50 protein-coding genes and 2 tRNA genes (1 of these 52 running past the window's edge) are annotated in these 57,232 nt (G+C 70.4%); 22 read left to right on the top strand and 30 right to left on the bottom strand.

The genetic code is table 11. The annotated features are described in order from the left end of the window. On the top strand, positions 1-1,393 hold the 3' portion of the coding sequence (locus ACIPW5_RS18145) for an MFS transporter (RefSeq protein WP_401245732.1). 59 nt of this gene lie to the left of the window's left edge; the window shows 1,393 of its 1,452 coding nt (coding positions 60-1,452); the start codon falls outside the window, past its left edge; it ends in the stop codon at positions 1,391-1,393. Positions 1,394-1,464: 71 nt separating this feature from the next. On the opposite strand, the gene ACIPW5_RS18140 is transcribed toward ACIPW5_RS18145, so the two are convergent. After that, positions 1,465-1,537, bottom strand: a tRNA-Ala gene (locus tag ACIPW5_RS18140). Between the two features lie 161 nt (positions 1,538-1,698). Here ACIPW5_RS18140 and ACIPW5_RS18135 point away from each other — a divergent pair. Continuing rightward, a complete protein-coding gene (locus tag ACIPW5_RS18135; RefSeq protein ID WP_401245730.1) occupies positions 1,699-2,247 on the top strand; it encodes a helix-turn-helix domain-containing protein in 549 nt (182 codons plus the stop codon). Positions 2,248-2,927: 680 nt separating this feature from the next. Here ACIPW5_RS18135 and ACIPW5_RS18130 read toward each other — a convergent pair. The 10 genes from ACIPW5_RS18130 to dnaA form a co-directional block, all read right to left on the bottom strand. Further along, positions 2,928-3,062, bottom strand: a complete 135-nt coding sequence (locus ACIPW5_RS18130) for a DLW-39 family protein (protein ID WP_208809277.1) — start codon at positions 3,060-3,062, stop codon at positions 2,928-2,930. A 145-nt stretch (positions 3,063-3,207) separates the two neighbouring features. After that, positions 3,208-3,281, bottom strand: a tRNA-Ile gene (locus ACIPW5_RS18125). Positions 3,282-3,376: 95 nt separating this feature from the next. Further along, on the bottom strand, positions 3,377-4,117 hold the full coding sequence (locus tag ACIPW5_RS18120) for a DUF3566 domain-containing protein (RefSeq protein WP_401245728.1): 741 nt from the start codon (positions 4,115-4,117) through the stop codon (positions 3,377-3,379). A 3-nt stretch (positions 4,118-4,120) separates the two neighbouring features. Continuing rightward, positions 4,121-6,733: a DNA gyrase subunit A gene (gene gyrA, locus ACIPW5_RS18115; RefSeq protein WP_401245726.1), complete on the bottom strand. Its 2,613-nt coding sequence runs from the start codon at positions 6,731-6,733 to the stop codon at positions 4,121-4,123. A 44-nt stretch (positions 6,734-6,777) separates the two neighbouring features. Continuing rightward, positions 6,778-8,799, bottom strand: coding sequence for a DNA topoisomerase (ATP-hydrolyzing) subunit B (gyrB, locus tag ACIPW5_RS18110; protein ID WP_401245818.1), 2,022 nt, complete (start codon positions 8,797-8,799; stop codon positions 6,778-6,780). Between the two features lie 467 nt (positions 8,800-9,266). After that, positions 9,267-9,794, bottom strand: coding sequence for a DUF721 domain-containing protein (locus ACIPW5_RS18105; RefSeq protein WP_401245724.1), 528 nt, complete (start codon positions 9,792-9,794; stop codon positions 9,267-9,269). After that, complete coding sequence (gene recF, locus ACIPW5_RS18100; RefSeq protein WP_401245722.1) at positions 9,791-10,927, bottom strand: DNA replication/repair protein RecF; 1,137 nt, start codon at positions 10,925-10,927, stop codon at positions 9,791-9,793. The genes ACIPW5_RS18105 and recF overlap by 4 nt, the downstream gene beginning before the upstream one ends. Positions 10,928-10,981: 54 nt before the next feature. Continuing rightward, entirely contained in the window at positions 10,982-11,857 is an 876-nt protein-coding gene (gene gnd / locus ACIPW5_RS18095; RefSeq protein WP_401245720.1) for a phosphogluconate dehydrogenase (NAD(+)-dependent, decarboxylating), read from the bottom strand. 195 nt (positions 11,858-12,052) lie between these two features. Next, complete coding sequence (gene dnaN, locus ACIPW5_RS18090; RefSeq protein WP_007265226.1) at positions 12,053-13,183, bottom strand: DNA polymerase III subunit beta; 1,131 nt, start codon at positions 13,181-13,183, stop codon at positions 12,053-12,055. An 864-nt stretch (positions 13,184-14,047) separates the two neighbouring features. Then, positions 14,048-15,868, bottom strand: a complete 1,821-nt coding sequence (dnaA, locus tag ACIPW5_RS18085; RefSeq protein WP_401245718.1) for a chromosomal replication initiator protein DnaA — start codon at positions 15,866-15,868, stop codon at positions 14,048-14,050. 389 nt (positions 15,869-16,257) lie between these two features. Between dnaA and rpmH the strand changes: the two genes are divergently transcribed. The 9 genes from rpmH (at position 16,258) to ACIPW5_RS18040 (ending at position 22,719) form a co-directional block, all read left to right on the top strand. Further along, positions 16,258-16,395 carry a 50S ribosomal protein L34 gene (gene rpmH, locus ACIPW5_RS18080; protein WP_007265229.1) on the top strand — a complete coding sequence of 46 codons (138 nt, stop codon included), beginning with the start codon at positions 16,258-16,260 and terminating at the stop codon, positions 16,393-16,395. A 21-nt stretch (positions 16,396-16,416) separates the two neighbouring features. Further along, complete coding sequence (rnpA, locus tag ACIPW5_RS18075) at positions 16,417-16,791, top strand: ribonuclease P protein component (RefSeq protein WP_401245716.1); 375 nt, start codon at positions 16,417-16,419, stop codon at positions 16,789-16,791. Further along, entirely contained in the window at positions 16,788-17,069 is a 282-nt protein-coding gene (gene yidD / locus ACIPW5_RS18070; protein ID WP_401245714.1) for a membrane protein insertion efficiency factor YidD, read from the top strand. Before rnpA ends, yidD begins: the two co-directional genes overlap by 4 nt. A gap of 3 nt (positions 17,070-17,072) precedes the next feature. After that, positions 17,073-18,179: a membrane protein insertase YidC gene (gene yidC, locus ACIPW5_RS18065; protein ID WP_401245712.1), complete on the top strand. Its 1,107-nt coding sequence runs from the start codon at positions 17,073-17,075 to the stop codon at positions 18,177-18,179. Between the two features lie 14 nt (positions 18,180-18,193). Beyond that, the gene (locus ACIPW5_RS18060; RefSeq protein ID WP_401245711.1) at positions 18,194-18,706 is read left to right on the top strand and encodes a protein jag; all 513 of its coding nucleotides are present in this window, start codon (positions 18,194-18,196) and stop codon (positions 18,704-18,706) included. 128 nt (positions 18,707-18,834) lie between these two features. Continuing rightward, positions 18,835-19,572, top strand: a complete 738-nt coding sequence (gene rsmG, locus ACIPW5_RS18055; protein WP_401245709.1) for a 16S rRNA (guanine(527)-N(7))-methyltransferase RsmG — start codon at positions 18,835-18,837, stop codon at positions 19,570-19,572. A gap of 255 nt (positions 19,573-19,827) precedes the next feature. Beyond that, positions 19,828-20,928 (top strand): ParA family protein, encoded by a 1,101-nt coding sequence (locus tag ACIPW5_RS18050; RefSeq protein WP_401245707.1) that lies wholly within the window; start codon positions 19,828-19,830, stop codon positions 20,926-20,928. Next, a complete protein-coding gene (locus ACIPW5_RS18045; protein WP_401245705.1) occupies positions 20,925-22,007 on the top strand; it encodes a ParB/RepB/Spo0J family partition protein in 1,083 nt (360 codons plus the stop codon). The genes ACIPW5_RS18050 and ACIPW5_RS18045 overlap by 4 nt, the downstream gene beginning before the upstream one ends. 88 nt (positions 22,008-22,095) lie before the next feature. After that, the gene (locus ACIPW5_RS18040) at positions 22,096-22,719 is read left to right on the top strand and encodes a GNAT family N-acetyltransferase (protein ID WP_401245703.1); all 624 of its coding nucleotides are present in this window, start codon (positions 22,096-22,098) and stop codon (positions 22,717-22,719) included. 92 nt (positions 22,720-22,811) lie between these two features. On the opposite strand, the gene trxA is transcribed toward ACIPW5_RS18040, so the two are convergent. The 7 genes from trxA to ACIPW5_RS18005 all read right to left on the bottom strand — a co-directional run bounded on the left by trxA (position 22,812) and on the right by ACIPW5_RS18005 (position 32,333). Beyond that, positions 22,812-23,150 (bottom strand): thioredoxin, encoded by a 339-nt coding sequence (gene trxA / locus ACIPW5_RS18035; protein ID WP_401245701.1) that lies wholly within the window; start codon positions 23,148-23,150, stop codon positions 22,812-22,814. A 50-nt stretch (positions 23,151-23,200) separates the two neighbouring features. After that, on the bottom strand, positions 23,201-24,160 hold the full coding sequence (trxB, locus tag ACIPW5_RS18030) for a thioredoxin-disulfide reductase (RefSeq protein WP_401245700.1): 960 nt from the start codon (positions 24,158-24,160) through the stop codon (positions 23,201-23,203). 147 nt (positions 24,161-24,307) lie between these two features. Then, positions 24,308-25,279 carry a hypothetical protein gene (locus tag ACIPW5_RS18025; RefSeq protein ID WP_401245698.1) on the bottom strand — a complete coding sequence of 324 codons (972 nt, stop codon included), beginning with the start codon at positions 25,277-25,279 and terminating at the stop codon, positions 24,308-24,310. Next, positions 25,276-25,977 (bottom strand): RNA polymerase sigma factor SigM, encoded by a 702-nt coding sequence (gene sigM / locus ACIPW5_RS18020; RefSeq protein ID WP_401245696.1) that lies wholly within the window; start codon positions 25,975-25,977, stop codon positions 25,276-25,278. The genes ACIPW5_RS18025 and sigM overlap by 4 nt, the downstream gene beginning before the upstream one ends. 25 nt (positions 25,978-26,002) lie before the next feature. Then, positions 26,003-27,724, bottom strand: coding sequence for a protein kinase family protein (locus ACIPW5_RS18015; RefSeq protein WP_401245694.1), 1,722 nt, complete (start codon positions 27,722-27,724; stop codon positions 26,003-26,005). A gap of 117 nt (positions 27,725-27,841) precedes the next feature. Then, on the bottom strand, positions 27,842-30,019 hold the full coding sequence (murJ, locus tag ACIPW5_RS18010; protein ID WP_401245692.1) for a murein biosynthesis integral membrane protein MurJ: 2,178 nt from the start codon (positions 30,017-30,019) through the stop codon (positions 27,842-27,844). 46 nt (positions 30,020-30,065) lie between these two features. After that, positions 30,066-32,333 (bottom strand): DUF6049 family protein, encoded by a 2,268-nt coding sequence (locus tag ACIPW5_RS18005; protein WP_401245690.1) that lies wholly within the window; start codon positions 32,331-32,333, stop codon positions 30,066-30,068. A 187-nt stretch (positions 32,334-32,520) separates the two neighbouring features. On the opposite strand from ACIPW5_RS18005, the gene ACIPW5_RS18000 reads away from it, so the two are divergent. Further along, positions 32,521-33,972 (top strand): CCA tRNA nucleotidyltransferase, encoded by a 1,452-nt coding sequence (locus ACIPW5_RS18000; protein ID WP_401245688.1) that lies wholly within the window; start codon positions 32,521-32,523, stop codon positions 33,970-33,972. 59 nt (positions 33,973-34,031) lie between these two features. Here the strand turns inward: ACIPW5_RS18000 and ACIPW5_RS17995 are convergent, their stop codons facing one another. The 3 genes from ACIPW5_RS17995 to ACIPW5_RS17985 all read right to left on the bottom strand — a co-directional run bounded on the left by ACIPW5_RS17995 (position 34,032) and on the right by ACIPW5_RS17985 (position 37,149). Next, positions 34,032-35,309 (bottom strand): MFS transporter, encoded by a 1,278-nt coding sequence (locus ACIPW5_RS17995; RefSeq protein ID WP_401245686.1) that lies wholly within the window; start codon positions 35,307-35,309, stop codon positions 34,032-34,034. 103 nt (positions 35,310-35,412) lie between these two features. Then, complete coding sequence (locus tag ACIPW5_RS17990; protein ID WP_401245684.1) at positions 35,413-36,495, bottom strand: inositol-3-phosphate synthase; 1,083 nt, start codon at positions 36,493-36,495, stop codon at positions 35,413-35,415. Positions 36,496-36,546: 51 nt separating this feature from the next. Continuing rightward, entirely contained in the window at positions 36,547-37,149 is a 603-nt protein-coding gene (locus ACIPW5_RS17985) for a PadR family transcriptional regulator (protein WP_249766869.1), read from the bottom strand. A 272-nt stretch (positions 37,150-37,421) separates the two neighbouring features. Between ACIPW5_RS17985 and ACIPW5_RS17980 the strand changes: the two genes are divergently transcribed. Beyond that, complete coding sequence (locus ACIPW5_RS17980; protein ID WP_401245682.1) at positions 37,422-40,013, top strand: transglycosylase domain-containing protein; 2,592 nt, start codon at positions 37,422-37,424, stop codon at positions 40,011-40,013. Positions 40,014-40,101: 88 nt separating this feature from the next. Further along, on the top strand, positions 40,102-41,586 hold the full coding sequence (locus ACIPW5_RS17975) for a glycosyltransferase family 87 protein (RefSeq protein WP_401245681.1): 1,485 nt from the start codon (positions 40,102-40,104) through the stop codon (positions 41,584-41,586). A gap of 34 nt (positions 41,587-41,620) precedes the next feature. Here ACIPW5_RS17975 and ACIPW5_RS17970 read toward each other — a convergent pair whose 3' ends face one another. The 3 genes from ACIPW5_RS17970 to ACIPW5_RS17960 form a co-directional block, all read right to left on the bottom strand. Next, positions 41,621-42,652, bottom strand: coding sequence for an alanine racemase (locus ACIPW5_RS17970; protein ID WP_401245679.1), 1,032 nt, complete (start codon positions 42,650-42,652; stop codon positions 41,621-41,623). 34 nt (positions 42,653-42,686) lie between these two features. Continuing rightward, positions 42,687-43,805 carry a peptidoglycan bridge formation glycyltransferase FemA/FemB family protein gene (locus ACIPW5_RS17965; RefSeq protein ID WP_007265252.1) on the bottom strand — a complete coding sequence of 373 codons (1,119 nt, stop codon included), beginning with the start codon at positions 43,803-43,805 and terminating at the stop codon, positions 42,687-42,689. A gap of 131 nt (positions 43,806-43,936) precedes the next feature. Next, positions 43,937-44,260, bottom strand: a complete 324-nt coding sequence (locus ACIPW5_RS17960; protein WP_401245677.1) for a hypothetical protein — start codon at positions 44,258-44,260, stop codon at positions 43,937-43,939. Positions 44,261-44,510: 250 nt separating this feature from the next. On the opposite strand from ACIPW5_RS17960, the gene rpsF reads away from it, so the two are divergent. The 4 genes from rpsF to rplI all read left to right on the top strand — a co-directional run bounded on the left by rpsF (position 44,511) and on the right by rplI (position 46,208). Continuing rightward, positions 44,511-44,801, top strand: coding sequence for a 30S ribosomal protein S6 (gene rpsF / locus ACIPW5_RS17955; protein WP_007265254.1), 291 nt, complete (start codon positions 44,511-44,513; stop codon positions 44,799-44,801). Positions 44,802-44,873: 72 nt separating this feature from the next. After that, entirely contained in the window at positions 44,874-45,464 is a 591-nt protein-coding gene (locus ACIPW5_RS17950) for a single-stranded DNA-binding protein (RefSeq protein WP_125813384.1), read from the top strand. A gap of 42 nt (positions 45,465-45,506) precedes the next feature. Beyond that, the gene (gene rpsR / locus ACIPW5_RS17945; protein WP_005315025.1) at positions 45,507-45,743 is read left to right on the top strand and encodes a 30S ribosomal protein S18; all 237 of its coding nucleotides are present in this window, start codon (positions 45,507-45,509) and stop codon (positions 45,741-45,743) included. 18 nt (positions 45,744-45,761) lie between these two features. Next, positions 45,762-46,208 carry a 50S ribosomal protein L9 gene (gene rplI / locus ACIPW5_RS17940; RefSeq protein ID WP_125594108.1) on the top strand — a complete coding sequence of 149 codons (447 nt, stop codon included), beginning with the start codon at positions 45,762-45,764 and terminating at the stop codon, positions 46,206-46,208. 92 nt (positions 46,209-46,300) lie between these two features. On the opposite strand, the gene ACIPW5_RS17935 is transcribed toward rplI, so the two are convergent. Then, a complete protein-coding gene (locus ACIPW5_RS17935) occupies positions 46,301-47,638 on the bottom strand; it encodes an MATE family efflux transporter (RefSeq protein ID WP_401245674.1) in 1,338 nt (445 codons plus the stop codon). A gap of 452 nt (positions 47,639-48,090) precedes the next feature. Here ACIPW5_RS17935 and dnaB point away from each other — a divergent pair, with 452 nt between their 5' ends. Together dnaB and ACIPW5_RS17925 are read left to right on the top strand one after the other, a co-directional pair. Continuing rightward, positions 48,091-49,554, top strand: coding sequence for a replicative DNA helicase (dnaB, locus tag ACIPW5_RS17930; RefSeq protein ID WP_401245817.1), 1,464 nt, complete (start codon positions 48,091-48,093; stop codon positions 49,552-49,554). 9 nt (positions 49,555-49,563) lie between these two features. Beyond that, positions 49,564-50,949: a serine hydrolase domain-containing protein gene (locus tag ACIPW5_RS17925; RefSeq protein WP_401245672.1), complete on the top strand. Its 1,386-nt coding sequence runs from the start codon at positions 49,564-49,566 to the stop codon at positions 50,947-50,949. A 47-nt stretch (positions 50,950-50,996) separates the two neighbouring features. Here ACIPW5_RS17925 and ACIPW5_RS17920 read toward each other — a convergent pair whose 3' ends face one another. The 3 genes from ACIPW5_RS17920 to ACIPW5_RS17910 are packed head-to-tail and all read right to left on the bottom strand — an operon-like array spanning position 50,997 to position 53,598. Continuing rightward, a complete protein-coding gene (locus ACIPW5_RS17920; RefSeq protein ID WP_401245670.1) occupies positions 50,997-52,172 on the bottom strand; it encodes a winged helix DNA-binding domain-containing protein in 1,176 nt (391 codons plus the stop codon). 54 nt (positions 52,173-52,226) lie between these two features. After that, positions 52,227-52,688, bottom strand: coding sequence for a GNAT family N-acetyltransferase (locus ACIPW5_RS17915; protein ID WP_401245668.1), 462 nt, complete (start codon positions 52,686-52,688; stop codon positions 52,227-52,229). A 16-nt stretch (positions 52,689-52,704) separates the two neighbouring features. Next, positions 52,705-53,598: a GNAT family N-acetyltransferase gene (locus tag ACIPW5_RS17910; protein WP_401245666.1), complete on the bottom strand. Its 894-nt coding sequence runs from the start codon at positions 53,596-53,598 to the stop codon at positions 52,705-52,707. A 114-nt stretch (positions 53,599-53,712) separates the two neighbouring features. Here ACIPW5_RS17910 and ACIPW5_RS17905 point away from each other — a divergent pair, with 114 nt between their 5' ends. Together ACIPW5_RS17905 and ACIPW5_RS17900 are read left to right on the top strand one after the other, a co-directional pair. Beyond that, positions 53,713-54,363, top strand: coding sequence for an HAD family hydrolase (locus ACIPW5_RS17905; RefSeq protein ID WP_401245664.1), 651 nt, complete (start codon positions 53,713-53,715; stop codon positions 54,361-54,363). Positions 54,364-54,506: 143 nt separating this feature from the next. Then, the gene (locus ACIPW5_RS17900) at positions 54,507-55,691 is read left to right on the top strand and encodes a globin domain-containing protein (protein ID WP_401245662.1); all 1,185 of its coding nucleotides are present in this window, start codon (positions 54,507-54,509) and stop codon (positions 55,689-55,691) included. 31 nt (positions 55,692-55,722) lie between these two features. On the opposite strand, the gene ACIPW5_RS17895 is transcribed toward ACIPW5_RS17900, so the two are convergent. Continuing rightward, complete coding sequence (locus tag ACIPW5_RS17895; protein ID WP_401245660.1) at positions 55,723-56,202, bottom strand: NUDIX domain-containing protein; 480 nt, start codon at positions 56,200-56,202, stop codon at positions 55,723-55,725. Positions 56,203-56,263: 61 nt separating this feature from the next. Next, a complete protein-coding gene (locus ACIPW5_RS17890) occupies positions 56,264-57,160 on the bottom strand; it encodes a LysR family transcriptional regulator (protein WP_401245658.1) in 897 nt (298 codons plus the stop codon). Positions 57,161-57,232 lie beyond the last annotated feature (72 nt).

The following is a 57,232-nucleotide window of genomic DNA, read 5'->3' as shown; positions in this document are numbered from 1 at the left end:
CCTCCGCTCGCGCCGGACCGCCCTCGCCGTGCTCTCGACCGGCATGCTGATGACCGTCCTCGACGGCAGCATCGTCACCGTGGCCATGCCGGCCATCCAGGACGACCTCGGCTTCAGCCCCGCCGGCCTCAGCTGGGTCGTCAACGCCTACCTGATCGCCTTCGGCAGCCTGCTGCTCCTCGCCGGGCGGCTGGGCGACCTAATCGGCCGCAGGCGCATGTTCCTCGCGGGCACCGCCGTCTTCACGGCCGCCTCCCTGCTCGCCGGCTTCGCCGGGTCCCCCGCCCTGCTCATCGCCGCCCGCTTCCTCCAGGGCGTGGGCAGCGCCATGGCCTCCGCCGTCAGTCTCGGGATCCTCGTCACCCTCTTCCCCGGGACCCGCGAACGCTCCCGGGCCATCGCCGTCTTCTCCTTCACCGGAGCGGCCGGGGCCTCCCTCGGCCAGGTGCTCGGCGGGGTCCTCACCGACGCCCTCGACTGGCACTGGATCTTCTTCATCAACCTGCCCATCGGCATCGCCGCCCTGCTCGCGGCCCTGCCCGCGCTCCCCACCGACCGGGGGCTCGGACTGCGCGCGGGGGCCGACGTACCGGGCGCCCTGCTCGTCACCGCCGGACTGATGACCGGGATCTACGCCGTCGTGCGGGTCGAGGAGTACGGCTGGACCTCCGCGCACACCCTCGGCCTCGGGGCCCTCTCCGCGGCCCTGCTCGCCGCCTTCGCCCTGCGCCAGGCCAAGGCCCGCACCCCGTTGATGCCCCTGCGGATCCTCCGCTCGCGCACCGTGGCCGGCGCCAACCTGGTCCAGGTCCTGATGGTGGCCGCGCTGTTCTCCTTCCAGGTCCTGGTCGCCCTCTACCTCCAGCAGGTCCAGGGCTACGGGGCGGCGGAGACCGGCCTCGCGATGCTCCCGGCCGCCCTGGCCATCGGCGGGATCTCCCTCGGCGGCGCGGCGCGGCTGACCGCCCGCTTCGGGGAGCGCCGCGTCCTGCTCACCGGCCTCGCCCTGCTGGTCGCCGGCCTCGCCCTGCTGACCCGCCTCCCGGTCCGGGCCGACTACGTCACCGACCTGCTGCCCGTGATGCTGCTGGCCTCCGGCTTCGGCCTGGCCCTGCCCGCGCTCACCGCGCTGGGGATGTCCGGCGCCGGCGAGCGGGACGCCGGGCTCGCCTCGGGCCTGTTCAACACCACCCAGCAGATCGGCATGGCCCTCGGCGTCGCCGTCCTGTCCACCCTGGCCGCCTCGCGCACCGAAGCCCTGACGGCCGCCGGGACCGCCCGGCCCGAGGCCCTCACCTCCGGCTACCACCTGGCCTTCGCCGTCGGCGCGGCCCTCCTGCTGGCGGCCACCGCCGTCGCGGCCGTCCTCCTGCGCGCCCCGCGCAGCCGCTGAAAGCGGCCCCGGGGACCACGAAAAAAGACCCCCTGACCAGCATTCACGCTGGTCAGGGGGTCTTTCCGAAGTGGAGCCTAGGAGATTCGAACTCCTGACATCTGCCTTGCAAAGGCAGCGCTCTACCAACTGAGCTAAGGCCCCGAGCAACTGGACGCGGACGCCTCCCGGAAGGGAGTGTCCGTTCCGCAGGACAGAGTACCCGGTGCACCCCCGCATCCCGCAAAATGATAGGGACTCCCGCCCCGCGACCACGCTCCGTAAGATGCTCGCGAGGTTCGCACCAGCGAAGGGGAGTAGGAAGAGTGGACGCAGTACAGCAGGAGGCCACGGCCAGAGCCCGGGAACTCCAGCGCAGTTGGTACGGGGAGCCGCTCGGCGCGCTGTTCCGGCGGCTCATAGATGACCTCGGTCTCAACCAGGCCCGCCTCGCTGCCGTGCTCGGGCTTTCGGCTCCGATGCTGTCCCAGCTGATGAGCGGGCAGCGCGCCAAGATCGGCAACCCGGCCGTGGTCCAGCGGGTCCAGGCCCTCCAGGACCTCGCGGGCCAGGTGGCCGACGGCAGCGTGAGCGCCGCGGAGGCCACCGACCGGATGGACGAGATCAAGAACACCCAGGGCGGCTCCGTCCTCAGCAACAGCGGCCAGAGCAGCACCGGTTCCGGCGCACCCACCGTCAAGCGGGTCGTCCGCGAGATCCAGTCGCTGCTGCGCTCGGTCGCCGCGGCCGGCGACATCATCGAGGCGGCGGACACCCTCGCCCCCACCCACCCGGAACTGGCGGAGTTCCTCCGGGTCTACGGGGCGGGCCGCACCTCCGAGGCGGTGTCCCACTACGAGGCCCACCAGAACTGACACACGCGGGTGACGGGCGCCGGCGCCGTCCGGCAGACCTGGGACCACCGCCGCGGCACGTACGTCGCAGCGGAGGTCCTCCTCCAGGGCGGTGCCCACGCACGCGGCCGGCGGCGCTGCACGCGGAGGGCGTCGTCCACCCCGACGCCCGACGCCGAACCGGCCGGCATCCCGACGGAGGCCACCGGAACCGGGCGGCCGCCCCGGTGGCCGTCCGGCTTCGGGATCTCCGTGCGCAAGGGCGGCCCCCGGCGGAGCAGTTCGGGGCTCCGAGGCCCCCGGAAGCGCCCCGGCGCCCCTGTGGGGCGCGATCTCGAACCTCCCGCACCAGGACCCCGGCTTCCGCTTCCGGACCGCCACAGGGGCGCGCAAGGCCCTTGCCGGGGCCGCCCAGTTGCCCACCCGGCCCCGCCGGCGGGGAACCGGCCGAGGTGTTCGACCAACTCGGTCCGGTTCCGGCCGATTTCGACCCACAGGGGCCTGAAATCGCCTCCGCCGCAGCGTCGGTGGGCCTCGGCCCGGCGCACCCGGACCGTCACACCCAGCCCGAATTCGCTAAAGCAAGCAAAATCTTTGCGTAACCGAACTTCTCGGCGGCGGACCGGTCCGCGCCGGCCCCGGAACAGCATGAAGCCCCGGCAGCAGCGGCAGCCGGGGCTTCATGGAATCAATCGTGGGGCTCACACACCGGAACCAGAGGGCACGGAGTCGGTTGCCTCCGTCCACAGGTCCTGCTCGGCACGGTCCGCCTGGATCTGGCGGTACACGAGGAGCCCGCCGATGGCGGCCAGTGCGACCAGGAGCAGCTTCTTCACGGCGCGACCTCGTCTTTCGTAGACGTTGGGGACTTCTGGTCGCCAACAATACACACCGACCGATACCGATCGGTTACCTGGGACTCCCCCGAACGGCCGAACGAAGAAGACCCCCAGGCCGTGGCCTGGGGGTCTTCATTCTCTGTGGGGCTAACAGGATTTGAACCTGTGGCCTCATCCTTATCAGGGATGCGCTCTAACCAACTGAGCTATAGCCCCTCCGCGCCTGCGCGCTGACTCCTGAAGATTAGCGCACAGACGCAGTGGAACCCAAATCCGCTCCCGCGGGGCTTTCCCGCAGGTCAGTCAGTGGGTCATTCGTCCTCGGCCAGCGTGAGCTCCACGCCGCCCACGAAGCCCGCCGACAGGTTGTAGATGAACGAACCCAGCGTCGCCAGGGCCGTCATCAGCACCACGTCGATCACCGCGATCACCGACGTGAAGATCAGCACGCGCGGCAGCGACAGGAACGACTGGAGGTCGAACCCGTTGCCCTCGTTCGACCCGGTCGCCTCGCTGATGGTGCCGCCGACGGTCGAGAAGATGCCCATGGCGTCCATGACCATCCACAGCACCGCCGCCGCGACGACGGTGCACAGGCCCAGCGCGATCGACAGCAGGAAGCTGACCTTCATCACGGACCACGGGTCGGCCTTCGCCACCCGCAGCCGCGCCTTGCGCGTCCTGGGGGCCGTACGGGCCCCGGGGACGGCCCCGCGCTGCGCACCCGGGCCCGTGGGCGCCGCGTACGCCTGCGGGGGCTTCTGGGGCTGCCCGGCCTGCTCCTTGGCCGGAGCCTTCGCCGGAGCCTTGGCCTGCTCCTTGGCCGGCGCCTTGGGCTGCTCCTTGGCGGCGTTCTGCTCCTTGGCCGCCTGGTCCTTCGTGGCCTGCTCCTTGACCGGCTCCTTCGCCTTCGGCTGCGTCTTGGTCTGCGCCGTCGGCTTGGATTCCGGTTCTCGGGTGTCCGTCACGGTTCCCCCCTGGGAGTCCGCGGCGGGGCCACGGGCACCGTTCGCTCCAGTCTTGGCCGGTCCGGCGCCCGTGGCTCCACTCACGACTTACTCCTCGTGCTCCCCGACCGAGGGCTCCGTGCCCCCGGCCGCCCCGGCGGCCGCTGCGTCGGCCGCCGCGGCCTCGATCTCTGACTCGATCTCGTCGGCCTCGTCAGCTTCCTGACCGGCCTCGGCGTTACGAGCGATGCCTACCACGGCATCGCGCTTGCCCAGGTTGATCAGCTGGACGCCCATGGTGTCACGGCCGGTCTCCCTGACTTCGTTGACGCGCGTACGGATCACACCACCGCCGAGCGTGATGGCGAGGATCTCATCCGACTCGTCGACCACCAGCGCGCCGACCAGCGAACCGCGGTCCTCGACGATCTTCGCCGCCTTGATGCCCAGACCGCCACGGCCCTGGACGCGGTACTCGTCCACCGCCGTCCGCTTCGCATAGCCGCCGTCGGTGGCGGTGAAGACGAACGTACCCGGCCGGACAACGCTCATCGACAGCAGTTCGTCACCCTCGCGGAAGCTCATGCCCTTCACGCCCGAGGTGGCACGGCCCATCGGGCGCAGCGCATCGTCGGTCGCCGTGAAGCGGATCGACTGCGCCTTCTTGCTGATGAGCAGCAGGTCGTCCTCGGCGGACACCAGCTCGGCACCGATCAGCTCGTCGTCGCTGCCCTCCTCGGTCTCCCGGAGGTTGATCGCGATGACGCCGCCCGAACGCGGGGAGTCGTAGTCCTTGAGCGCCGTCTTCTTCACCAGGCCGCCCTTGGTGGCCAGGATCAGGTAGGGCGCCGCCTCGTAGTCGCGGATCGCGAGGACCTGGGCGATCTTCTCGTCCGGCTGGAAGGCCATCAGGTTCGCCACGTGCTGGCCCCGCGCGTCCCGGCCGGCGTCCGGGAGCTCGTACGCCTTGGAGCGGTAGACGCGGCCCTTGTTCGTGAAGAACAGCAGCCAATGGTGCGTGGTCGAGACGAAGAAGTGGTCGACCAGGTCGTCCTGCTTCAGCTTCGTACCGCGAACGCCCTTGCCGCCGCGCTTCTGCGAGCGGTAGTCCTCGGTCTTGGTGCGCTTGACGTAGCCGCCGTGCGTGATCGTGACGACGATGTCCTCTTCGGCGATCAGGTCCTCCATGGACATGTCGCCGTCGAAGGGCACCAGCTTGGAGCGCCGGTCGTCGCCGTACTTCTCGACGATCGCCGCGAGCTCCTCGCTGACGATCGAGCGCTGCTTCTCCGGCGAGGCCAGGATCGCGTTGTACTCGTTGATCTTCGCCTGGAGCTCGTCGTGCTCCGCGACGATCTTCTGGCGCTCCAGGGCCGCCAGGCGGCGCAGCTGCATCTCCAGGATCGCGTTCGCCTGGATCTCGTCGATCTCCAGGAGGCCCATCAGGCCCTCGCGCGCGATCTCGACCGTGTTGCTGCGCCGGATGAGGGCGATGACCTCGTCGATGGCGTCAAGGGCCTTGAGCAGGCCGCGCAGGATGTGGGCCCGCTCCTCCGCCTTGCGCAGACGGAAGCGCGTGCGCCGGACGATGACCTCGATCTGGTGCTGCACCCAGTGGCGGATGAACGCGTCGATCGACAGGGTGCGCGGCACCCCGTCCACCAGCGCCAGCATGTTCGCGCCGAAGTTCGTCTGCAGGTCGGTGTGCTTGTACAGGTTGTTCAGCACGACCTTGGCGACGGCGTCGCGCTTGAGCACGATCACCAGGCGCTGGCCCGTCCGGGACGAGGTCTCGTCGCGGACGTCGGCGATGCCGCCGATCTTGCCGTCCTTCACCAGGTCGGCGATCTTCTGCGCGAGGTTGTCCGGGTTGGTCTGGTACGGGAGCTCCGTGACCACCAGGCACTGGCGGTTCTGGATCTCCTCGACCTCGACCACCGCGCGCATCGTGATGGAGCCGCGACCGGTGCGGTACGCCTCCTCGATGCCCTTGCGGCCCACGACCAGCGCGCCGGTCGGGAAGTCCGGGCCCTTGATGCGCTCCAGGAGCGCGTCGAGCAGTTCCTCGTGCGAGGCCTCCGGGTGCTCCAGCGCCCACTGGGCGCCGGCCGCGACCTCGCGGAGGTTGTGCGGCGGGATGTTGGTCGCCATGCCGACCGCGATGCCGGCGCTGCCGTTGATCAGCAGGTTCGGGAAGCGCGCCGGCAGGACCGTCGGCTCCTGGTTGCGGCCGTCGTAGTTGTCCGTGAAGTCGACGGTCTCCTCGTCGATGTCCCGGAGCATCTCCATGGCCAGCGGCATCAGCTTGCACTCGGTGTAGCGCATCGCGGCCGCCGGGTCGTTGCCCGGGGAGCCGAAGTTGCCGTTCGAGTCCACCAGCGGCATCCGCATCGACCACGGCTGGGCCAGGCGGACCAGCGCGTCGTAGATGGAGCTGTCGCCGTGCGGGTGGTACGTGCCCATGACGTCGCCGACGACGCGGGCGCACTTGTAGAAGCCCTTCTCGGGCCGGTAGCCGCCGTCGTACATCGCGTACAGCACACGACGGTGGACGGGCTTGAGGCCGTCCCGTACGTCGGGCAGTGCGCGGGAGACGATGACGGACATCGCGTAGTCGAGGTAGGAGCGCTGCATCTCCGTCTCGAGCCCGACGGGCTCGATGCGCAGCACGGGCTGCTCCTCCGCGGAATTCTCGGCGGTGGGAGTGGTTTCGTCGGCCATTGCTGGTCAGGAATCCTTTCAGGCGGCGGTCAGCGGAGGCCGACTCAGATGTCGAGGAAGCGGACGTCCTTGGCGTTGCGCTGGATGAAGGAGCGCCGCGCCTCGACGTCCTCACCCATCAGCACCGAGAACAGGTCGTCGGCCTGCGCCGCGTCGTCGAGCGTGACCTGGCCGAGCACGCGGTGGTCCACGTCCATGGTGGTGACGCGCAGCTCCTCGGCGTTCATCTCGCCCAGACCCTTGAAGCGCTGGATCGAGTCCTCGCGGATGCGCTTGCCGTTCTGCTTGCCGAGCTCGACCAGGGCGTCGCGCTCGCGGTCCGAGTACGCGTACTCGAAGTCGTCCCGGCCCCACTTGATCTTGTAGAGCGGCGGGCGCGACAGGTACACGTGACCGGCTTCGACCAGCGGGCGCATGAAGCGGAACAGGAAGGTCAGCAGCAGGGTGTTGATGTGCTGGCCGTCGACGTCGGCGTCCGCCATCAGGATGATCTTGTGGTAGCGGAGCTTCTCGATGTCGAAGTCCTCGTGCACACCGGTGCCGAAGGCGCTGATCAGCGCCTGGACCTCGGTGTTCTGGAGGATCTTGTCGATACGGGCCTTCTCGACGTTCAGGATCTTGCCGCGGATCGGCAGGATGGCCTGGTACATCGGGTTGCGGCCGGACTTCGCGGAGCCGCCGGCGGAGTCGCCCTCGACGATGAAGATCTCGCACTTGGTCGGGTCGTTCGACTGGCAGTCGGACAGCTTGCCCGGCAGCGAGGCGCTCTCCAGCAGGCCCTTGCGGCGCGTCAGGTCACGGGCCTTGCGGGCCGCGACGCGGGCCGTGGCCGCCTGGATGGCCTTGCGGACGATGTCCGCGGCCTCGACCGGGTTGCGGTCGAACCAGTCGTTGAGGTGCTCGTGGACGACCTTCTGCACGAAGGTCTTGGCCTCGGTGTTGCCCAGCTTGGTCTTCGTCTGGCCCTCGAACTGGGGCTCGCCCAGCTTGACCGAGATGATCGCCGTCAGACCCTCGCGGATGTCCTCGCCGGCGAGGTTGTCGTCCTTCTCGCGGAGCAGCTTCTTGTCCCGCGCGTAGCGGTTGACCAGGCCGGTCAGCGCCGCGCGGAAGCCCTCCTCGTGGGTGCCGCCCTCGTGCGTGTGGATCGTGTTCGCGAAGGAGTACACGCCCTCGCTGTACTGCGAGTTCCACTGCATCGCGATCTCGACCGAGAGCATGCGCTCCTTGTCCTCGGCCTCGACGTCGATGACGGTCGGGTGGATCAGCTCGCCCTTGCGCGAGTTGAGGTACTTCACGAAGTCGACGATGCCGCCCTCGTAGTAGTACTTCACCGTGCGCGCCTGGGGCTCGGCCGTGTCCGCGTCCGGGTCGTCCGCGCCCGCCGTGGCCTTCGCCGACTCGCGCTCGTCGGTCAGCGACAGGGTCAGGCCCTTGTTGAGGAAGGCCATCTCCTGGAAGCGCCGCGACAGCGTCTCGAAGGAGTACTCGGTCGTCTCGAAGATGTCGCCGTCGGCCCAGAAGGTGACCGTCGTGCCGTGCTCTTCGGTCTCCTCGTTCTTGGCCAGCGGGGCCGTCGGGACGCCCAGCTTGTAGTCCTGGGTCCAGCGGTGGCCGTCCGTCTTGACCTCGACCGCGACCTTGGTCGACAGGGCGTTCACGACGGACACGCCGACGCCGTGCAGACCGCCGGAGACGGCGTAGCCGCCGCCGCCGAACTTGCCGCCCGCGTGGAGGACCGTCAGGACGACCTCGACGGCGGGCTTCCCCTCGGACGGCACGATGCCGACCGGGATGCCTCGGCCGTTGTCCACCACGCGCACCCCGCCGTCGGCGAGGATCGTCACGTCGATGGTGTCGGCGAAGCCGGCCAGCGCCTCGTCGACCGAGTTGTCGACGACCTCGTAGACGAGGTGGTGCAGACCACGCTCGCCCGTCGAGCCGATGTACATACCCGGCCGCTTGCGCACTGCGTCCAGGCCCTCGAGGACCTGGATCGCACTGGCGTCGTAATTCTTCTCGTTGGAGTCGCCGGAATCGGCCACGAAGCGCCCTTTCTGGCACAGCGCAGCCCGTACTCCGGACCAGCCTGTACGCCGGCGGGAGCGGCCGCGTCGATCTGCGTTGTCTGCGTTGTCGTGCTGTCCCCCGCGGAACGGGCGGGATTGCTTCCAGTCTACCGGTACCACTGACATGAATGGGGGTTTGCCGGTGCCTGAGTCCGCATGTGCCGCCCTGAACCTCCTCTCCGAGACTCCCCATATTCGGGGAGGGGCTCAAAGAGGCTCACACGGGCACCCAGCGCTTCGGCCTGTCAACCTTCCACTACCGTGAGGGACACCACCCGCGCAGGCCGCGCCGGGCCGCTCCGCCCGGGCCCCGCAAGGGCGCCACGCCGGGACCGCGCCGGCTCCTGCCGCTCCTCTTCTCCGGCCCGCCGGGGACCGCCGCGGACGGCGGCACGCCGTCGCGGGTCCCGCCGCTGGCCGGAACCCGTGGGGTCGCGGAACCGGCCGGGAGGGCCGGAACCCGGTCAGCCGTAGGTGTCGCCGGGCCCGGTGCTGCCCGGGGCCCGCAAGGGCCCGTACCGCTTGGGGCGGCCGCCGGGGCCCTGCACCTTGATCAGCCGGACCGTGCCCTGTCCGAGGTCCGCGTTCAGCCGCGCCACCAGCTGCGGGGCCAGCAGCTTCAGCTGCGCGGCCCAGGCCGAGGAATCGCACCGTACGAGGAGTTCACGCTCCTCGTAGCGCTCCGGTTCACAGTGGGCCGCGATCTCCGGGCCGACGATCTCCGCCCAGCGCTCCATCACCCCGGCCACCGCGATCGGCATCTCCCAGCCGCGCTCGGTGCGCAGCCGGTCCAGGGCCGCCATCAGCGGCATCGGGTCCCGGCCGTCGGCACGGGCCCCGGAACGCAGTCCGGGCTGCTGCTGGCGCTTCTTCCCGCCCACCGCGTTGCCCCGGGCGCGGGCCTGCTCGCGCGCGGCTGCGAGGGCCTGGCGGGCCAGGTCGACCCCGGAGGGCTCCGGGGTCTTGGGCCGGTGCCGGTCGCCGTCGCTCACAGCCGGGTCACCTCACCGCCGGACACCCCGAAGCGCGTGCCCGTCAGCACGCCCGGGACGTCGTCGTCGACCGCGGCCGTCACCAGGACCTGCTCGCCGCCGGACACCAGCTCCGCGAGCCGCTCGCGCCGGCGCGCGTCCAGCTCCGCGAAGACGTCGTCCAGGATCAGCACCGGCTCCGCCCCCTCCGAGCGCAGCAGCTCGTACGAGGCCAGGCGCAGGGCCAGCGCGTACGACCAGGACTCGCCGTGGCTGGCGTACCCCTTCGCGGGGAGGTCGCCCAGCCGCAGCAGGAGGTCGTCGCGGTGCGGGCCGGCCAGGGTCACCCCGCGTTCGATCTCCTGCTTGCGGACCTGGGACAGGGCGGCGAGGAGCACCTCGTAGAGCTCCTCGCGGGTGCGGGCCGCGCCGCTGTCGACGGGCTCGCCGGCGGAGGACCGGTACGCCAGGGCGAGCGGGCCGCCGCCGGGCGCGAGCTGCTCGTACGCCTTGTCGGCGAGCGGGAGCAGGGTGGCGATCAGGTCGAGGCGCTGGGCGAGGAGCTCGGCGCCGGCCCGTGCGAGGTGCTGGTCCCAGACGTCGAGGGTGGAGAGGTCCATGGAGCGGCCGCCGTGCCTGCGGGCCATCGCGGCGGACTTCAGGAGGGTGTTGCGCTGCTTGAGCACGCGTTCGTAGTCGGAGCGGACCGCCGCCATCCGCGGGGAGCGGGCCGTCACCAGCTCGTCGAGGAAGCGGCGCCGCTCGCCGGGGTCGCCCTTGACCAGGGCGAGGTCCTCCGGGGCGAACAGCACGGTGCGCACGATCCCCAGCACGTCGCGGGGCCTGACCTGCGAGGACCGGTTGATGCGGGCGCGGTTGGCGCGGCCCGGGTTCAGTTCGAGCTCGACCAGCTGCTGGCGTTCGCCCTGGGTGACGGCGGCCCGGACGATCGCCCGGTCGGCTCCCATGCGGACGAGCGGGGCGTCCGAGGAGACCCGGTGGCTGCCCAGGGTGGCCAGGTAGCCGATGGCTTCGACAAGGTTCGTCTTGCCCTGGCCGTTGGGGCCCACGAAGGCCGTGACGCCCGGGGCGAGGGGAACCTCGGCCCGGGCGTACGAGCGGAAGTCGGCCAACGAGAGATGCGAGACATGCATGCGGCGCCGACCTCCCCCGGCTTCCTTGCTGTGCTCCGTGGTGCTGTGGTGGTGCTACTTCTTCTCGACCGCGTGGCCGCCGAACTGGTTGCGCAGCGCGGCGATCATCTTCATCTGCGGCGAGTCGTCCTGGCGGGACGCGAACCGGGCGAACAGCGAGGCCGTGATCGCCGGCAGCGGGACCGCGTTGTCGATGGCCGCCTCGACGGTCCAGCGGCCCTCGCCCGAGTCCTGGGCGAAGCCCTTCAGCTGGTCGAGGTGCTCGTCCTCGTCCAGCGCGTTGACGGCGAGGTCCAGCAGCCAGGACCGGATGACCGTGCCCTCCTGCCAGGACCGGAAGACCTCGCGGACGTCGGTGACCGAGTCGACCTTCTCCAGGAGCTCCCAGCCCTCGGCGTAGGCCTGCATCATGGCGTACTCGATGCCGTTGTGGACCATCTTCGCGAAGTGGCCCGCGCCGACCTTGCCGGCGTGCACGGAGCCGAAGTCGCCCTCGGGCTTGAGTGCGTCGAAGACCGGCTGGACCACGGCGACGTCCTTCTCGTCACCGCCGTACATCAGCGCGTAGCCGTTCTCCAGGCCCCAGACGCCGCCGGAGACGCCGCAGTCGACGAAGCCGATGCCCTTGGCCTTCAGCTCCTCGGCGTGCTTCTCGTCGTCGGTCCAGCGCGAGTTGCCGCCGTCGACGACGATGTCGCCGGGGGAGAGCAGTTCGGCCAGCTCGTCGATGGTGGACTGCGTCGCGGCCCCGGCCGGGACCATCACCCACACGACGCGGGGGGACTGCAGGCCGTCCACAAGCTCCTGCAGGCTGTGGACATCGGCGAGATCCGGGTTGCGGTCGTATCCGATGACGGTGTGGCCTGCGCGGCGGATGCGCTCGCGCATGTTGCCGCCCATCTTGCCGAGACCGACGAGACCGAGCTCCATCAGGTGGGTTCCTTAAGCGTTGGGGCCGTCTGTACGGGGCTTCCCCGGTACCGGTGGGTTCCGGTCGTTTGTCCTGGGTCGCCCGCCGGGTCCGAGCCTACGCCGGGCCATGGCGTCGGGCCGCTCCGGACGGCGCCGGGCCCGGCACTCGCGGCTGCGAGACCGGGCCCGGTGCCGTCGTACGGCGGGAGCGGGTCAGCCGGAGAGGCGGACCGGCATGATCAGGTACTTGTAGGCCTCGTCGGCCTCCGCGTCCACCGCGGGCCGGCCGCTGAGCAGCGCGGGCTTCGTGGACGTGGTGAAGCTGAGCTGGGCGGCGGGCGAGTCGATGGCGCTCAGGCCGTCCAGCAGGAAGGTCGGGTTGAAGGCGATCGAGATGTCGTCGCCCTCCAGGTTGGCGTCGACGCGCTCCACAGCCTGTGCATCGTCGCTGGAGCCCGCTTCCAGGATCAGCACGCCCTGCTCGAAGCTGAGGCGGACCGGGGTGTTGCGCTCGGCGACCAGGGCCACGCGCTTGACGGCCTCGACGAACGGGGCGGTCTCGATCACGGCGACGGAGTTGAACTCCGTCGGGAAGAGGGTGCGGTACTTCGGCAGGTCGCCTTCGAGCAGGCGGGTGGTGGTGCGGCGGCCGGCGCCCTCGAAGCCGATGAGGCCCTCGCCCTGGCCGGAGCCGGAGAGCGCCAGGGTGACGGTGTCACCGCTGGTGAGGGACTTGGCGGTGTCGAGGAGGGTCTTGGCGGGCACCAGGGCCACGGCCGAGGCCTCCGGGTTCTCCGGCTTCCACAGGAACTCGCGGACCGCGAAGCGGTAGCGGTCGGTGGAGGCCAGGGTGACGCGGTCGCCCTCGATCTCGATGCGGACACCGGTCAGCACGGGCAGCGTGTCGTCGCGGCCGGCGGCGATGGCGACCTGCGCGGCGGCGGAGGCGAAGACCTCGCCGGGGACGGTGCCGGTGGCGGTGGGCATCTGCGGGAGCGCCGGGTACTCCTCCACGGGCAGGGTGTGGAGGGTGAACCGGGAGGAGCCGCAGACCACGGTCGCCCGTACACCGTCTGTGGAAATCTCCACCGGGCGGTTGGGGAGGGCGCGGCAGATGTCGGCGAGGAGCCGACCGGAGACGAGGACGGTGCCGTCCTCCTCCACGTCCGCCTCGACGGAGACGCGGGCCGAGACCTCGTAGTCGAAGCCGGAGAGGGACAGGGTGCCCTCCTCGGCCTTCAGCAGCAGGCCCGCGAGTACGGGCACCGGCGGCCGGGCCGGGAGGCTGCGTGCAGCCCAGGCCACCGCCTCCGCGAGTACGTCGCGCTCCACCCGGATCTTCACCGGAACCGCCTCCTGCTGTTGCTCGCTCGTCTGCCGGCCTTCGTCGTCGGCCCGTCGATGCCTCGACCGATGCCGGGGACCAGTCTGACGTACGGCGCCGACAGTCGTCGCGGCTGGCGGTCAAGTCGGGAGCGAGGAGTCGGGACGGCCGTCCGGCGAGTTGTGCACAGGACCCGCTTGAAAACCGAAACCGGCCTAACTCTCCATGGGGGTAGTAGTAGGGCCTGTGGAAACGGTGGATAAGCCCGTTGTCCCAGGTCAACCCGCATTTTTTATCCCCACAGCCTGTGGGTGGGACCGGTGGACAACACGGGGTGTCTGTGGAGAACGGAAAGTTCTGCACAGGTCGTCCCCAGGTGACCCCCGTTACTCCACAGGTGTGTCCCCAGCTTTTCCCCAGCAGTCCACAGACCAAACGTCGACATCCGTGTGACCGCTTTCACTCGGGGCGGTGACCGGGGGTGTGCCGTTGCCGAACAGTGGACAACGGTGTGGAGAACCGTCGGGAACCTGTGCACAGGATGCGGGAACCTGTGAGTCGGCGGTGGACAGAGGAGTGGACGAGCCTGTGGACGATTTTTCTGTCCACAGGCTGTGGATGACGCTTGCGCACAATTCCACAGGTGTCTGACCTGCCCTGATGGGCCCTCAAGGTGCACCCCTGTGGACAGATTGTGGGTGATGGGGGCTGTCCTCAGGCTGTGGACGGAAGAAATCCGGGGAATCTGTGGATGACGGGCCCTTCCGGGGGCGCATTCGAACAGAGCAGGGGCGCACGGACGAAGAAGGGCGCCCCCGGTTCGATCCGGAAGCGCCCTGTCCTGAGGTTTGAGGGACCGCCAGCCGGCCCCTGTGGGGCCCGCGTCAGCCGTTCTTGATGCGGTTCGTGAGCTCCGTGACCTGGTTGTAGATCGAGCGCCGTTCCGCCATCAGGGCGCGGATCTTGCGGTCCGCGTGCATGACGGTGGTGTGGTCCCGCCCGCCGAACTGGGCACCGATCTTCGGCAGCGACAGGTCGGTGAGCTCCCTGCACAGGTACATGGCGATCTGCCGGGCGGTCACGAGGACCCGGCTGCGCGAGGAGCCGCACAGGTCGTCCACGGTCAGCCCGAAGTAGTCGGCGGTGGCCGCCATGATGTCGGAGGCGGTGATCTCCGGTGCGCTGTCCTCGCCGCCGGGGATCAGGTTCTTGAGGACGTCCTCGGTGAGCCCGAGGTCCACCGGCTGCCGGTTCAGGCTCGCGAAGGCGGTGACGCGGATCAGCGCGCCCTCCAGCTCGCGGATGTTGCGCGAGATCCGCGAGGCGATGAACTCCAGCACCTCCGGCGGGGCGTTGAGCTGCTCCTGGACCGCCTTCTTGCGCAGGATCGCGATGCGGGTCTCCAGCTCGGGCGGCTGGACGTCGGTGATCAGGCCCCACTCGAAGCGGTTGCGGAGCCGGTCCTCCAGGGTGACGAGCTGCTTGGGCGGCCGGTCGGAGGAGAGGACGATCTGCTTGTTGGCGTTGTGGAGCGTGTTGAAGGTGTGGAAGAACTCCTCCTGCGTCGACTCCTTGCTCGCGAGGAACTGGATGTCGTCGACGAGCAGGATGTCCATCTCGCGGTACCGCTTGCGGAAGGCGTCGCCCTTGCCGTCGCGGATGGAGTTGATGAACTCGTTGGTGAACTCCTCGGAGCTCACGTACCGCACGCGGGTACCGGGGTAGAGGCTCCGCGCGTAGTGCCCGATGGCGTGCAGCAGGTGCGTCTTGCCGAGACCCGACTCCCCGTAGACGAAAAGGGGGTTGTACGCCTTCGCCGGCGCCTCGGCGACGGCCACCGCGGCGGCGTGCGCGAAGCGGTTGGAGGCGCCGATGACGAAGGTGTCGAAGAGGTACTTGGGGTTCAGCCGGGCGGTCGGCTCCAGCGGGCCCGAAGTGGAGCCGCCGGAGGGCGCCGACGGCGGGGGCGCGGGCGTCGGCCGGCCGGGTGCGGGGCGCGGGGCCGGCTGCTCGTACTGCTGCGGCTCGTAGCCCTGCGGCTCGTACTTCTGGGACTCGTACGACGGCGGTTCGTACTTCTGGGGCTCGTACTGCTGGGCTTCGTAAGAAGAGGAGGACTCGTAGCCGGGCTGCTCGTACTTCTTCTGCTCGTAGCCGCCCTGCTCGTACCCGCCCTGGTCGTAGCCGCCGGGCTCGGGCTGCTGGAGGTAGCCGGGCTGCGGAGTGGCGTAGGGATCGCGCTCGGGGAAGCCGCCGAGGCGCTGCTGCTGCCAGCCGTACTCGTCCTGGCCGCCGCGGGGCCAGGAGCCGGGCTCCTGGCGCGGCTGCTGGTACTCCGGGTAGGCGGGGCGGGCGGCGGGGAGCTGGTCCTCACCGGGGCCGGCGCCGGGGCGCTGGCCGCCGTACGGCTCGTAGGCCTCGCGGGGGGAGGGGGCGGGCGGGGCCGGCGGGGCGGGCTCGCCCGCGGAGTCGTCCACGGTGATGGCGATCCGGATCGGGCGGCCGCACTCGCGGCTCAGGGCGTCGCTGATGAGCGGGGCGAGACGGCCTTCGAGGACCCGCTTGCCCCATTCGTTGGGGACGGCGAGCAGGGCGGTGTCGGCCACGAGGGCCAGCGGCTGGCATCGTTCCACCCACTGCTTGTCCTTGGGCTCGATCCCCTGCTGGCCCTCCCCGAGCAGCTTCTCGAGGACGCGTGGCCACACTGCGGCAAGATCGGCAGGTACGTCAGCCACAGAGCACGCTCTCTCACAGGTCCCGGTCCCACGAATGTGTGGTTCTTTGGGACGGTCGGGACAAAAAATCCGGGATCAGGCAACGGTAGTCAGGCCGGTGGGTAGGGTTCAAGTCGTTGTCCACAGCCTGTGCACAGTGTGGGGCAGGGGACACTCGGTTTGACCGGATGGCGTAGCCGCGCGTACCGTAACGAGGTCGAGTTGTCGATGGCTGCTGCCGCCTGCCTACCGATGGGCGAAGATCACTGATCGTGATCGTTTAGCGGTGTCCACTCGGGCGAACACGCGAGTTCCTCGTGGGCGCACGGTGACAGCCAGGCGATGTACCGCCACAACGATTCATTCTCTGGAGCCCCCGAGTGAGCAAGCGCACCTTCCAGCCGAACAACCGCCGTCGCGCCAAGACCCACGGCTTCCGTCTGCGGATGCGTACCCGTGCCGGTCGCGCGATCCTCGCGAACCGTCGCAGCAAGGGCCGTTCCGCCCTTTCCGCGTAACAACGCGCAGGTCGTGACGTCGTGCTGTCTCCCGAAAATCGGCTGAGGCGGCGCGAGGACTTCGCGAGCGCGGTGCGCCGAGGACGCCGGGCCGGTCGCCCGCTCCTCGTCGTCCACCTACGAACAAGCGGTGCAACGGACCCGCACGAGCCGGGGGATGTCGATCCCTCGCCGCGTGCGGGTTTCGTCGTCAGCAAGGCTGTCGGCATCGCCGTCGTCCGCAACCGGGTCAAGCGCCGGCTCCGCCATCTCGTACGTGATCGGCTGGCCCAGCTGCCCCCCGGTAGCCTGGTGGTGGTGCGGGCCCTGCCCGGAGCCGCCGACGCCGGCGCCGACGAGCTGGCCCGTGACCTGGACGCCGCCTTGGCGCGGCTGCTGGGAGGCGTGGCTCGATGAAGTACCCGCTGCTCGCTTTGATCAAGCTGTACCAGTGGACGATCAGTCCGCTGCTCGGGCCGGTGTGCCGCTATTACCCGTCGTGCTCGCACTACGGGTTCTCGGCCATCGACCGGCATGGTGCGGTGAAGGGGACGGTTCTTACCGCCTGGCGGATCCTGCGGTGCAATCCGTGGTCCCCGGGTGGTGTGGATCATGTCCCACCCCGGAAACGCCCGCGTTGGCACGAGCAGCTGCGCAGTGCGTTGCGTAGATCTCGCAATGCTCAAGGAGCCTGATTAGTGGACACGATTGCCAGTCTGTTCAGCTTTATCACCACACCCGTGTCGTGGATCATCGTCCAGTTCCACAGTGTCTACGGCGCGATCTTCGGTGCGGACAGTGGATGGGCCTGGGGCCTGTCCATCGTGTCCCTGGTGGTCCTGATCCGCATCTGCCTGATCCCGCTCTTCGTGAAGCAGATCAAGGCGACGCGTGGCATGCAGGCGCTCCAGCCGAAGATGAAGGCGATCCAGGAGCGCTACAAGAACGACAAGCAGCGCCAGTCCGAAGAGATGATGAAGCTGTACAAGGAGACGGGTACCAACCCGCTCTCCTCGTGCCTTCCCATCCTGGCGCAGTCCCCGTTCTTCTTCGCGCTCTACCACGTGCTCGCGAGCATCGCCAACGGCGAGACCATCGGCGTGATCAACCAGTCGCTGCTGGAGAGCGCCCGCCAGGCGCACATCTTCGGCGCCCCGCTGGCCGCCAAGTTCACGGACAGTGCCGAGAAGGTCGCGGCCCTGGACGCTTCGATCACCAACGTGCGCATCGTGACCGCGGTCATGATCGTCCTGATGTCGCTGTCGCAGTTCTACACGCAGCGCCAGCTGATGCAGAAGAACGTGGACCTCTCGGTCAAGACGCCGTTCATGCAGCAGCAGAAGATGCTCATGTACATCTTCCCGGTGATCTTCGCCGTCATGGGCATCAACTTCCCCGTCGGTGTCCTCGTCTACTGGCTGACCACCAACGTGTGGACCATGGGCCAGCAGATGTACGTGATCAACCAGAACCCGACGCCGGGCAGCAAGGCCCAGGACCAGTACCTGACCCGTCTGCTGAAGCAGGTCACCACCCACGGCGACGTCAAGGGCCGGGGCAAGAAGAAGATCGTCGCGGCGATCGTGGCCAAGGGCCCGGACCGCAACGACAACGAGCGGAAGTTCATCACCGCCCTGACGAAGCAGGGCCTGGCCGCGCAGGCCGACGGCTCCGTGATCAAGAGTTCTGAGGCCACGGCCGACTCGGACGCGGCGAGCGGCGGTGTCGCCACCAAGCGGCAGCAGCCGAAGCGGCAGACGAAGTCCAAGCGTCAGACGCCCCCCAGCAAGCCCTCGAAGAAGTAGAAGGAGTCCCTCCCGTGACGGAAGGCACCACCACCGCCGCCGCTGAGAGTGGCGACACCCTCACCCGCCTCGAGCAGGAGGGTGAGATCGCGGCCGACTACCTTGAGGGTCTGCTGGACATCGCCGACCTCGACGGCGACATCGACATGGACGTCGAGGCCGACCGTGCCGCGGTGTCGATCGTCAGCGACGCGGGCGGTCGCGAGCTGCAGAAGCTCGTGGGCCGCGACGGGGAGGTCCTGGAGGCCCTCCAGGAGCTGACCCGTCTCGCCGTGCACCGGGAGACCGGCGACCGCAGCCGGCTGATGCTGGACATCGCGGGCTTCCGGGCGAAGAAGCGCGAGGAGCTGGCCGCGCTGGGCGCGAAGGCCGCCGCGGACGTGAAGGCCTCGGGCGAGCCGCTGAAGCTGGCTCCGATGACCCCCTTCGAGCGCAAGGTCGTCCACGATGCCGTGGCGGCCGCCGGTCTGAAGAGCGAGTCCGAGGGCGAGGAGCCGCAGCGCTTCGTCGTCGTGCTCCCGGCCTGACCGGAACGTTGTGCGTCGGCCCCGCCTGTGTCGCAGGCGGGGCCGAAGTTTGTAAGCCTGGCAGTTGAACGACACGGTTGAACGACACGGTTTTGGCGTGAGCGGTTCTGTACGGAAGGACGGTCCCCGTGACGGAGGCAGCGGAGCTTCCCGCGGCGCCTGAAGAGGCGCCCCCGGCGCCCGAAGAGGCGCGCGCGGTGTTCGGTGAGTTTTTCCCGGAAGCTGTGCGGTACGCGGAGCTGCTGGCGGATGCGGGGGTCAAGCGGGGCCTGATCGGTCCGCGTGAGGTTCCCCGGCTGTGGGAGCGGCACCTGCTGAACTGTGCGGTGCTCTCCGAGGTGGTGCCCGAGGGCGTCACCGTGTGCGACGTGGGCTCGGGCGCCGGCCTGCCCGGCATCCCGCTCGCCCTGGTGCGGCGGGACCTGAAGATCACCCTGCTGGAGCCCCTGCTGCGCAGGACGACTTTCCTCCAGGAGGCCGTGGAGCTGCTCGGGCTGGACCACGTCACCGTGGTGCGCGGCCGGGCCGAGGAGATGCTCGGCAAGCTCCAGCCGGTGCACGTGGTGACGGCCCGCGCGGTGGCACCGCTGGACCGGCTCGCGGGCTGGGGCGTGCCGCTGCTGCGTCCCTACGGCGAGATGCTGGCGCTCAAGGGCGACACCGCAGAGGAAGAGCTGGTCTCGGCGAAGGTCGCGCTGACCAAGCTGGGTGTGGTGAAGACCTCGGTCCTCCACGTGGGCGAGGGCGTCGTCGATCCGCTGTCCACGGTGGTCCGGGTGGAGGTCGGAGAAAGCCCCGGTGGGGTGAGGTTCGCGGCCAAGCGGGCTAAGGCCGCACGGGTGGGACGTGCGCGCAGGCGCCGCTGATCCGGCTGCCGGCGGTGCGTTTTGGTGCGGGTTGGGCCCTATAGGTATGGATTTCGGAGTGTCGTAGCGGGCTGAAGACTCCGTCCGGGCATCGTGTTTCACGTGAAACGTCGCTCTCTGCTGCACGGAATCATCAGCCGCGGCCGTGCTGCTGCGGCCCCCCGCTCCCGTAGGGACGCGGGGGTGACGGAGTTGTCCACAACGGTGGATTCATCCACAGGAGTACGGGCCCCGCTGGTTCGCGACCCGGGTGGCATGGCAGTCTCTGTTCATCGCGAGCCCGCTGCCGAGGAGAGTGACACCGTGCGGTCCGACGCCAACCTCGCGGGGCCGATGACCGATCCGGTCCCCGGTCCCCGCTCCGAATCACCGGGTGAGGATGTTTCACGTGAAACATCGTCCCCGCCCCTCGTGGACAACGACGACATCGAGGACAGCCCGATCGCCCGCGCCACCGAGCAGGCGATCGAGGCCCTGGGGCACACCGGTCCCGCGCTGCCGCGGCCCGCACAGACCCGGATCATGGTCGTGGCCAACCAGAAGGGCGGCGTCGGCAAGACCACGACGACCGTGAACCTTGCGGCTTCGCTGGCCCTGCACGGTGCGCGCGTCCTGGTCATCGACCTCGACCCGCAGGGCAACGCCTCCACCGCGCTGGGTATCGACCACCACGCGGACGTGCCGTCCATCTACGACGTGCTCGTCGACAGCCGGCCCCTGCTGGAGGTCGTCCAGCCGGTGGTGGACGTGGAGGGGCTGTTCTGCGCTCCGGCCACGATCGACCTCGCGGGCGCGGAGATCGAGCTGGTATCGCTGGTGGCCCGCGAGAGCCGGCTCCAGCGGGCGATCCAGGCGTACGAGCAGCCACTCGACTACATCCTCATCGACTGCCCGCCCTCACTGGGCCTGCTGACGGTGAACGCCATGGTGGCCGGCGCGGAGGTGCTGATCCCGATCCAGTGCGAGTACTACGCACTGGAGGGCCTGGGACAGCTGCTGCGCAACGTCGACCTGGTGCGGGCCCACCTCAACCCGGCCCTGCACGTCTCGACGATCCTGCTGACGATGTACGACGGCAGGACGCGGCTGGCCTCGCAGGTGGCGGACGAGGTGCGCACCCACTTCGGCAAGGAGGTGCTGCGCACGAGCATCCCGCGGTCGGTGCGCATCTCGGAGGCTCCGAGCTATGGGCAGACGGTTCTGACGTACGACCCGGGTTCCAGCGGTGCCCTCTCCTACCTGGAAGCAGCGCGGGAGATCGCGCTGCGGGGGGCCGGAATCCATTACGACGCCCAGCACGCCCATGTGGGCGCGGGCATGAACAGCACGCAGAGTGTGGCGGAGGGGATCCAGTGAGCGAGCGACGTAGGGGTCTGGGGCGGGGGCTCGGCGCGCTGATTCCGTCCGCTCCCCAGGAGAAGACGCCGGTGGCGGGTACCGGGTCGACGAACCCGTCGGCCGTGCCGGTGCTCCAGTCGGAGCGGGGGATCGCCGCGGCGAAGCTTGCCGCGTTGGTCCAGGCGGATGTTTCACGTGAAACGTTGCTGCCGGTCGAGACGGCTGCTGCGCAGCCCGAGGACAACGAAGTGGCGGGGGCGACGTTTGCGGAGCTTCCGCTGGACGCGATCGCGCCGAACCCGCGCCAGCCGCGCAATATGAACCACCTCGACGAGGACGCGCTGGCTGAGCTGGTGACCTCGATCCAGACGGTGGGGCTGCTCCAGCCCGTGGTGGTCCGGGAGACCGAGCCCGGCCGCTATGAGCTGATCATGGGCGAGCGGCGTTTCCGCGCCTGCGGGCAGGCGGGGCTGGAGAGCATTCCCGCGATCATCCGGGCGACCGACGACGACAAGCTGCTGCTGGACGCCCTCCTGGAGAACCTGCACCGCGTGCAGCTGAACCCGCTGGAAGAGGCGTTCGCGTACGACCAGCTCCTCAAGGAGTTCAACTGCACCCACGACCAGCTGGCGGACCGGATCGGGCGTTCGCGTCCGCAGGTCACCAATACCCTGCGGCTGCTGAGGCTCTCGCCCGAGGTGCAGCTCAAGGTGGCCTCCGGTGTGCTGCTGGCGGGTCATGCGCGGGCCCTCGTCGCGGTGGAGGACTTCGCGGAGCAGCTCCGTCTGGCCGAGCGGATCGTGGCCGAGGGGCTGTCGGTGCGTTCGGTCGAGGAGATCATCCAGCTCATGGGCTCGGAGCCGTCGAGCACCGTGAAGCCCAAGGGTCCGCGGGCCGGGGCACGGCTGTCCCCGGCGCTCAGTGAGCTGGCGACCCGCCTGTCGGACCGGTTCGAGACCCGGGTGAAGGTGGATCTGGGTCAGAAGAAGGGCAAGATCACCGTCGAGTTCGCGTCGATGGAGGACCTGGAGCGCATCCTGGGAACCCTGGCCCCGGGTGAGGGCCGCGTCCTCGATCAGGGTCTCTCCGGGGAGTAGTCCCCCCCGGCCCGTCCCACTCGCTGCCCCCTGCTCCTTCGAGATGTCCACACTCGAAGAAGCAGGGGGCAGTGCTTACGATGTGGGCATGGGTCGTCGGCTGGTACCGCTCACGCTGGACAACCTCCCGGACCTGCCCAGGCGTTGCCGGACCTGTGTGTTCTGGGAGCTGGATCCCGTCACCGGCGAGGCCGCCGTGAAGGCGGGCACCCCGGAGCTGGAGAAGGAGGCCTGGATCTCGGCCGTCCTCCTCGACTGGGGCTCCTGCGGCCGGGTGGTCTACGTGGACGAGGTCCCGGTGGGGTTCGTGCTGTACGCCCCGCCCGCCTATGTGCCGCGGGCTGCTTCCTTCCCGACCAGCCCGGTCTCCCCGGACGCCGTGCAACTGATCACGGGCTGGATCATGCCGGGGTATCAGGGGCAGGGCCTGGGAAGGGTGATGGTCCAGACGGTGGCGAAGGACCTGCTGCGGCGGGGCTTCAGGGCGATCGAGGCGTTCGGCGAGGCGCGGTGGGAGCGGCCCGCCTGCCTGCTGCCGGCCGACCACCTGCTATCGGTGGGCTTCAAGACCGTACGCCCCCACCCGTCCCACCCCAGACTGAGGCTGGAGCTGCGCACGACACTGTCGTGGAAGGAAGACGTGGAGCTGGCCCTGGACCGGCTGTTGGGCGGAGCGAGGGCCCGCAAGGAGCCGGCACTGCGCCCCCTGTGAGGGTGCGGGCCTGCCGGACACGTGAAACGGGGCCGCCCCTTCAGGGGCGGCCCCGTTTCACGTGGTCACTGCCGACCGCGCGGAGCGGCTGATCAGGCCTGCACCTCGACGAAGTCCGACAGGTCGCGCAGGATGGCGGCCTTGGGCTTCGCGCCGACGATGGTCTTCACGACCTCGCCGCCCTGGTAGACGTTCAGGGTCGGGATGGACATGACGCCGTACTTGGCGGCGGTGTCCGGGTTCTGGTCGATGTTGAGCTTCACGATCTCGATCTGGTCGCCGTGCTCGGCGGCGATGGCCTCCAGCGAAGGCGCGATCTGGCGGCACGGGCCGCACCACTCAGCCCAGAAGTCCACCAGCACGGGCTTGTCGCTGCGCAGGACGACTTCGTCGAAGTCCGAGTCGGTCACGTTCTTGAGGGTGCCGGCCACAGCGGCCTCCTTCTCTTCTACGGGGTGTGGGGTGTGGGGATGGAGCCGGGTCAGACGGTCGCGGTCGCCGGCTCGGCGTCCGCGAGCGCCGCGAGGAAGCGCTCCGCGTCGAGGGCTGCGGAGCAGCCGGTGCCGGCCGCGGTGATCGCCTGGCGGTAGGTGTGGTCCACCACGTCGCCGGCGCCGAAGACACCCGTGACGTTGGTGCGCGTCGAGGGGGCGTCGACCTTCAGGTAGCCCTCGTCGTCCAGGTCGAGCTGGCCGGTGAACAGCTCGGTGCGCGGGTCGTGTCCGACGGCGATGAACAGGCCGGTCACGGGCAGCTCGGAGGTCTCACCGGTCTTGGTGTTGCGCAGGGTGAGTCCGGAGAGCTTCTGCTCGCCGTGGATCTCGGCGACCTCGCTGTCCCAGGCGAACTTGATCTTCGGGTCGGCGAAGGCGCGGTCCTGCATGGTCTTGGAGGCGCGCAGGCTGTCACGGCGGTGGACGATCGTGACGGACTTGGCGAACCGGGAGAGGAAGGTGGCCTCCTCCATCGCGGTGTCGCCGCCGCCGACGACGGCGATGTCCTGGTCCTTGAAGAAGAACCCGTCGCAGGTGGCGCACCAGGAGACACCGCGTCCGGAGAGCGCGTCCTCGTTGGGCAGGCCGAGCTTGCGGTGCTGCGAACCGGTGGTGACGATGACGGCCTTGGCGCGGTGCACCGTACCGGCGGTGTCCGTGACGGTCTTGATCTCACCGGTGAGGTCCACGGCGACGACGTCGTCCGGGACGAGCTCGGCGCCGAACCGCTCGGCCTGGTCGCGCATGTTGTCCATGAGGTCCGGGCCCATGATGCCGTCACGGAAGCCGGGGAAGTTCTCGACCTCGGTGGTGTTCATGAGCGCGCCGCCGGCGGTGACGGCACCTTCGAAGACCAGGGGGTTGAGCGAAGCGCGGGCGGTGTACAGGGCGGCCGTGTAACCGGCCGGCCCGGAGCCGATGATGATCACGTTTCGTACGTCGCTCACGGGTTCTTTCCTCGTCTCTGCGGACTTCGTGCTGCCTACCGGGGGCCGGTGCGGACTCTCACCCCACCCAACGGATCCTACGGCGCGCACATTCCCCGCTCGGCCCCTCCAGCCCCGCAACGCGCTGGAGGCCGCCCCGTGATCCCGTCAGTTGCGGGGATATGTGCCGGTCAGTAGCGGCTTGTCCGGTGTTTGGGCCGGATTGTCCGCGCAGTCGGCGGGCACCAGATAGGCGTCCACCCGGGCCGTGTCGCCCGGATGGGGCAGGACCACGAGGTAGACGGGGGTGCCCTGGTAGGTGCCGCGCCCGGTGGCGAGGGGCGGCTCGGTGCGGCCGGTGCCCTGCTGGACGCAGGGGGGGACCGGGGCGGGCTCCGGTGAGGCGAGCCGCTCGGCGGGAGCCTGGCCGGGGGAGGTGTCCTGCAGCCCCATGCTCTTGTCGGCTTCGCCCGGAGCGGTCTTCGGGGTGTTCGCAGGGGCTTCTCCGGCGAGCAGCTGCCGGACGCTCTGCTGGAGGCCCTGGGCCGTGTACGCGCCGGGGGTGGCGGAGTCGGCGGAGGCCCTCGCGGTGTCGTTGCGCGTGGCGGTGTCGTGGGAGCCGGTACCGCCGAGCCCGTTGAAGAGGATGACGGCGAGGGCGCAGGCGGCAGCCCCGGCCAGACCCGTGATGAAGGCGATACGGCGCCGGGCGCGACGACGGCCGGGTCCGGTTGGGCCGGACGGGTGACCGGTGGGCCGGTGGGCCTCGCTCCGGGCGGATCCGGCCGTGGCCGCCGGCGATGTTTCACGTGAAACATCGCCCGAGGGGCGCGGCTCGGAGACGGTGGCCTCGGCACGGGAGGTGGTCGCGTCGAGGAGGGCCTCGGCGGCGAGCGCGGCGTCGATCCGGCCGGCGATGGCCGAGGGCATGCGCGGCGGCCCCGGGAGGGTGCCGAGGAGGGAGCGGATCTCCTCCAGCGAGGCGAGTACGTCGGCGCACAGCGCGCAGGCCCCGAGGTGGCCCCGCACCTCGGCGGTGCGGGAGGGGGAGAGCAGTCCTTCGGTGAGGTCGGAGATCTCCGAGACCTCCGGGTGCCAGGTCGTGCCGGCAGTGCCGGTCGTGCCGGTCGAGGGGCTCACGGTCGTCCACCTCCGCCCTTCACAGCGTCTGGATCCGGTTCTGGATTCCTGGGGTCTGCCGCAGGTGGGACGGCTGTCCCCGGCGTCCGGTTCCTTCCCCGCTCCGAGGTGGTGTTATCCCCGGCATTCGTGCGCAGATGAGTGAGCATCGGGAGGAGTTTGGCCCGGCCCCGGGCGCACCGGCTCTTCACGGTGCCGGTGGGGACGTCGAGGATGCGGGCGGCGTCCGCGACGGGGTATCCCTGCATGTCGACGAGGACGAGGGCGGCCCGCTGCTCGGCCGGGAGGGTGCTGAGCGCGGCCAGGAGCTGGCGGTGGAGGTCCTGGCGCTCCGCGGGTGCCTCCGCGGACTCGTGGGGCTCCAGCAGCCGCTCCAGGCGGTCCGTGTCGTCGAGGGGTGCGGTCCGGCGGGAGGCGGCCTTGCGGGCACGGTCGAGGCAGGCGTTGACGGTGATCCGGTGCAGCCAGGTGGTGACGGCGGAATCGCCCCGGAAGGTGTGGGCGGCCCGGTAGGCGGAGACGAGGGCGTCCTGGACGGCGTCCGCGGCCTCCTCGCGGTCGCCCAGGGTGCGCAGGGCGACGGCCCAGAGCCGGTGGCGGTGGCGGCGTACGAGCTCCCCGAAGGCGTCGGGGTCGCCGGCGACGTGCAGGGAAAGGAGATCCTGGTCGCTGTGCTCGCCGGTCGCGGCGTCGTCCAACGGTGAGCCCCCTCCCCTGCCTGCGTCAGCCCTTGAACTTCACGTCCGAAATGCCCTGCTTGTAGCCGGCCTTGCTGAAGTCCGCGTACTCGCCGTACGGCATGGCGGTGATCCACACGAGCACGTAGCGCACCTTGACCGGCTTTTCCGCGGTCATCTTGACGGCAGTGTCCTTTGTGGTCGTGGTTGCGATCTTCTTCATCGAGCCGATGCTGCCCTTGGAGGGGTGCATGGAGTCGGCCGCGTAAAGGGTCATCGTGGTGTGGTCGCCCGGGTACTTCAGCGCTATCGAGGCCTCGCTGACCTCCTGCTCGGAGCCGAGGTCGTAGACGATCCCCACGCCGTCCTTGATCTTGAACTCGGGGCCGTCGTCGAAGCTCTTGGTCCGCCAGTAGGTGGAGGCGTCGCCGTCGTACGTCTTGGGGACGAGCGCGTCGTTCTGCGGGCTGCCGTCCGGGGCGTACTCCTTCGCGCTCTTGATGGAGAGCGGCGCGAGCTCCTTCTTCTGAGCGGCGTCGTTGGGGCCCTGCTGCTGGGTCTGGGTGTTGTCACCGCCACCCGACTTGCCGTGCTCCAGGAGGCTGTCGGCGAGCTGCCAGCTGCCGAGGCCCAGGGCGACGATCAGCAGGGCGGCGACGCCCCACTTCAGGACGCGCCCGGTGCGGCTCTGCAGCGGCGGCGGGGGAATGGACGGGACCGCCTGGGTGGAGGGCATGCCGACCTGGGCGGGGCGGCCGTAGGTGCCCTGCTGGTAGGTGGTGTGCTGGTACTCCGGAGGAGCGGTGAAGGCGGGCTCCGGCGGCCGGATGCGCGGCATCTCGGCGACGGCCTTGGCCAGCTCCTCGGGGCTGGTGCAGGCGGGCTCCTGGCGGGACGCGGTCGCCCCGTCGTTGGCGAGGGCGCGCATGGCGAGCTCGCCGAGGCCCCGGTGGACGCCGGCGCGGACCTGGTCGGGGGCGAGCAGACCGACACCCTTGGGCAGGCCGCGCAGGCCGTACGCGTCGTTCTCGTAGGGCCAGCGCTGGGTGAGGGAGGCGTACAGCAGTGCGCCGATGGCCTCGGTGTCCGCCCGCTGCGGGGTGTCGCTGGTGATCCCGCGCAGGGCGGCGTTCACGGCGAGGCCGCGGATGCGGTACTGGCCCGTGGAGGTGCGCAGTATCGCGCTGGGCGTCAGGCGCAGGTGGGCCAGGCCCTCACGGTGGGCGGCGGCCATGGCCTGGGAGACCTGGCTGACCAGCTGGTAGGCCTCGTGGGGTTCGAGGGTGTTGTCGGCGAGGACCGAGGTCAGTTCGGTGGCGTCGGGCAGCCACTCGTGGACGACGTAGACGAGGTCGTTCTCCTCCACGGCGTCGAGGACCTGGACGAACCGGGGGTCGCCGAGCAGGGCGGAGGAGCGGGCGGCGGCCAGGACGCTGCGGGCCCTGGGGTGGTCCGCGGGCAGCAGGTGGACGCCCACCGCGCGGCGCAGCTTCTCGTCCATGGCGCGCCAGCTGCTGAACCCGTCCAGACGGGTGACGCACTCCTCCAGGCGGTAGCGCCGCGCGAGCTTGTGCCCGCTGTGGAGCTCGGGCGCGGCCGCGGGTGCCGGGTTCGCGCGCTCGCCGTCCTTCTCGGGTACAGGTCCGTCCGAGGTCTTTCCGTTCTGGGTGTCCACCCCGTCGGCCGTGGCCTTGGCCGCACCTGCGGCCAGCGGCTTGTCGCCGCTGTTGTCGGCCACGTCGACGGCAGCCGTGCTACGTTCCGCCACCGTCGTCCCTGCCTCCCCATCCGTTACGCGCTGTCGGCCAGTCTGCGAAGCCATGCCAATTGTGCCCACAGTCCGCCGCTATGCACGACACACGAAGGGGGGTGACGGTTGTGCGCATCAGCGCCCCAGACGTCCGCGGACCATTCCGACCATGGAGTTGAGCTCTTCGATCCGCATCCGCTTGGCGGCGAGGAGGAAGACGGCGCCGAGGGCGATGAGACCCGCGACCAGGGCCGCGAGGGAACCGAGGGCTCCGTTACCCAGCCACAGGGTGACCCCGTACGCGGCGGCGCCCGCCACGACGGCCGCCGGGACGCACGCGCCGATCAGGCGGGTGTAGGTGCGCATCACGTGGGCGCCGTCGAGGTCCCCGCCGAGGCGCGCCTTCAGGCGGCGCCAGGCCACGCCGACACCGACGGCGTAGCCGAGGCCGTAGGCGGCCGCCATGCCGACGACGGCCCAGCGGGCCGGGAGGGCGAAGAAGGCCAGGGCGGAGACGCCGGCGTTGACGGCGGCCACGATGACCGTGTTGTAGAAGGGGGTCCGGGTGTCCTCGTAGGCGTAGAAGCCGCGCAGGACCACGTACTGGACCGAGTACGGGATCAGGCCGAGGCCGAAGGCCATCAGGATGAAACCGATGTTGGTGGCGTCGTCGGCACCGGTGCTGGCGTAGAGCAGCGTCGACATCGGCACGCCCAGCGCGAGGAAGGCGAAGGCGCAGGGGACGATCGCGACGGCCGAGGTGCGCAGGCCGTAGGAGATGTCGTCGCGGACGGCGGCGGCGTCGCCGTCGTGGGCCGAGCGCGAAATGCGCGGCAGGACGGCCGTCATGACGGAGACGGTGATGATGGCCTGCGGCATCTGCCAGAGCAGCAGGGCGTAGTTGTAGCCGGTGATGCCGGTACCGCCGTGGCCCTGCTTGTCGGCGAGCTCACCGGCCCAGGTGGCCAGCTGGGTGACGACGACCAGGCCGAGCTGGTTGGCGAGGACGAAGAAGAAGGTCCACTTGGCCAGCCCCGCGGCCTTGCCGAGGCCGTGGCCCTTCCAGTCGAACCGCAGCCGCATGCGGAAGCCGGCTTCGCGCAGGTAGGGCAGCATCGCCAGGGACTGGACGACGAGACCGAGCAGGGTTCCGATGCCCAGCAGACGGACGCCCTCGGGCGTGATGGTCGCCTCGGAGACTCCGGTGGCGGTGAAGCCGCCGAAGGCCCAGATGAAGGTGCCGAAGGTGGCGATGACCACGATGTTGTTGAGGACCGGGGTCCACATCATCGCGCCGAACCGGCCGCGGGCGTTGAGGATCTGACCGAGCACCACGTGCACGCCCATGAAGAACATGGTGGGCAGGCAGTAGTGCGCGAAGGCGACCGCGACCTCCATGCGCTGCGGGTTGTCGGCGATCTTCTGCGACATCATGCCGATGAAGAGCGGGGCCGCGAACACGCAGATGGTGGTCACCGCGCCCAGCAGGACCACCACGAGGGTCAGCAGGCGGTTGGCGTAGGCCTCGCCGCCGTCGTCGTCGTTCTTCATGGCCCGGACGAGCTGCGGGATGAAGACGGCGTTCAGGGCGCCGCCGCCGACGAGGACGTAGATCATCGTCGGCAGGGTGTTGGCGACCTGGTAGGAGTCGTTGAGGGACGCGACGCCGATGGCGCCGGCGATCACCAGGGTGCGGGCGAAGCCGGTGATGCGGGAGACGATCGTGCCGGCCGCCATCAGGGCGCTCGACTTCATCAGGCTCGCGGCCTTGCCGGCGGGCTTGGCCGGTGCCGGGGCAGCGACCGGGGCGTCCTCGGCGGGAGCGCCGGGGGCGGCCTGCTGGTCCCGGTAGAGGTGCGTGAAGGCGTCGGGTTCGGGCTCTTCCTCGGACGCCCGGGTCACGAGCGAGTCCACTCCGACGAACTGCGTCGTCGCCGCGTGGTCGCCGTAGGGCAGGTGGCGGGAAGGGCCGTCCGGCTCGGGCGGCGGGGTCTGGGCCCAGACGCGGGGGTCGGGGCCGTGCGAGGGCGCCTGGGGGGCCGCGTAGAGCGGACCGGCCTCCTGGTAGGTGCCCGGCGGCGGCGGGGGGTGCGAGGCGCGGTCGTAGAGGGCCTCGGTCACCGGGTCCTGGGCCGACAGGTCCTGCGCCCGGTAGGGGTCGTAGTCGTAGGCGTCCTGGACGTACGGGTCGTGGTCCTGTGCGGGCGCGGGCGCCGGAACCTGTCCGGGCACCGGAGCGCCCGGGGCAGTGCCCTGGGAGGGCGTAGGCCCGCCAGTGCCCTGCGCGCGGTCACCGTTGTACGGCGCGTTCATCGCAACCCCACCTCATCGTCCCCAGGCCGACCGGCCACGGCATCGCTCAACGGTCCACTGTCTCACCCGTGCCGGACCCCTCGGTGCTTTGCGGTCCGGTGTCCGTGGACTCGTCACTCGGCTGCGTGCTCTCCTCCGAGGCCGCTCGCGCGGCGACGCGCTTGCGGCTGGCGTACATCTTGATGCCCGCCAGAACGAGGAGGAGCACACCGCCGGCGATGACGAGCATGACGGTGGGAGTGATCTCGGTGGCCTCGACCGTGAACTTGCGTTCCTTGCCGTACGGCACCCCGTCCTTGGTGTACAGGCGTGCGCTGACCTCGACCGGACCACTCGCGGTGGCGTTGGCGGTGAACTTTACCGTCTGGCTGTGACCGCCCTGAACGGTGACTTCCTGTTCCGCTTCACCGCTGTCGCCGAACATCAGACGGGTGGGATTCGCGGACTTCACCCGCAGCACGAGGTTGTGGACGTCCTGCACGAGGCTGTTCTGGACGCTGACGGGAATCGTCGCGCTGTGGCCGGACAGGGTGGCGTCGGACTTGGGGACGACCTTGACCTTGTCGGTCAGCCCGATCAGGTAGGCCTGGACCTGGTCGCGGTAGGCGGCGGCCTCCTCGGGGCGGCCCCGCCAGGAGGTCGACATCTCCCGGTTCGTGGTGTTGCCGAAGGGGATCTCGACGCGGTCCGGCGCCGAGAGGATGACCTTGAAGTGGTCGAGCGTGCTCTGCGTGGTGCGGATCTTCTCGAAGGCGGACACCGGAAGCTCCTGCTTGGCCAGGGCCTCCGGGTACTGGCCGGCGCCCGGTACCTGGGTCGCGGCGCCGGGGTCGGGCTTCGCCGCGGCCGCCGCCTCCAGGTCCGAGGGCTGGGTCCAGCGGGCCGCCTGGAGCCCGCGCAGGGCGATGGCCATCGAATCCGCCTGGCTGGCCGTAGGGCGCCGCTGGGGAGTCACCACGTAGCTGCGCGGCTCGTCGCTGTTCTGCAGGTTCAGGGCGAGGCTGTGGGCCAGGAAGCGCTGCACGGCGAGCGTGGAGCTCCCGGCGGCGGCCATGTCGCCCTCGAAGGCGGTGGAGAGCTCCGCATCGGCCACCACGGCGGTGGTGCCCGCACCGATGGGACGGGCCGCCGTCGGGGTGTAGCCGAGCGCGCCGGTCTCCTGGAGGCTGTCGCTGCGGGCCAGGACGTTGTGCGCGCCGGCCGAGGTGGCGACGTTCACGATCGAGGGGTCGATGGCGCCGTCCACGGGCCAGGAGAAGTCGGTGGACGCGGGGACGTGCAGCACCGTCTCCACGGCCTGCTTCGCCTTGTCGGTGGCGGGCCGCAGCTGGCCCAGGGTGCCCGAGACGTCCTTGCCGTGGTGGGCGAGGGAGGCGATGTCGGGGTCGGCGAACGGCAGCGCGACGACCTTCTTGCCCTGTACGGCGGTCTCCAGGGCGCTCAGCCACTGCTCGGCGACGGCCTTGTTCCTGCCCTGTACGGGTTTGCCGCCCGGGTCGGAGCTGCGGACCCGGTAGCCCTTGGTCATGGCGTCGACCGTGGTGAGCAGGTCGGGGTCGATCACCCAGGTGACCGGCAGGTCCTTGCCGAGCGCGACCATCCGCTCCAGGCGGCCGCCCGGCCGCAGCTCGTCGGCGAGGGAGTCGTCGAGGAAGACGGGGGTCTGGAGCTCGTCCGAGCCGGTTTCGGCGGTGACGTGCGTGGTGGAGATCAGCGGCCACACGTAGGTCAGCGAGGACCGCTTGGCGGCCGGGTCCGGCTGCCAGGGCAGGAAGGTCCGCTGGATGCCCAGGACCTGCTCGTGCGGGCGGCTGTCGGTCGCCCCGGACACGGAGACGCCGAGCTGGTAGACCCCGTCCGCGCCCAGGTCCAGCTTGTTGACCGGAACCTTGATCGTGAACTGCCGGCCGACCTTGGAGGTCAGCGAGTCGATCTTCACGGCGAAGGCCGAGTCGATCTCCCCCGGGTCCACACCGGGCCGGAAGCCCTTGCGGTCCGCCACCTCGCCGATCGCCGACCGGTCCCCCAGCCTGGGCCCGACCCGCAGCCCCACGTGGGCGTTCTTGATCGTCTCCGAGCCGTTGTTGACCACGGTGCCGGAGATCGTGAGCGTGTCGCTCTTGACCGGAGCGCTCGGTGACACCTCGGTCAGCTGGACGTCGACCGACGAGTCGGCCGCGTGCGCGGCCGGGGCGGGGGCGTAGATCAGGGCGGCCAGCACCGGCGTCCCGCTGAGCAGGACGACTGCCCGCCGCAGCCAGCGGCGCCGGGCAGGGACGGGGGCCGTCCCCTGGATGTCTGCCGCCTCGGCCACGCGTTTCGCCCGTCCCTCGAAGTGTCAGTGGTCGTCGTTTCTGCGTCCACGCATGGTAACGAGGTGCGCTGTGTGCGAGTGCCGCGCCTTGCTCCACACGATCGCTTCCGCTTCCGGGCCGCCGGCGGCGGGCCCGCCGGTGAAACGGGGGAGCCCGTGCCGGGCGGGCCACGTACCCTTTTCTGTTGTGCCGAACGCCAACGAAGACAACCCCAGTGCCCTGAGTCAGGTGCAGCGCCGCGCGGTCAGTGAACTGCTGCGGGTCGCCCCTGTCGCCGACGAGCTCGGACGCCGGTTCCAGGAGGCGGGCTTCCGCCTCGCCCTGGTCGGCGGGTCCGTCCGCGACGCGCTGCTCGGGCGTCTCGGCAACGACCTCGACTTCACCACCGACGCGCGTCCCGAGGCCGTACTGAAGATCATGCGGCCCTGGGCGGACTCGCTCTGGGACGTCGGCATCGCCTTCGGCACCGTCGGGGCCCAGCGCGACGGCTTCCAGATCGAGGTGACGACGTACCGCTCCGAGGCGTACGACCGGACCTCGCGCAAGCCCGAGGTCTCCTACGGCGACTCCATCGAGGAGGACCTGGTCCGACGGGACTTCACCGTCAACGCCATGGCCCTGGCCCTCCCGGAGCAGGAGTTCGTCGACCCGCACGGCGGCCTGGAGGACCTGGCCGCCGGCGTGCTGCGGACGCCCGGCACCCCGGAGGACTCCTTCTCCGACGACCCGCTGCGGATGCTGCGAGCCGCCCGGTTCGCCGCGCAGCTGGACTTCGAGGTGGCTCCCGAGGTCGTGTCGGCCATGAAGGCGATGTCCGACCGGATCGAGATCGTCTCGGCCGAGCGCGTGCAGGGCGAGCTGAACAAGCTGCTGCTGTCCGCGCACCCCCGCAAGGGCCTGGGCCTGCTGGTGGACACCGGTCTCGCCGACCGGGTCCTGCCGGAGCTGCCGGCCCTGCGGCTGGAGCGTGACGAGCACCACCGGCACAAGGACGTGTACGACCACTCGCTGATCGTCCTGGAGCAGGCGATCGACCTGGAGGAGGACGGCCCGGACCTGGTGCTGCGGCTGGCCGCCCTGCTGCACGACATCGGCAAGCCCCGGACCCGCCGCTTCGAGAGCGACGGCCGCGTCTCCTTCCACCACCACGAGGTGGTCGGCGCGAAGATGACCAAGAAGCGCATGACGGCGCTGAAGTACTCCAACGACATGGTCAAGGACGTGTCGCGGCTGGTGGAGCTGCACCTGCGGTTCCACGGGTACGGGGACGGGGAGTGGACGGACTCGGCGGTGCGGCGCTACGTCCGCGACGCGGGCCCGCTCCTCGACCGGCTGCACAAGCTGACCCGGTCGGACTGCACCACGCGCAACAAGCGCAAGGCCAACGCGCTCTCCCGTACCTATGACGGCCTGGAGGAGCGCATCGCGCAGCTCCAGGAGCAGGAGGAGCTGGACGCGATCCGCCCCGACCTGAACGGCAACGAGATCCAGCAGATCCTGGAGATCGGCCCGGGCCCGGCAGTCGGCAAGGCCTACGCCTTCCTGCTGGAGCTCAGGCTGGAGAACGGCCCGATGGACCGCGAGGCGGCCGTGGCGGCCCTCAAGGAGTGGTGGGCGGCTCAGGCGCCCCAGGCCTGATCAGTGATCCGCGGGTGGCGATGTTTCACGTGAAACATCGCCACCGCACGCTCCGGCCGTCACCGGGGCGATGTTTCACGTGAAACACGGCGCCGCAGGAACCCGGCGGTGGCCGCGTAGAGCAAGGCCACGCTGACGAGCAGGGCGACGGACCGGCCGTCCGCGGGGAGCATGAGGGACGCCACGGCGGCCGCCCCGACGAAGGCGATGTTGAAGAGCACGTCGTAGACGGAGAAGACCCGCCCCCTGAACTCGTCGTCCACCCGGGACTGCAGGACCGTGTCGGTGGAGATCTTGGCGCCCTGGGTGGCGAGGCCGAGGACGAAGGCCGCGACGAGCATGGGCCCCGGTGCGAAGAAGAGACCCAGCGCGGGCACCAGCACGGCCGAGGCGGCCGAGCAGACGACGATCCAGCCCAGCGGTCCGAGACGGTGCACCAGCCAGGGGGTGACGAGGGCGGCCGCGAAGAATCCGGCCCCGGACACCCCGACGGCGATCCCCAGCAGGGCCAGCCCGTCGGACTCGTTGTCCGACCAGGAGTAGCGGCACAGCATCAGCAGCATCACGGTCAGCGCGCCGTAGCAGAACCGCATCAGGGTCATCGCGGTCAGCGCCCGTGCGGCCTCCCGGCGGCGGGCGAGGTGCCCGAGGCCCTCGGCCATGCCGCGGACCGTGAGGGCGATCCCTTCGAGGAGCGAGGGGTGGTCGGGCCCGCCCCGGTGATCGGGCCCCAGGAGCCCGACGGCCAGGCGGAGCGAGACCAGGGCCGCGCACAGGTAGAGCATGGCGCCGAGGAGCACGACGAGGGCGTTGGACCCCGAGGCGAGCAGCCGGACGAGGAAGGCCAGCCCTCCTCCGGCGACCGCCGCGAGCGTGCCGGCGGTGGGTGAGAGGGCGTTCGCGGTGACCAGTTGGTCGGCGCGGACGACATGGGGCAGGGACGCGGCGAGCCCGGCCAGGACGAAGCGGTTCACCGCCGTCACGGACAGGGCCGAGGCGTAGAAGAGCCAGTCGGGGACGTGCACGACGATCAGCACGGCGGTCACACAGGCGAGCAGGGCCCGCAGCAGGTTGCCGTAGAGGAAGACCTGGCGCCGGCGCCAGCGGTCCAGCAGCACCCCGGCGAAGGGCCCGATCGCCGAGTAGGGCAGCAGCAGGACCGCCATGGCCGAGGCGATGGCGGCCGGCGAGGTCTGCTTCTCCGGGGAGAAGACCACGTAGGTGGCGAGCGCCACCTGGTAGACGCCGTCGGCTGCCTGTGAGAACAACCGTACGGCGAGCAGGTTGCGGAAGTCTCTCAGGCACAGGAGTACGCGCAGATCACCTACGACGGGCATGAGGGCAAGGGTCACACACACCGAGGGTCCCCGGACACATCGTCCGGGGACCCTCGGTGGAAGAGCGGTCGAAGACCAGGTGTCCGGAGGACCCTTGGGCCGACTAGCGCTCGACCTCGCCCTTGATGAACTTCTCGACGTTGGCCAGGGCCTCGTCGTCGAAGTACTGGACCGGCGGGGACTTCATGAAGTAGCTGGAGGCCGACAGGATCGGACCGCCGATGCCCCGGTCCTTGGCGATCTTCGCGGCGCGCAGGGCGTCGATGATGACACCGGCGGAGTTCGGGGAGTCCCACACCTCGAGCTTGTACTCGAGGTTCAGCGGGACGTCGCCGAACGCACGGCCCTCGAGGCGGACGTAGGCCCACTTGCGGTCGTCGAGCCACGCCACGTAGTCGGACGGGCCGATGTGGACGTTCTTCTCGCCGAGCTCGCGGTCGGGGATCTGCGAGGTGACGGCCTGCGTCTTCGAGATCTTCTTCGACTCGAGCCGCTCGCGCTCGAGCATGTTCTTGAAGTCCATGTTGCCGCCGACGTTGAGCTGCATGGTGCGCTCGAGCCGGACACCGCGGTCTTCGAAGAGCTTCGCCATCACGCGGTGCGTGATGGTGGCGCCGACCTGGGACTTGATGTCGTCGCCGACGATCGGGACACCGGCCTCGGTGAACTTGTCCGCCCACTCCTTGGTGCCGGCGATGAAGACCGGGAGGGCGTTGACGAAGGCGACCTTGGCGTCGATGGCGCACTGGGCGTAGAACTTCGCCGCGACCTCGGAACCGACGGGGAGGTAGCAGATCAGGACGTCGACCTGGCGGTCCTTGAGGATCTGGACGACGTCGACCGGGGCCTCGGCGGACTCCTCGATGGTCTGGCGGTAGTACTTGCCCAGGCCGTCGTGGGTGTGGCCGCGCTGAACGGTCACGCCCGCGTTCGGGACGTCGCAGATCTTGATGGTGTTGTTCTCGCTGGCGCCGATGGCGTCGGAGAGGTCGAGGCCGACCTTCTTCGCGTCGACGTCGAACGCGGCGACGAACTCGATGTCGCGCACGTGGTAGTCGCCGAACTGGACGTGCATCAGCCCGGGGACCTTGGACGCCGGGTCGGCGTCCTTGTAGTACTCGACGCCCTGCACCAGCGAGGCGGCGCAGTTACCCACGCCGACGATGGCTACGCGAACCGAACCCATTCCGGTTGCTCCCTGTTTGTTCTCGGAAACGAGGCCTGCGAGATGCAGACCTCACTTTGCAGTTTCGTCGGGCGGTCCGGATCGTCTCCGATCCCGTCCCGCCCGCTCGCTCTCGATGAGCTCGTTGAGCCAGCGCACTTCACGCTCGACGGATTCCATTCCGTGCCGCTGCAGTTCGAGCGTGTAGTCGTCCAGGCGCTCCCGTGTACGGGCGAGCGAGGCGCGCATCTTCTCCAGGCGCTCCTCCAGCCGGCTGCGGCGGCCCTCCAGTACCCGCATGCGCACGTCTCGTTCGGTCTGGCCGAAGAAGGCGAAGCGGGCGGCGAAGGACTCGTCCTCCCATGTGTCGGGGCCGGTGTGGGAGAGGAGCTCTTCGAAGTGCTCCTTACCTGCTGCCGTCAACCGGTAGACGATCTTGGCGCGGCGCCCTGCGAGTGAAGCGGCGAGAGCGTCTTCCGGGGCGTTCCCCGGTTCTTCGATCAACCAGCCGTTTGCGACCAGAGTCTTGAGGCAGGGGTAGAGAGTCCCGTAGCTGAACGCCCTGAACACCCCCAGCGAGGTGTTGAGCCGCTTGCGCAGCTCGTAACCGTGCATGGGGGATTCACGAAGCAGGCCGAGGACGGCGAACTCGAGGATGCCGGAGCGTCTGCTCATCCGCCTCCCCCTCTCTGCTTCGGAGTTTATGTCGAGCTGATGTATCGGCTCGATACATCCAGACGATAGAACGGGCCGCTCGAAGCGACAAGCGGTGACGTGGTGACCGGCGTCACATCACTGATTCGTACGACGCAAGTTGCCTGATTTGGGGTGAACTTCGGCACTGGTTGGGTTTTGGCCGTGCGTAGTCTGTGCGGCAGGACCACCGGGGGGAACCGGAATCACCTGCCGCTTCCAGGCCACTCGCCTGCCCGAGGAGTAGTCGTTCGATGAGCGAGCACCGCCGTAAACCGCCGCAACCCCAGGGCGGCGGCCGCGCCGCGCCCCGCAGGGCTGCCCCGCAACACCCCGGCCATGGCGCCGGACCCGGCCGTGGCGTCCCCGCTGCACCGCCCGGCGGACCGTATGCGGAACACGCAGCGCACGGGAGCCGGGCCGATGCCCGCCGGGCCGCCCAGCGGAGTCCGGCCGGCCGCGGACGCGCAGGCGGGAAGGGGGGCAGGGGCGGAAAGGGCGGCGGCCGGTTCATCGACTACCCGCGCGCCGGCAAGGTCGGCTGGAAGCGCTTCGTGCCCTCCTGGAAGCTGGTCGGAGGTACCTTCCTGGGCTTCTTCGCCGTGATCTTCGCGGGCGCCGGCATCGGCATCGCCAGCGTGGGCACCCCGGACGCGAACAAGGCCGCCAAGGCGCAGAACAACGTCTTCCAGTGGGCCGACGGAACCCAGATGGTCGCCACCGGCGGCACCACGAACCGGCAGATCGTCTCGATCGACCAGATCCCCCTGTCCATGCGCAACGCGGTGATCGCGGCCGAGAACGAGTCGTTCGAGACGGACAAGGGCGTCGACCCCATGGGCATCGCGCGGGCCGTGGTGAACATGGCCACGGGCGGTTCCACCCAGGGCGGGTCGACGATCACCCAGCAGTACGTCAAGAACACCTTCCTCGACTCCGAGCAGACCCTCAAGCGCAAGGTCACCGAACTCTTCATCGCGATCAAGCTGGGTGTCAGCGAGGAGAAGGACGTCGTCCTCGCCGGCTACCTGAACACCGCCTACTACGGCCGGGACGCCTACGGCATCCAGGCCGCCGCCCGCGCCTACTTCGGCAAGGACGCCAAGGACCTCAACCCGTCCGAGAGCGCCTTCCTCGCCTCCCTGCTCAAGGGCCCGAACCTCTACAACCCGGACGGCGGCATCGGTCCGGCCGCCACCCCCGAGGCCAACGAGAAGCGCGCCCGGCTCCGCTGGGCGTGGGTGCTCGACCGCGAGGTCGCGGTGGGGCGCATGGACCAGGCGGAGCGGGACAAGTACAAGGAGTTCCCCGCCCGGGTGGACTCCGAGCAGGCCCGCGGGATGTCCGGCCAGACCGGCTACCTCGTCGAGGTGGCCAAGCAGTACGTCATGAAGACCACCGGCATCACCGCCGAGAAGATGGCCCTCGGCGGCTACACGATCACCACCACCTTCGAGAAGCCCAGGGTGGACGCCCTGGTCAAGGCGGTGGAGGACACCCGCAACGACTTCCTCGACGAGAAGAAGCGCCCCCAGTACGACACCTTCGTGCAGTTCGGCGCCGCCTCCGTGGACGTGAAGACCGGGGCGATCGTGGCCCTGTACGGCGGGCCCGGCTGGGACCACAAGTACTTCGCCAACAACGCCAACACCTCCGGCGTCCCCGTCGGCTCGACCTGGAAGCCGTACGTGCTCGCGGCCGCCATGCAGTACGGCACGCAGAACTCCAAGGGATCCGGCATCTCGGTCGACAGCAAGTACAACGCCGACGACCTCACCGTGATCAACGACCGCGCGGGCAAGCCGCTGCTCGGCTCCGACGGCCAGCCGTTCCGGCAGAAGAACGAGAGCGAGTACCCCTACGGCTACGTGACCCTCAACGAGGCGATGGAGAAGTCCATCAACGTGCCGTTCGCCCAGCTCGTCTTCGACGTCGGCCACACCAAGGTCCGCGAGGTCGCGAAGGCGACCGGGATCCTGCCGGAGTCGATGGACAAGAACAACAACGCCTCCTTCGCCCTCGGCACCTCGACGCCCAGCGCCATCCGCATGGCCGACTCCTACGCCACCTTCGCCGCCTCCGGCACCCACCGGGAGCCCTACTCCGTGAAGAAGGTCGTCCAGGGCGGCAAGGAGGTGCCCGGCTTCGAGCCGCCCAAGGAGTCCCGCGCCATGGACGACTCCATCGCGGACAACGTCACCAAGGTCCTGCGCAACGTCGTCGAGAACGGCACCGGCACCAAGGCGAAGAAGCTGGGCCGGCCCGCGGCCGGCAAGACCGGCACCACCGACCAGAACAAGTCGGCCTGGTTCGTCGGCTACACCCCGGAGCTGTCCACCTCGGTCACCCTCTTCCGCAACGACCCGACCTCCAAGAACAAGGAGCTCATGTCGATGAACCACGTGGGCGGGGTCGACTCCATCCACGGTGGTGACATCCCGGCGGCCATCTGGACCGAGTACATGCGCGAGGCGCTCAAGGGCACCCCGGTCAAGCAGTTCCCGGAGGCCGAGGACATCGGCGTGATCGCGGACGCGGCCGGAGCCCCCCAGCCGACCCCCTCGGTCGTCCCGTCGCCCTCCGTCTCGGTGTCCCCCTCGCCGAGCACCTCCGCCTCGGTGTCCCCGTCGCCGTCCGGCAACGGCAAGCCGAGCTGCAAGCCCAGGCCCTGGAACCTGAACTGCGACCCCACGGTCACCGGCGGCGCGAACGCGGGCAACGACGGCGGGACCAGCTCCGGCGGGTTCCCCGACGGCGGCACCACCACGATGCCTTCCCCGCCCACCCGCCCCGGCCGGCCGGGCGGATCGAGCAACTGGGGCAGCATCATGGGCGCCTCCGGCTGACCGGACCCCGTACCGCACCGGCGAGGGCCGCCGCACACCGTGCGGCGGCCCTCCCCCGTGTACGGCGCGGTACGGCAGGATGGGCGCCATGACCAAGGTGCACGAGGACAGCCCCGTACCGCCCACCCGGCACGACGAGGTCGCCGCCGCGGGCAGCGAGTTCATCGGGGGTCCGGTCGGACGCCGCGCCCGGCTGGGCGGCCACTGGCTGAGCCCGGTCCGCGTGGTGGTCCTCGTGGCCCTCGGCATGTTCGCGCTGGGCATGGTGCAGAAGTTCCCCTGCTACGACTGGGCCTGGTTCCGGGGAGCGGCCTCGCAGTACACCCACGCCTGCTACTCCGACATCCCGCACCTGTACTCCGCCCGCGGCTTCGCCGACGGCCTCGTGCCCTACCTCGACCGCTTCCCCGACATCGCGACCGACCCCAAGTACGGCGGCATGCAGTACCTCGAGTACCCGGTGCTCACCGGGGCCTTCATGCAGGTCGCCGCCTGGCTGACGCCCACCGGCGGCTCCATCCAGCACCGCGAGCAGATGTACTGGATGGTCAACGCGGGCATGCTGATGGCCTGCGCCGCCGTCATCGCCGTCTGCGTCGCCCGCACCCACCGCCGCAGGCCCTGGGACGCCCTGCTCCTGGCCCTGGCGCCGGCCTTCGCGCTCAACGCCACCATCAACTGGGACCTGCCGGCCGTGGCCCTCGCCGCCGTCGCGATGCTGCTGTGGTCGCGCAGCCGGCCCCTGCTCGCCGGCGTCGCCATCGGCCTGGCGACCGCGGCCAAGCTCTATCCCGTCCTGCTGCTCGGAGTGCTCTTCGTGCTCTGCTGGCGGGCCGGCAAGTGGCGGGCGTTCGGCGCCGCGGCCCTCGGCGCGGCCGCCTCCTGGCTCCTGGTGAACGTCCCGGTCATGTACGTCGCCTGGGACGGCTGGAAGCGGTTCTACGAGTTCAGCCAGGAACGGCCGATCGACTTCGGCTCGGTCTGGCTGCTGATCTCCCAGCGCACCGGCAACCCCCTCGAAGGGGCCAACACGTACGCGACGGGGCTCACCCTGCTGCTGTGCCTCGCCATCGGACTGCTCACCCTGACGGCCCCCAGGCGCCCACGCTTCGCCCAGCTCGCCTTCCTGGTCGTCGCCGCGTTCATCCTGGCCAACAAGGTGTACTCGCCGCAGTACGTCCTCTGGCTCGTCCCGCTCGCCGCACTGGCCCGCCCGCGCTGGCGGGACTTCCTGATCTGGCAGGCGGGCGAGATCGCGTACTACCTCGGGATCTGGTTCTACCTCGCCTACACGAGCAGCGGGGACAAGCACCAGGGCCTGCCCGTGGAGGGCTACCAGCTGGCCATCGCCGCCCACCTGCTGGCCACGCTGTACCTGTGCGCCGTGGTCGTGCGCGACATCCTGCTGCCCGAGCGCGACGTCGTGCGGCGCGACGGCTCGGACGACCCCTCCGGAGGCGTCCTGGACGGGGCCGAGGACGTCTTCACCCTCTCGGAAAGGGCGAAGGCGCCGCAGTACGCGGCGCCTTCGGAGGGACAGCGGGTCGCCTGGGGCGTGGACCCCAGGGACTGACCGGGCCGGCGGGCCCGGGGGACCGGGCACCGGCTCAGGAGTCGAGCACCCGGTCGAACTGCGTCGTGGTGTGGCGCAGGTGGGCCACCAGCTCGTCGCCCACCTTCGGCTCGGTGGAGTCCGAGGGCACGAACAGGATCGACACCTGCATGTGCGGCGGTTCGGCGAACCAGCGCTGCTTGCCCGCCCAGACGAAGGGCGACAGGTTCCGGTTGACCGTGGCCAGACCGGCCCGGGCGACGCCCTTGGCGCGCGGCATCATCCCGTGGAGGGCCTTGGGGGCCTCCAGGCCCACGCCGTGGGAGGTGCCGCCCGCGACCACGACCAGCCAGCCGTCGGAGGCGGCCTTCTGCTGGCGGTAGCCGAAGCGGTCGCCCTTGGCGACGCGGGTGACGTCCAGGACCGAGCCCCGGTACTGGGTCGCCTCGTGGTCGCCCAGCCACAGGCGGGTTCCGATGCGGGCCCGGAAGCGGGTCTGCGGGAACTGCTGCTGGAGCCGGGCCAGCTCCTCGGCCCGCAGGTGGCTGACGAACATGGTGTGCAGCGGCAGGCCGGCCGCGCGCAGCCGGTCCATCCAGCCGATGACCTCCTCGACGGCGTCCGAGCCGTCGGGGCGGTCCAGCGGCAGGTGCAGGGCGAAGCCCTCCAGCCGTACGTCCTCGATCGCCGACTGGAGCAGGCCGAGGTCCTGCTCGGAGATGCCGTGGCGGCGCATCGAGCTCATGCACTCGATGACCACGCGGGCTCCGACCAGGCCGCGCACCCCGTCCACCGAGGCCACCGAGCGGATCACCCGGTCGGGCAGCGGCACCGGGTCCTCGCCCCGCCGGAACGGGGTGAGGACGAGCAGGTCGCCGCCGAAGTGGTCCTTGATGCTCGCGGCTTCGTAGGTGGTGCCGACGGCCAGGATGTCGGCGCCCATCCGGGTCGCCTCCTCGCACAGCCGCTCGTGGCCGAAGCCGTAGCCGTTGCCCTTGCAGACCGGGATCAGACCGGGGAACTGGTCAGTGATCTGCTTCTGGTGCGCACGCCAGCGCGCGGTGTCGACGTAGAGCGTGAGCGCCATGCCCGTCCGGAACCTCTCTCGAAAAACAGCTGGGTCAGCGGCGCGACATGTAGATGTCGAGCGCCTTGTGCAGCACCTTGTTGAGCGGGAAGTCCCACTCGCCGACGTACTCGACGGCCTCGCCGCCCGTACCGACCTTGAACTGGATCAGGCCGAACAGGTGGTCGTTCTCGTCCAGCGTGTCAGAGATACCGCGCAGGTCGTAGACGCTGGCACCCAGTGCGTACGAATCGCGCAGCATGCGCCACTGCATCGCGTTGGAGGGGCGGACCTCGCGCTTGTGGTTCGCGGAGGCGCCGTACGAGTACCAGACGTGCTGGCCGACGGTGATCATCGTGGCGGCGGCCAGCGGTTCGCCCTCGTGCTTGGCGATGTACAGGCGCATGCGGTTGGGGTCCTCGGAGTTGAGGGCCGTCCACTGGCGCTGGAAGTAACTGAGCGGGCGCGGGCGGAACTTGTCGCGCTCGGCCGTGATCTCGTAGAGGTACTGCCAGGTCGGCAGGTCCTCGTAGCCGCCCTGGACGACCTCGACGCCGGCCTTCTCGGCCTTCTTGATGTTGCGGCGCCACAGCTGGTTGAAGCCCTTGAGGACGTCGTCCAGGGAGCGGTTCGCCAGCGGGACCTGGAACACGTAGCGGGGCTGGACGTCGCCGAAGCCGGCGCCGCCGTCCTCGCCCTGCTGCCAGCCCATGCGGCGCAGCTTGTCGGACACCTCGAAGGCGCGGGGCTCGATGTGCGAGGCCTCGACGTCGCGCAGACGCTTGACCTCGGGGTCCTGGATGCCGGCCTTGATGGCGGCCGAGTTCCAGCGGCGGATGACGACGGGCGGGCCCATCTTCACCGTGAAGGCGCCCTGCTGCTTGAGGTGGGCCAGCATCGGCTGGAGCCACTCGTCCAGGTTCGGGGCGTACCAGTTGATGACCGGGCCCTCGGGGAGGTACGCGAGGTACCGCTTCACCTTGGGCAGCTGGCGGTACAACACGAGCGCGACACCGACGAGTTCGCCGTTCTTGTCGAACCAGCCGAGGTTCTCCGAACGCCACTCGTTCTTGACGTCGGCCCATGCCGGGACCTGGCAGTGGCTAGCCGAAGGCAGGCTCTGGAGGTACGCCAGATGCTGCTCTCGGCTGATGGTGCTCAGGGACAGGCTCATGCGGGGTGTCTCCTCCGGCGGCTTCGCTGCTATGGCGCGAAGCCTACTGCGACGGTGGCGCCACCCATCTGGGGGACAGGCCGGTGCCCGGGCCGGAGAAAGGCCGGCGCCCCGTCGCGGAGGTCCCCCGGTCAGCCCAGCCAGCCGCCGAAGAGGCCGCCGTGCGCCATTCCGAGCATGAAGCCGAAGGCAGACGCGCCAAGGCCGATGATCAGCGCGAAGCGTTCGCGGGTGGTGGCGGAGATGAACTGTCCGTACAGCCCCGTCCCGATCCCGATCAGCCCGGCCCAGGAGCTGAGCAGGTGCAGATTGTGGAAGAACGCAGTGACGAACGCCACGGCGCCGAGGACCAGGGTCACCACCATCAGGGTGTCCTGGACCGGGTGGGGCTTGCCGTCGGTGGACAAGAGGGAGATCGGCGGGGGTGAGGACTGGCCGTGCATTGCCTGTGCCATCGGAAGGCACCTCCTGGCTGACGCAGAGCGGTGCGCGGAGCCGCCTCCGGCCTGGGGCGGGGGGTACGGCACCGGGCACACCCGATGGATACAGATTGTGGCCCTCTCCTGCCGGATTTCAACCGGAAGGACGCGAGCAGGTAGTCTGTACAGCTGCGCGGTGTCTGCTCTCGGACGCCGTGCGCACGCATCACGACCCTCCTGCCACGGAACGACCGTGGCCGCTGAGTCCAAAGGAGGTGGGTTCCACATGCGTCACTACGAAGTGATGGTCATCCTCGACCCCGATCTCGAGGAGCGCGCTGTCGCCCCCCTGATCGAGAACTTCCTTTCCGTCGTCCGTGAGGGCAACGGAAAGGTCGAGAAGGTCGACACCTGGGGCCGTCGTCGTCTCGCTTACGAGATCAAGAAGAAGCCCGAGGGCATCTACTCGGTCCTCGACCTGCAGGCCGAGCCTGCGGTCGTCAAGGAGCTCGACCGCCAGATGAACCTGAACGAGTCGGTTCTCCGGACCAAGGTCCTTCGCCCCGAGACCCACTGAACTCCGGTTCAGCGGTAATCGGGACCGAGTAGCACAGCAGCCCAGCAGCAATCCCCGCCGAGAGGTTCATCCATGGCAGGCGAGACCGTCATCACGGTCGTCGGCAATCTCGTCGACGACCCCGAGCTGCGCTTCACCCCCTCGGGTGCGGCGGTCGCGAAGTTCCGTGTCGCGTCCACCCCCCGCACCTTCGACCGTCAGACCAACGAGTGGAAGGACGGCGAGAGCCTGTTCCTGACCTGCTCGGTGTGGCGGCAGGCGGCTGAGAACGTCGCCGAGTCCCTTCAGCGGGGCATGCGCGTCATCGTGCAGGGCCGGCTGCGGCAGCGGTCCTACGAGGACCGTGAGGGTGTCAAGCGCACGGTCTACGAGCTGGACGTCGAGGAAGTCGGCCCCAGCCTGAAGAACGCCACGGCCAAGGTCGCCAAGACCACCGGTCGCGGTGGCCAGGGTGGATACGGCGGCGGCGGTCAGCAGCAGCAGGGCGGTGGCGGCGGCTGGGGCGGAGCCCCCAGCAACGGGCCCCAGGGCGGCGGAGCTCCCTCCGACGACCCGTGGGCGTCCAGCGCGCCGGCCGGCGGCCAGCAGGGCGGCGGCGGGGGCGGCTGGGGCGGAAGCTCCGGCGGCTCCGGCGGTGGCTACTCGGACGAGCCTCCCTTCTAGGGCAGCTCCATCCAAACTTCTTGATCACACAGGAGAGACACAATGGCGAAGCCGCCTGTGCGCAAGCCTAAGAAGAAGGTCTGCGCTTTCTGCAAGGACAAGACCGCGTACGTGGACTACAAGGACACGAACATGCTGCGGAAGTTCATTTCCGACCGCGGCAAGATCCGTGCCCGCCGCGTTACCGGCAACTGCACGCAGCACCAGCGTGACGTCGCCACGGCCGTGAAGAACAGCCGTGAGATGGCGCTGCTGCCCTACACGTCCACCGCGCGATAAGGAAAGGGTGACCGACTAATGAAGATCATCCTGACCCACGAGGTCTCTGGCCTCGGCACCGCCGGCGATGTCGTCGACGTCAAGGACGGTTACGCTCGCAACTACCTGGTCCCGCGTGGTTTCGCGATCCGCTGGACCAAGGGTGGCGAGAAGGACGTGGCGCAGATCCGCCGCGCCCGCAAGATCCACGAGATCGCGACCATCGAGCAGGCCAACGAGGTCAAGGCCAAGCTCGAGGGCGTGAAGGTCCGTCTGGCCACCCGCGCGGGTGACGCCGGTCGTCTCTTCGGTTCCGTCACCCCGGCCGACATCGCTTCCGCGGTCGAGGCTTCCGGTGGCCCGAAGGTCGACAAGCGTCGCGTGGAGCTGGGCTCCCCGATCAAGACCCTCGGTTCGTACCAGGTCTCCGTGCGTCTGCACGCCGAGGTCGTCGCGAACGTGGGCATCGAGGTCGTCGCCGCCTAAGGGCAGCGCATGAAGGGCCGCACCCTCCGGGGTGCGGCCCTTCGTCGTTTCCGGACCTGCGCGGGGGATGTTTCACGTGAAACATCCCCCCGTCACCGGGTGGCTCCCGCGACCAGCCAGCGGCCGGAGCGTGCGCGGAGCTGCAGGGTGACCATCCGGACCAGCATCATCAGCGTCATGGCCCACCAGAGGGCCGTCAGCCCCCCGCCGAGGGCGGGGACCAGGAGTGCGGCCGGGGCGAACACGGCCAGGGTCAGCAGCATCGCCCACGCCAGGTAGCGTCCGTCGCCGGCGCCCATCAGGACGCCGTCCAGGACGAAGACGACCCCGCAGACCGGCTGGCCCAGGGCCACGACCAGCAGGGCGGGCAGCAGCGCGTCCTCGACCACCGGGTCGCTGGTGAACAGCGGGATGAACACGGGCCGTGCCAGGACGACCAGCAGGCCCAGGACGACGCCCGAGACCACACCCCACATCAGCATTCGCCGGCAGACGGCCTTGGCGCCGTCGGTGTCGCCGGCCCCCAGGTAGCGGCCGATGATGGCCTGGCCGGCGATGGCGATCGCGTCCAGGGCGAAGGCGAGCAGGCTCCAGAGGGACAGCAGGATCTGGTGGGCCGCGATGTCGGCGTCCCCCAGCCGGGCCGCCACGGCGGTCGCGATCATCAGGATGGCGCGCAGGGACAGGGTGCGGACCAGCAGGGGCACGCCGGCCTGGGCGCAGGCGCGGATGCCGGCCGGGTCGGGCCGCAGGGAGGCGCCGTGGCGCCGGGCACCGCGGACGACCACGAAGAGGTACGCCCCGGCCATGGCCCACTGGGCGAGGACGGTGCCCCAGGCCGATCCCGCGATGCCGAGGCCGGCGCCGTACACCAGGGCCACGTTGAGGGCGCCGTTGAGGGCGAAGCCGCCGATGGCGACGTAGAGCGGCGTACGGGTGTCCTGGAGGCCTCGGATGACGCCGGTGGCCGCCAGCACCACGAGCATGGCGGGGATGCCGAGCGCAGAGATGCGGAGATACGTCTCTGCGTACGGGGTGGCGGTCTCCGAGGCCCCGAAGAGGGAGATCAGCCCGGGTGTGGTGACCAGGACGGCGGCGAGGACCGCGGTGCCGAGCAGGAGGGCGAGCCAGATGCCGTCCATGCCCTGCCGGATGGCGGCCTGGAGGTCGCCGGCGCCCACGCGCCGGGACACGGCCGCGGTGGTGGCGTAGGCGAGGAAGACGAAGACGCTCACGGCGGTGGTCAGGAGTGCCGCGGCGACCCCGAGGCCGGCCAGCTGGGAGGTGCCGAGGTGTCCCACGATGGCGCTGTCGGCCATCACGAAGAGCGGCTCGGCCACGAGGGCGCCGAAGGCCGGCACGGCCAGCGCGAGGATCTCGCGGTCGTGCCGTCTCGCGGTCGGCTCCGCGGTGGTGGGGGCCTGTGTCATGTGCCCAATCTAATCTTCCACAGGTAATGGATGCAAGGGTATTTGGATCCTTACCAACGCTCTGACTTGGGCGTTCTTTCCGGCCCGTTGGGGACGATCTTGAGACAGTGGCCAAGAATTTTCTCCACCGCTGTCCGTGGAAGAGGAAAGTGCAGGTCAGCTAGGGTGCGCGGAGGGGGTGGGTGATTTTGTCCACAGCGTCGTCCCCCGGTCTGTACACAGCTTCGGGCGACTTACCCACAGCATTGGCTCCGTCGTCCACATCTCATCCACACAGCCTGTGGATAACAAGATTGGCTGACGTCGCCCGCGGCCCTACCGTTGTGCGTTGCCCGACGCGCCCGGAGCCGTTTCGGGTGTCCCAAATGTCAGAGCCGTGTCGTAGAAAGATTGCCACGGCGAGGTCCGCGTTGCGGACGGGAGGAGGTGGCCCGGTGAGCATGCCCGAGCCCATGGACGACCCCTGGGCCGACAGCGGTCCCAGTGACCGTCTGCCCGCCCGCTCGCGCCGCGGCGGCGAGGGCCGCGGCCGCGGGGACGACCAGCAGGACCGCGGCCGCGAGGGCGGCTCCTGGGACGGCGGCGGGGGCGGCTTCGAGCGCGTCCCGCCGCAGGACCTGGACGCCGAGCAGTCGGTGCTCGGCGGCATGCTGCTGTCCAAGGACGCCATCGCCGACGTGGTCGAGGTCATCAAGGGCCACGACTTCTACCGGCCCTCGCACGAGACGATCTACCAGGCCATCCTCGACCTGTACGCGAAGGGCGAGCCCGCCGACCCCATCACGGTCGGCGCCGAGCTCACCCGCCGCGGCGAGATCGGCAAGGTCGGCGGGGCCTCGTACCTGCACACCCTGGTGCAGTCCGTGCCGACGGCGGCGAACGCCGAGTACTACGCGGAGATCGTCCACGAGCGCGCGGTCCTGCGCCGCCTCGTCGCGGCCGGTACGAAGATCACACAGATGGGCTACGCGGCCGACGGCGACGTCGACGAGATCGTGAACAGCGCCCAGGCCGAGATCTACGCCGTCACCGAGCAGCGGACCTCCGAGGACTACCTGCCGCTGGGCGACATCATGGAGGGCGCGCTCGACGAGATCGAGGCGATCGGCTCGCGCTCCGGCCAGATGTCCGGTGTGCCGACCGGCTTCACCGACCTCGACTCCCTGACCAACGGCCTGCACCCGGGCCAGATGATCGTCATCGCCGCCCGCCCCGCCATGGGCAAGTCGACGCTCGCGCTGGACTTCGCCCGCGCCTGCTCCATCAAGAGCAACCTGCCGAGCGTCATCTTCTCCCTCGAAATGGGCCGCAACGAGATCGCCATGCGCCTGCTCTCGGCGGAGGCCCGGGTGGCGCTGCACCACATGCGCTCGGGCACCATGACGGACGACGACTGGACCCGGCTCGCCCGCCGGATGCCGGACGTCTCGGCAGCCCCGCTGTACATCGACGACTCCCCCAACCTGTCGATGATGGAGATCCGGGCCAAGTGCCGCCGCCTCAAGCAGCGCAACGACCTCTCCCTCGTCGTCATCGACTACCTCCAGCTGATGCAGTCGGGCGGTTCGCGCCGGCCCGAGAGCCGTCAGCAGGAGGTCTCGGACATGTCCCGAAACCTCAAGCTGCTGGCCAAGGAGCTCGAGGTTCCGGTGATCGCGCTCTCCCAGCTGAACCGTGGCCCCGAGCAGCGCACCGACAAGAAGCCGATGGTCTCCGACCTGCGTGAATCCGGCTCCATCGAGCAGGACGCCGACATGGTGATCCTGCTGCACCGCGAGGACGCGTACGAGAAGGAGTCGCCCCGCGCGGGCGAGGCGGACCTGATCGTCGCCAAGCACCGAAACGGTCCGACGGCCACCATCACCGTGGCCTTCCAGGGCCATTATTCGCGGTTCGTGGACATGGCCAACACGTAGCATCCGATCATGGACGCGCTCTCTGAAGACCTGGAACTGCTCCCCGCCACCCGGCGTGCCCTGCGGCACCGGGTCGCCGTCGCCCAGAGCGAAGGGCGGTCCCCCTCGCTGGTGGCCGCCGTCGTACGCGGCGGGGAGGTGGTCTGGGAGGGCTCCCGGACCTCCGTGGAGGGCCACGGACCGGACGGGAACGTGCAGTACCGGATCGGCTCGATCACCAAGACCTTCACCGCCGTCCTGGTGATGCGCCTGCGGGACGAGGGCCTGCTGGACCTTTCGGACCCGCTGGGCAAGCACCTGCCCGGGAGCGGTGCGGACGAGGTGACCATCGCCCAGCTGCTGGCCCACACCTCGGGTCTCGCGGCGGAGACCCCGGGCGAGTGGTGGGAGCGCTCGTCGGCGGCGCTGCGGCCGGAGCTCGCCGACGTGCTCGGCCAGGAGCCGTTCAAGCACGTGCCGGGGACCCGGTTCCACTACTCCAACCCCGGTTACACCCTGCTGGGTTCGCTCGTGGAGGCGCTCCGGGGGATGCCGTGGGAGGAGGTGCTCCGCGCCGAGGTGCTGGAGCCGCTCGGGCTCGGCCGTACGAGCGGTCTGCCGCAGGCTCCGCACGCGGGCGGCTGGGCGGTGCACCCGTGGGCCGACGTGATGATGCCGGAGCCGTCCGAGGACCTGGGGCTGATGGCGGCGGCCGGTCAGTTGTGGTCCACCACCGGTGACCTGGCCCGGTTCGCGCGGCTGCTGATGCGGGGCGACGACCGGGTGCTGAGCGCCGGGAGCGTACGGGAGATGCGCACCTCGATGGCACCCCCGGAGCCCGGCTCCGCGGACCTCGGGTACGGCCTGGGGCTCCAGCTGGCGGACCAGGGGGGACGCCGGCTCGCGGGGCACGGCGGTTCGCTGCCCGGCTTCGTCGCGGGCCTCTGGTTCAGTGAGGTGGACGACGTGGCGGCGGTCGTACTGGCGAACTGCACCTCGGGCCTGCCGGCCTCCACGGTGGCCGCCGACCTCGTCGCGATCGTCGCGGAGGCGGAGCCGCGCATCCCCGAGCCGTGGGCCCCGTTCCGGGCGGACGAGCAGGTGCCGCTGGAGCTGTGCGGCCCCTGGTACTGGGGTACTTCGGCGCAGGTCCTGCGGCTGTTCCGGGACGGCACGCTGGAACTGAGCCCGGTCGGCGCCACCGGTCGGCCGGCCCGCTTCCGCGCCGAAGCGGACGGCACCTGGACCGGCCTGACGGGCTATTACGCGGGCGAGACGCTGCGGGCGGTCAGGCGCGAGGACGGTTCCGTCAGCCATCTCGACCTCGGCTCCTTCGTCTTCACGCGCGAGCCCTACGACCCGGCCGCCCCGGTGCCCGGCGGGGCGGACCCGCAGGGCTGGCGCGGCATCGGCTGACAGCCCCGCGGGCCCAGGGCGGCCGGCTCCGGGCGTCGCCGGCCGCCTCAGGCGACGAGTTCGCGCTCCAGCGGGGTGCGGAAGCGGGGAGTGACGCGGGCTTCGCCCACCCAGTCGGCGAGCCGGGCGGCCTCGGCGGCGACCGCCTCCTCGGCGGCCCGGCCGGGGCTGCCCAGCAGCCGCCAGACGATCTCCCCGTCGGAGCGCTGGGCCCAGCCGCCGACGATCTCGCCGTTCCACCAGACGGTCGGCCCGATGTTGCCCGCGTAGTCGAACAGGGCGGGACGGTGGGCCGGGTCGAGGTGGAACCCCCGGTCAGCCCAGCCCATGGCGCTGGGATCGAGGCCGGGCAGCAGCGCGGCCCAGGGCTCCGGAGCCTGCTCGGGCCCGGTGTCACCGGGGTGGACGAGAGCCGTGCCGCCGTCGTCGAGGCGGACCTCCTCGGGGCCCACGGCGGCCAGGGCCTTCCGTACGTCGGTGAGGCTCCAGCCGGTCCACCACTTGAGGTCGGCCTCGGTGGCCGGGCCGTAGGCGTGCAGCCAGCGGCGGGCGAGTTCGGCGCGGGCCTCGGCGGCGGCCACGGCGGACCAGGGCCGGCTGTGCACCCACCGGAACTGGCTGGACGTCCACGTTCCGCGCGGCCGGTCCCGCCGGATGCGGCCGTCGGCGGCCAGGAGGCGGATGACGCGGGTGGCGACACCGGTCTCGGCCTCGTACTTCTTGCCCCGGCCGATGGTGATCTTCTGCCGCAGGGCGGGGACCGCCGCGGAGAGCTGGCTGCCCGTCGCGGTGCCCAGGGCGTCGAGCGCGTCGAGGGCGGCGGCCTCGGCCCGTTCCAGCCAGGCGGCGTCGAGTCCCTGGCCGTCGTCCGCGAGGTGCTTCAGGAGGGTCCGGCGTTCCTTCACCGCGATGCCCCGGGCGGTGGAGGAGTCCACGTACGGGGCGAGCTCGGCGGAGACGGCGAAGAGGGTGTTGCGCATGCTGAGCATGCGGACGACGCTGACGTCCTCGTACAGGGCCTGCTCGACCGCGGAGGGCCCGCCGCCGGCCAGCCGGGCGCGGACGGAGAGGAAGACGGTCGCGGCGTCCGTGGCGTGCAGGGCGACCACGGCGTCCGCGGCCTGGCCCGGGGTGGCGGCGCGGGCGGAGGGCGCCAGGCGGTGCCGCCGGCCCAGCCGGTGTCGGCGCTCGACGGTGGTGACGAGGGGGAGGCCGGTGCTCATCCTCCCGACCGTAGGCCGGGCCGCCGACAGCGGCCCGGCCCGTGCGGGTACCACTCAGAGCTGGAGCTTGAACCCCACGTGGGAGGCGGTGAAGCCGAGCCGCTCGTAGAACCGGTGGGCGTCGGTGCGGGTCACGTCCGAGGTGAGCTGGACCAGTTGGCAGCCCTCCTGGCGGGACCGCTCGACGGCCCATTCGACGAACCGGGTCCCGAGGCCGCTCCCGCGCTCGTCGGCATGGACCCGGACGCCTTCGATGATCGAGCGGGTGGCGCCCTTGCGGGACAGGCCCGGCACGATCGTCAGCTGGAGGGTGCCCACGACGCGCTCGCCGCGGACCGCGACGACGACGTGCTGGTGGGGGTCTTCGGTCAGCCGCTTCAGCGCGGCGGTGTACGGGGCCAGGTCGTCCGGGGACTCGCGGGTGGCGCCGAGCGGATCGTCGGCGAGCATGGCGACGATCTCGGGCAGATCGGCCTCGGTGGCCGGGCGGATGGTGAGCTCGGGGGCTTCGGTCATGCGGGGTCTCCTCGTTTCAGCCGGCGGCGACGGTGAGCGGTGCCCAGCGGCGGGACCAGTCACCCGGAAGGCCCGGGATGTCCCGGGTCATGACGGTGTTGAAGGCGACGGACTCCAGTCCGCGCTCCTTGAGCCACCCGAGGAGTTCCTCGTGGCGGACGTCGATGTCGGTGCGCAGGTCCCGTGCGGTGCCGGCGGCCAGCGCGGACACCAGGGCCTTGGCGGTGGCGGTGTCGCGGGCGATCAGGGGGCCGACGACATGGGTGTCCATGTTGGGCCAGATCGCGGCGTAGCCGATGAGGGTGCCGGAGGGGTCCTCGGCGACGAGCAGCCGGTCGGTGAAGGCCGGGAGCCGGGTGAGGAGGTGGGTCCGGTCGGTGCCGAACACCTCGGTGTCCAGCCGGACGATTCCCTGGAGGTCCTCGGCGGAGGCGGGCCGGACGCGGGCACCCGAGGGGGCAGCGGCGGGTGCGCCCGGCTCGGGGCGGAAGGCGCCCCGGAGCATCTCGGCGCGGCCCGTGGTGTCGAAGCCGAGCTCCTCGTAGAGCGGGCGGCCGTACGGGGTGGCGTGCAGGGTGAGCGGGACGCCTGCGAGCACGTCGTCGCACACGTGCCCCATGAGGCGGCGGCCCAGGCCCTTGCGAGCGTACCGGTCGGCGACGAGGACCATTCCGATGGCGGCGAGGTCGGGCTTCGCCCCAGTGTCTCCGTAGCGGGTGACGACGCAGGCGGCGGCGAGCCCCCGGCCGTCGGGCGCGTCGATGCCGTAGCCGCCGCCGGCGGCGAGGAGCAGCCCCCACTTGTGGTCCTCGCGCGGCCAGCCGCGGTCCTCGGACAGGTCGGCGCAGTGACGGAGGTCTTCCGTGGTCAGCGCGCGGATCGGCAGGTCGGTGAGCGGTGGTGGTGTCACCGGCCCAGAGTGGATCATCGGTTCGTGGCGAGTCCAGGGATTTGAGGATCCGGGCAGCGGATGTTTCACGTGAAACATCCGCTCCGTCCGACGGAGCGGATAGCCTCGGCAGCTATGACTTCGCTGCACCTGTTCGACCTCGACGGCACCCTGATGTACGGCTCGGCCGCGCCCGTGGAGATCTCCCGTCAGCTCGGTGTGGACGCGGAGATCGCCGAGCTGGAGCGGGCCTTCGGCGCGCGGGAGATCGGCCCGCACGAGTTCTCGGTCGCGGCCCGTGAGCTGTGGGCGGACCTGACGCCCGCGCAGGTCCGGGCGGCCTTCGACGGGGCGCCCTGGCTGGCGGGCATCCAGGAGGTCTGGACGGAGATCCGGGAGCGCGGCGACTACTGCGCGGTGATCTCGCTGTCCCCCTCGTTCTTCGTGGAGCTGCTGCTGGAGTGGGGGGCGCACGCCGCTCACGGCTCCGTCTTCCCGGCGGTGCCCTTCACAGGGCCCGTCGACGTGGCCGGGATCCTGACGCCGGAGCGCAAGGTGGAGGTCGCGGACTCGCTGTGCGCGCGGTTCGGGGTGGGCCGGGCGGACTGCGTCGCGTACGGGGACTCCATGACCGACGCGGTGCTCTTCGAGGCGGTCCCGCGCTCGGTCGCGGTGAACGCGCGCCCGCATCTGGCGGCCCGGGCCACCCACGTCTACCAGGGCCGGGACCTCCGGGAGGCATACCAGCTCGTGGGTCCGGCGCGCCCGGGAGTCGCGGCATCTTAAGGGGAAAAGGGGGTTCGAAGCACCGTTTCCTCCATTCCTCCGCCGCGCTCTCGGCCGGCTGGCACGCTGTGAAACCCGGAACCACGGATTCGAGGCCGTGGCGCGTGTGAGACCCGACCGAGATGCTCGAAGCGAGGCACCGCATGGACGCTCCGCCCACCAGATCGGCCAGACCGACGGGCCGGATACCCTCCGGCGGCGGCCCGATCGAGCCCTCCCCGGACGCCGTACTGATCCGCCGGACCCTCGCGGAGATCGCGCCCGTCGCGGACAGGGTGACCTCGTACTTCTACGCCCTGGTCTTCACGGGGCACCCAGAGGTCCGGGAGATGTTCCCGGCGGCCATGGACGTCCAGCGCGACCGGCTGCTGAAGGCCCTGCTGACCGCCGCCGAGCACATCGACGACCCGGCGGTGCTGACCCCCTACCTGCGCCGGCTCGGCGCCGGGCACCGCAAGTACGGCACCGTGGCGGCCCACTATCCGGCCGTCGGCGAGGCGCTGATCGGCGCACTGGCCCGGTACGCGGAGCTCACCTGGGGGCCGGAGACCGAGGCCGCGTGGGTGCGCGCGTACACCGCCATCTCCCAGACGATGATCGACGCCGCGGCGGAGGACGAGGCCAGGGCACCGGCCTGGTGGCACGCCGAGGTGGTCTCGCACGACCTGCGCACCTCGGACATCGCCGTGCTGACGGTCCGCCCCGACCAGCCGTACCCGTTCCTCGCAGGCCAGTACACGACCCTGGAGACCCCCTGGTGGCCGCGGGTCTGGCGGCACTACTCCTTCGCCTCGGCGCCCCGCGCGGACGGTCTGCTGTCCTTCCACGTCAAGGCCGTCCCGGCGGGCTGGGTCTCCAACGCCCTGGTGCGGCACGCCCGGCCGGGCGACGTACTGCGGCTGGGACCGCCGGCCGGATCCATGGTCGTGGACCACACCACCGACAACGGGATGCTGTGCCTGGGCGGCGGTACCGGCATCGCGCCCATCAAGGCGCTGATCGAGGACGTGGCCGAACACGGCGAGCGGCGGCCGGTGGAGGTCTTCTTCGGCGCGCGCAGCGACCACGACCTGTACGACAAGGACACCCTGCTCGGATTGCAGCGCTCCCACCCGTGGCTGTCGGTCCGCCCGGTGATCGGTGAGGGGATGGCCGGGCAGCTGCCGCAGGCCGTCGGCGAGCACGGCCCCTGGAGCTCGTACGACGCCTTCATCTCAGGACCTCCGGCGATGATCCGCAGCGGTGTGGACGCTCTGAAGCGGATCGGGATCCCCGGGGAGCGCATCCGCTACGACGCCCTGGAGGAGCTGGCGGGCGTGGCCGGCTGAAACGGTCCGGCCCGCCGCCCTCCCGGGGTCGTCAGCCGAGGTCGGGGGCGTGCATGGCGCGCACCCCCTCGATGTTTCCGTCGAGGTAGTGGCGCAGCGAGAGCGGGACCAGGTGGACGGCGGCGATGCCCACCCGGCTGAAGGGCACGCGGACGATCTCGTACTCGCCCTGGGGTTCGTCGACCTCGGGGCCGTGGCGCAGGTCCGGGTCCATGGACGCGAGCCGGCAGACGAAGAAGTGCTGCACCTTCACCCCGGTCACTCCCCCGGAGGCGATGTGCTCGATGGTGTCGACGAAGCAGGGCACCACATCGGTGATCTTGGCGCCGAGCTCTTCGTGGACCTCGCGGTGGAGGGCCTCGACGACGGTGCTGTCCGAGGCTTCCACACCGCCGCCGGGGGTGAGCCAGTACGGGTCGACGCCGGGCTTGGTGCGCTTGATGAGGATCAGGTCGTCACCGTCGAGCAGGATCGCGCGGGCGGTGCGTTTGACCACGGGACGTTCGGTCATGGGAGAAGAGTGGCCCACGCCCGCCCTTCCGAAACGCGCCGTCGTCCGAAACCCGAGGGGCTCACCAGCGCACGGCGGCGCGCAGCAGGCGGTCGTGGGCCCGGGCGAGGTGGGCGAGGGCCAGGCTGCCCGCTCGTACGACGAGGAACCAGGTGCGCAGTGGGGGCACGGCGGGTTCCAGCAGGGCGACGATCTCACCGCGGTCGAGGGCGTCCTGGCACAGGTAGCGGGGCAGGACGGCCAGTCCGGAGCCGGCCCGTACGCATTCCAGCACCGCCCGCAGGTCGGGCGCCACGACGGTGGCGGCGCAGTCGGGCGCGGAGTCGAAGACGGCGGCCCAGTAGCGGGTGACCAGGGGCAGGCTCTCGTGGACCTCGACGACCGGGATCCCGTCGAGTGCCGCGGGGCCCGAGGCGCCCAGTGCGGCGGGGTCGGCCAGGGCGGCCCAGTAGGGAGCGGCGACCAGGACCTGCTCCTCGTCGCAGAGGACGGTCGTGGTGAAGGGGCCGCCGCGCGGCCGGCCGGTGGTGACGACCAGATCGTGCTGTCCGGCGGCCAGGCCGGCGAGGTTCTCCTCGGTGCCGGGCACGAGGGCGCTCCGCAGGGTCTGGCCCTGGCCGACCAGGGGAGCGAGGGCGGGCAGCACGCGCAGGCAGAGGAACTCCGGCGGCCCGGCGAGGTGCAGGGTCCGCAGGGCTCCGGCGGCCTCCCGTTCGGTCTCGGCGATCCGGAGCAGCGCGTCGAGGTGCGGGGCCGCCTTGTGGGCCAGTTCGTCGCCGACGGCCGTGGGGGTGACGCCCCGGGCGCGCCGGTGGAACAGGGGCCGGCCGAGCTGTCGTTCGAGGGTGCGGATCTGCGAGGTGACGGCGGGCTGGGACAGCCCGAGGTGCGCGGCGGCCCGGGTGAACGAGCCGGCCCGGTGCACGGCGACGAAGGTGCGCAGCAGGGCCAGGTCCATGGCGGCCCCTCTCGGTGGGGGCCTTCAACTATAAATATGGCGATAGGCACCTGTCGTTACCGTGATTGGACT

Source organism: Streptomyces sp. NPDC090077 (assembly GCF_044747545.1).
Taxonomy (GTDB): domain Bacteria; phylum Actinomycetota; class Actinomycetes; order Streptomycetales; family Streptomycetaceae; genus Streptomyces.
Note: the sequence above shows the minus strand (reverse complement) of the source record. Positions and strands in the feature narration are given on the sequence as shown.

Excerpts from the sequence above, each read along its gene's own strand:
- rplI (WP_125594108.1), top strand. The coding sequence starts at position 45,762 with ATGAAGATCATCCTGACCCACGAGGTCTCTGGCCTCGGCACCGCCGGC.
- yidD (WP_401245714.1), top strand. The coding sequence starts at position 16,788 with ATGAAGTACCCGCTGCTCGCTTTGATCAAGCTGTACCAGTGGACGATC.
- ACIPW5_RS17915 (WP_401245668.1), bottom strand. The coding sequence starts at position 52,688 with ATGACCGAAGCCCCCGAGCTCACCATCCGCCCGGCCACCGAGGCCGAT.
- ACIPW5_RS17970 (WP_401245679.1), bottom strand. The coding sequence starts at position 42,652 with ATGGCGCTCACGCTCTACGTCGACACCGCGCGCTGGCGTGCGCACCAG.
- ACIPW5_RS18040 (WP_401245703.1), top strand. The coding sequence starts at position 22,096 with ATGGGTCGTCGGCTGGTACCGCTCACGCTGGACAACCTCCCGGACCTG.
- ACIPW5_RS18050 (WP_401245707.1), top strand. The coding sequence starts at position 19,828 with ATGGCAGTCTCTGTTCATCGCGAGCCCGCTGCCGAGGAGAGTGACACC.
- ACIPW5_RS17975 (WP_401245681.1), top strand. The coding sequence starts at position 40,102 with ATGACCAAGGTGCACGAGGACAGCCCCGTACCGCCCACCCGGCACGAC.
- ACIPW5_RS17980 (WP_401245682.1), top strand. The coding sequence starts at position 37,422 with ATGAGCGAGCACCGCCGTAAACCGCCGCAACCCCAGGGCGGCGGCCGC.
- recF (WP_401245722.1), bottom strand. The coding sequence starts at position 10,927 with ATGCATGTCTCGCATCTCTCGTTGGCCGACTTCCGCTCGTACGCCCGG.
- ACIPW5_RS17985 (WP_249766869.1), bottom strand. The coding sequence starts at position 37,149 with ATGAGCAGACGCTCCGGCATCCTCGAGTTCGCCGTCCTCGGCCTGCTT.
- dnaB (WP_401245817.1), top strand. The coding sequence starts at position 48,091 with ATGGACGACCCCTGGGCCGACAGCGGTCCCAGTGACCGTCTGCCCGCC.
- gyrA (WP_401245726.1), bottom strand. The coding sequence starts at position 6,733 with ATGGCCGACGAAACCACTCCCACCGCCGAGAATTCCGCGGAGGAGCAG.
- ACIPW5_RS17950 (WP_125813384.1), top strand. The coding sequence starts at position 44,874 with ATGGCAGGCGAGACCGTCATCACGGTCGTCGGCAATCTCGTCGACGAC.
- ACIPW5_RS17995 (WP_401245686.1), bottom strand. The coding sequence starts at position 35,309 with ATGCCCGTCGTAGGTGATCTGCGCGTACTCCTGTGCCTGAGAGACTTC.
- gnd (WP_401245720.1), bottom strand. The coding sequence starts at position 11,857 with ATGGAGCTCGGTCTCGTCGGTCTCGGCAAGATGGGCGGCAACATGCGC.
- ACIPW5_RS17935 (WP_401245674.1), bottom strand. The coding sequence starts at position 47,638 with ATGACACAGGCCCCCACCACCGCGGAGCCGACCGCGAGACGGCACGAC.
- rpsR (WP_005315025.1), top strand. The coding sequence starts at position 45,507 with ATGGCGAAGCCGCCTGTGCGCAAGCCTAAGAAGAAGGTCTGCGCTTTC.
- ACIPW5_RS17900 (WP_401245662.1), top strand. The coding sequence starts at position 54,507 with ATGGACGCTCCGCCCACCAGATCGGCCAGACCGACGGGCCGGATACCC.
- ACIPW5_RS17905 (WP_401245664.1), top strand. The coding sequence starts at position 53,713 with ATGACTTCGCTGCACCTGTTCGACCTCGACGGCACCCTGATGTACGGC.
- ACIPW5_RS17990 (WP_401245684.1), bottom strand. The coding sequence starts at position 36,495 with ATGGGTTCGGTTCGCGTAGCCATCGTCGGCGTGGGTAACTGCGCCGCC.
- ACIPW5_RS17960 (WP_401245677.1), bottom strand. The coding sequence starts at position 44,260 with ATGGCACAGGCAATGCACGGCCAGTCCTCACCCCCGCCGATCTCCCTC.
- ACIPW5_RS17920 (WP_401245670.1), bottom strand. The coding sequence starts at position 52,172 with ATGAGCACCGGCCTCCCCCTCGTCACCACCGTCGAGCGCCGACACCGG.
- ACIPW5_RS17890 (WP_401245658.1), bottom strand. The coding sequence starts at position 57,160 with ATGGACCTGGCCCTGCTGCGCACCTTCGTCGCCGTGCACCGGGCCGGC.
- ACIPW5_RS17965 (WP_007265252.1), bottom strand. The coding sequence starts at position 43,805 with ATGAGCCTGTCCCTGAGCACCATCAGCCGAGAGCAGCATCTGGCGTAC.
- murJ (WP_401245692.1), bottom strand. The coding sequence starts at position 30,019 with ATGAACGCGCCGTACAACGGTGACCGCGCGCAGGGCACTGGCGGGCCT.
- ACIPW5_RS17895 (WP_401245660.1), bottom strand. The coding sequence starts at position 56,202 with ATGACCGAACGTCCCGTGGTCAAACGCACCGCCCGCGCGATCCTGCTC.
- ACIPW5_RS17925 (WP_401245672.1), top strand. The coding sequence starts at position 49,564 with ATGGACGCGCTCTCTGAAGACCTGGAACTGCTCCCCGCCACCCGGCGT.
- rpsF (WP_007265254.1), top strand. The coding sequence starts at position 44,511 with ATGCGTCACTACGAAGTGATGGTCATCCTCGACCCCGATCTCGAGGAG.